Below are 53,976 nucleotides of genomic sequence, written 5' to 3' on the forward strand. Positions count from 1 at the left end.
GGTGCGATTTCCCGGCCATTGCCCGAATGTGAACCACGTGTTACCGAGGTTTCCCGCGTAAGTCGGACAGCAGGTGCAGGCCGTCCGGGCCGTCTCACCCCGTGTCGTACTGGATACGGTTCGCCGGACACGGCCCAAGGGATCCCCGCCTTCCGCGACGGCTCCCGGTCCGGGCAGACTGACCGTATGACGACACCCGCCGCACCCGCCGGACCGCTCAGGATCGGTCTCGTCGGCGCGGGCCCCTGGGCCCGCATGACCCACGCCCCGGCCCTCGCCTCGCACCCCGGCGCCGTACTGACCGGAGTGTGGGGCCGTCGTCCCGAAGCTGCCCAGGCGCTCGCGGCGGCACACGGCACCGACGCGTACACCGGCGAGGCGGGCATCGACGCGCTCCTGGAGGCCAGCGACGCGGTGGCGTTCGCGGTGCCGCCCGACATCCAGGCGCCACTGGCTGCCAGGGCCGCCCGCGCCGGACGGCACCTGCTGCTGGACAAGCCCGTCGCCACCACCGTGGCCGGTGCGCGCGAGGCGGCCGAGGCCGCCGAAGGGGCCGGGGTCGCCTCCGTGGTCTTCTGCACCCTGAGGTTCGCCGAGGGCACGGCAGGGTGGGTGGCCGAACAGGCCGCCGCGGGAGGGTGGTTCACCGCGCGGGCCCAGTGGATCGGCGCGCTGTTCGCGCCCGGAGCGGAGAGCGAGTTCGGCGCCTCGCCCTGGCGCCGGGAGAAGGGCGGCCTGTGGGACGTGGGCCCGCACGCCCTCTCGGTCCTGATCCCGGTCCTGGGCGACGTGACCCGGGTGGTCGCCGCACCGGGCCCGGCCGACGCCGTCCATCTCCTGCTGCGGCACACCTCCGGGACGTCCAGCACCGTGACGCTCGCCCTGGACGCCCCGTCCGCCGCCACCGGCACCGAGGTCGAGTTCCGCGGGGAGCGCGGGGTGTCCGCCCTGCCCGTCGGCGGAGGGGACGCACTCGGGGCGTTCCGTACGGCGGTGGACGCCCTGGCCGAGGCGGCGCGCACCGGAGTACCGCATCCCTGCGACGTACGGTTCGGGCTGCGGCTCACGGAGATCCTGGCGGACGCGGAGGCGCAGATCGGCCGGACCTGACCTCCGGGCCGGCAGGGCCTAAGGTGGGTGCGCGACACGGAGGCGAGGGGGAAGCGTGAGGTACCAGCACTACGACGCGAGCGGCCTGCCGGACTGGCTGGCCCTGACACTCGGCATCATGATCTTCGCGGCTCTGGGATCGGTGGTCTGGATGCTCTTCCGGATCGGCCCCAGGAAGAACAACAGTCCCGAGGCCAAGGCCCGCGCGGCGAGCCGCCGGCGTCAGGCCCGTCTGCGCGCGCGGCGCACCGCCCTCCAGAAGAAGACCCGGCAGCGCACCCCCTGAGCCGCGGTCACCGGCCCATCGCGTCCCGCACCGCCTCGTCCGTACGCGCGACAACCGCCGAGCCGTCGCGCGCGGTGATGATCGGACGCTGGATCAGCTTCGGGTGGCCCGCGAGCGCGGTGATCCAGCGTTCCCGGGCGTCCGCGTCACGCGGCCAGTCGGCGAGCCCCAGTTCCTTCGCCTCCGCCTCGCCCAGCCGCGCGATGTCCCAGGGCTCCAGCTCCAGGCGACCCAGCACATCACGGATCTCGTCCGGCGACGGTACGTCCTCCAGGTACCTGCGGACGGTGTAGTCGGCCCCCTCGGCATCGAGCAGGGTCAGGGCGCCACGGCACTTGGAACAGGCGGGGTTGATCCAGATCTCCATGGGGCCCAGGGTACGGGAGCGAACCTCCAAACCGCCTCTGGCCAGGGGCGATTGTCAGTGGTGGGCCGTAGAATGGAGGTAGTTCGTGAGGGTCCCACCACCTTGCCAGGAGGTTGCCGATGACCGTTGCCGCAGTCACGACCGAGCCGTTCCGCACACCCTTGCGGAAGAAGCCGCTCCCCGCGGGGCGGCCCCGCGAGTGGTACGTCTCCCACAACCGCCGCCTGAAGGCCATGCGTCTGGCGATCGCCCTGCTCGACACCGGCGTGTACGCGCCGTCGAGCGCCGGCAACGCCCGGATACGCGCGGCCGCCGCCCGTCTCGCCATCCACCCGCCGTCCGACACCACCTGCCGCATGGTCCGCGCCCTGATCCGCGACGGCCGCTGACCCGACCGCCCGTGCCCCGGGACGTCCCGGGGCACGGGCCGTCTCGTGAACGACCTCGGCCGAACACACTCCGGAGCGCTCCGCCCGCGCGGGAGTGCGGCGTGTCACAGACAACACGGGGGACGCTGTGGGAGCTTCAACTCTGTTACTCATGAGTTGAGTTACCGATGTGCGCGTGGAGAGGGTCGTATGAGCACTCTGCAAGCCGACACGCTCGACCAGGTGGTCGACACGGACCGCTACCCCCTGTCCGACCCGGGGAGCCCGGAGACACGCGCGGTGGTGTCCCGGGCGAGACGCGAACTCGAGGACGCCGGCTGCACCGTGCTGCCCGACTTCGTCCGCCCCTCGCTCCACGAACTGCTGAGGCAGGAGGGCGCAGCTCTCGCCCCCCAGGCGTACTACGACGTCGAGACGGTCAACGTCTACAACATCGACGTGGAGCGGGACCTGCCCGAACTCCACCCCGGCCGCCGCACCTTCGAGCGGGGCAACGCCTTCGTCGCCCGTGACCGCATCCCCGGTGACGCCCTCATCAGCCGGCTGTACACCCATCCCTCGTTCCAGCGGTTCGTCGCCGACTGCTTCGCACTGCCCCGGCTGTACGAGCTCGCCGATCCGCTGTCCGGGCTCGTGGTCAACGTCGTACGGCCGGGCATGGAACACCCCTGGCACTTCGACACCAACGAGTACACGGTCAGCATGCTGACCCAGGAGGCCGAGGAGGGCGGCGACTTCGAGTACTGCCCCAACATCCGTTCCGCCGAGGACGAACGCTTCGACGCCGTACGGGACGTCCTCGACGGGCGCGGCCGGCAGCCCGAAAGGCTGCCCCTCAGGCCGGGGGACCTGCAGCTCTTCAAGGGCCGCTACTCGCTCCACCGGGTCAGCCCCGTCCGGGGCACCCGCGCACGCCACAGCGCGATCTTCGCCTACAGCGAGCGGCCCGGAGTCGTCGGGAGCGCCGCACGCACCCGCCAGCTCTTCGGCCGGGTGCTTCCCCAGCACCTCGCCACCGAAGGCGGGAGCGTCCGGGGAGACCAGCTGCTCGACTGAGGCCCGTCCGGGGGCGTACGCCCGTCCCCGGCACCTCGCGCACGGTTCCGGCACCGCCACGCGCCCCCACCGAGGAGAAGCCCCTTGCGTCTCGACGCGTCAGGAAAAGTCTCGCTGGACCACATCTACACCGCCCCCGACCCCCGCGCGTACTTCCAGGCACTGCGCCCGCTCGGCTACCGCGTCCCCCAACTGGCCAAGCCCTACTTCGACAAGCTCGTCAAGGAGTACCGGGAGACGGAGAGGACCGCCGTCCCGCGGGTGCTGGACATAGGCTGCTCCTACGGCATCAACGCGGCCCTGCTCAAGTACGACCTCACCATGGACGAGCTGTACGCCCGCTACGACGGCACCGGGCCCGCCACGCGCGCCGGGCTGGTGGAGCGGGACCGCGACCTCTCCCGCTCCCGCAGCCCCGCCCACGGCCTGCGCTTCACCGGCCTCGACGCCTCCACCAGCGCCCTCGCGTACGCGAGGGAGGCCGGGTTCCTGGACGACACCGTCCACGCGGACCTGGAAGCCGGCGACCCCACTCCGGAGCAGCGCGACGTACTCGCCGGCACCGACCTGGTCATCTCCACGGGCTGCGTCGGCTACGTCACCGAGCGCACCCTCACCCGGGTCGTACGGGCGCAGGACGGACGCCTGCCCTGGATGGCCCACTTCGTCCTGCGCATGTTCCCCTTCGGGCCCGTCGAGGACGCCCTGGCCGAGCTCGGCTACCGCACGATCCGCGTCGACGAGGTGTTCAAGCAGCGCCGGTTCGCCGGTCCGGAGGAACGACGCGGCGTCCTGGACTCCATGGCGGCGGCCGGCGTGGACGCGACCGGCCTGGAGGAGGACGGCTGGCTCCACGCCCAGCTGTACCTCTCCACACCCAAGGACCGCTGACCCACCACATACCGATCCGATCCATCCGACCCAGTGAGAAGAGAGCCGCATTGAACGTCAGTCAGGCAGCAGCAGCCGAAACGGCCTCCGACCGGGAGAGCGGCCTGCCCCGGGTGCCGCTGCCCACCCTGGAGGCGAGCTGCGAGAGGTTCCTCGCCTGGAGCGCCCCGCTGCTGACCGCGCGGGAGCGGGCGGAGACCGAGGCCGAGGTCACGGCCTTCCTGCGCCCCGGCGGCCCGGGACGGGTGCTGCACGCCGCGCTGGAGGAGTACGACGCCACCGAGGGCGTCCACAGCTGGCTCGACACCTTCTGGCCGTACCGCTACCTCGGCCGCCGGGACCGCATCGCGCTCAACGCCAACTTCTTCTTCCTCTTCCAGGACACCGGTGAGGGACAGCTCGACCGGGCGGCCGGTCTCGTCGCCGGGGCGCTACACCACAAGCGGCGGCTCGACGAAGGGCTGATCGAGCCCGCCGAACAGCGCGGTGTACCCCAGTCGATGGTCCAGAACCGCTACCTCTTCGGCACCACCCGCATCCCCGGCGTCCCGCTGGACACCGTCCGCGCCCCCTACAGCGAGCAGGCCCCCGGGCCGTCCACCGCCCGGCACATCGTGGTCTTCTTCCGCGGCACCATGTTCCGGCTGGACGTGATCGGACCCGACGGCGTACCGCACAGCCTCGACGAGATCGAGGCCGGGCTGCGCGCCGTCACCAAGGCCGACGTCGGCACGGCCGAGGACGACCGGGCAGGTCACCTCACCACCCTGGCCCGGGCGGAATGGGCGGCCACCCGGCAGGCCCTGGCCGCGCTTCCGGGTAACGCCCGCGCGCTCGACGACATCGAGACCGCCCTCTTCTGCGTCTGCCTGGAGGACTTCGCCCCGGCGGACACCCAGGCGGCCTGCGACGAACTCCTGCACGGCGACCGGGGCAACCGCTGGTTCGACAAGGCCGTCTCCTTCGTCGTCTTCGAGGACGGCCGGGCCGGCATCAACGTCGAGCACTGCGAGCTGGACGGCACGACCATCCTGAGCTTCACCGACGCCCTGCTCTCCACCCCGCCGGACGAACACTCCCGCCTCTCCGGAGCACGCCCCCAGGGCGCCCCCGCCCCGCGGCCGCTCACCTTCGAGCTGGACGCCCCCCTGCGCTCCCAGGTGCGCGCCGCGGCCGAGGCGTTCTCCGCGTACGCGGACGCCACCGCCACCCGGACCCTCTCCTTCGAGGACTTCGGGAGCACGGCGGCCAAGGCCCTCGGAGTCTCGCCCGACGCCTTCGTCCAGGCCGCCTACCAGCTCGCCCACCAGCGCGCCAAGGGTCACCTGGGCGCCACCTACGAGTCGATCGCCACCCGCCAGTACCGCCACGGCCGTACCGAGGCGATGCGCGTCGTCACCCCGCAGATGCCGGCCTTCGTCGCCGCGATGGACGACCCCGCGGCGGACCGCGACGCCCGCCGCGCGGCCTTCCGCGCCGCTGCGGCGGCCCACGTCGCCCGCGCCAAGGAGTGCCAGGCGGGCGAGGCCCCCGAACAGCACCTGTGGGAACTCGAGCTCATCCAGCGCCGTCGAGGCGCCGAACTCGGCGTCGCCGAACAGCCGGCCCTCTACCGCTCCCCGGGCTGGACCGTCATGCGGGACGACTATCTGAGCACGAGCTCCGCGCCGAGCGAGAACATCCAGTACTTCGGCTTCGGCTCCACGAGCAGCCGCTGCATCGGCGTCGCCTACGTCCTGCTGCCGGACCGCTTCAACCTCTACCTGAGCACCCCCAGCGCGGTGGCCGCCCAGATGCACGACTTCTCCGACCGCCTGCGCGAGGCGGTCGCCGAACTGCGCGAGCTGCTGGCCGGCTGAGCGATCCCACGGCACACCGGGCGGCCGGTTTCCACGGCCGCCCGGCTGCCAGGAGCGACACGTCGCGACATGACAAGGACGCGTCGTGCGCGGTCAAGACGCACCGGCGTGGGAAGCGCGAGGGTGGGCAGCCACGATTCCCGGTCCTGGAGGCAGCATGTCAAGTTCCCACCACGTGCCGGACGAGGAGCGAGGACGCCCCGCCCAGCCGCCCGAGCCCGGGCACCGCAGCTACCCGCACGTCCGCACCCTCGCCCCGGCCGACGTCCCGGGGCCGTTGCCCGGCACCCTGATGAGCGACGCCTACCTCTCGGCGGTCGGCCGGATCGCCTACCTGTGGGGCTGGCCGCTGGTGAACCTGCACAACCGGCTGAGGGCCATGTCCCTCCTGCCGGCCCCCGCACTGCTCGCCGGAGTGGTCCCGGGCGGTCCGCCCGGCACGATCGGCATGCTGCACGACTACGTCCTGCCGCACCAGCGCCTGGTCGCCTGTCCCAACCAGGACGTCGTCTACGGCTTCGGCATGCTGGACGCGGAAGCCGGCCCGTGCGTCGTCCAGGTCCCGGACCTGGGCGACCGGTTCTGGGTGATCCAGCTCGTCGACCAGCGCACCGAGTCGTTCGGCAGGCTCGGTTCCCCGTACGGCAGCAAGCCCGGCCACTACCTGCTCGCACCGCACGACTGGGACGGCGAGGTGCCGCCCGGTATCGAGGAGGTCTTCCGCCACGACACCCGGACCGGTGTCGTGGTGCCCCGGATCTTCATGGACGACACCGCCGAGGACCGCGCCGAGCTGCTGAGCCTCGTGCGAGGGATCAGCGTGTACCCGCTCGCCGACCACGACGGCTCCGTGCGGGAGGTGGACTGGACGGCACTGGAGACAGCCGGACCCGTCCACTCGGACGAGTCGGCCGCCGGGGAGGGGGAGCAGCGCCAGGTGGATCCGGACGCCTTCTTCGACCAACTCGGCACGGTGATGGACGAGGTGCCGCCGCTGCCCGGCGAGGAATCCCTGTACGCGCTGTTCCGGTCGCTGCTGACCGCCGCCGGGGCCGACCCCGCGGCGGCCCGCGTCCTGCGCGAGGCCGCACGTTCCGCGGAGGCCGAACTCGTCGCCGAACTGCTGAACTTCAGGAACGTCGGGCTGCCGGCCGCACACGGCTGGACCACCCAGCGCAACGGTGCACGCTTCGGCACCGACTACCTGACCCGGACCGCCGTCGCCCGGTCCAACATCCTCGTCAACCCCGTGGAGGAGACCGCGTACTTCTACCTGGACGTGGACGCCGACGGGGCTCGGCTGAACGGCGCGGACTCGTACACCGTGACCTTCGGGCCCGGCGCACTGCCCCCGGTACGTGGCTTCTGGTCGCTGACCCTCTACGACACCCAGCACTTCTTCCACCCGAACGAACTCGGCCGTCACTCCGTGGGCACCAAGAACCATGATCTGCGGGTGGACCCGGACGGCTCCCTCACCGTCACGGTCGCCGCCGCCCGCCCCGCCGGTCCCGGGCGCGCGGCGAACTGGCTGCCCGCCCCCGAGGGCGATTTCTCCCTCTTCCTGCGCGCCTACTGGCCGGACGACGCCGTGCTCGACGGAACCTGGGCGCCGCCCGCGGTACTCAAGGGCTGAGGGGGACCTGAGCCGTGGCCGCCCGGTGCGCCTGCGGCGAGCAGCCGAACCAGCGGCGGCACGAGCGGCTGAAACTGCTCTGCTCGCTGTAGCCGAGGACGTCGGCGAGCTGCGCGAGCGGCATGGCCGTCGTACGCAGGTACCGGTCGGCCAGCTCGTGGCGCACCTCGTCGATGATCTCCTGGTAGGTGGTGCCGTGGGTCGCCAACTGCCTCTGCAGAGTGCGGGGATGGAGGGAGAAGCTCTCCGCGACGTCCTCCAGGCCGAACCGCCGGGTGGGCAGTGCGCGCTTGACCGTGCTGCGCACCTCGGTGGGCAGGCCGCTGCCCACGGCACCGCCGACCACGCCGCTCAGGTACTCCAGGACCAGCTTGCGGACGGCCGGGTCGCTGCCCTCGACCGGGCGGTCGAGGGTGTCCGACGCGAACCGGAAGCCCAGGTGATCCTGACGTGCCGTCACATGGCAGTCGAAATGAGCCTCGTACGTGGCGAGCGGTGCGGCCGGGCGGTGGGGGAGCGAGACGGAGAGCGGGACGAAGTCCGCTCCGATCAGCATCCGGAAGATCTGCAGGGAGGCGCCCAGGGACAGTTCGCCGATCTGGGCCACGTCGACGAGGGTGCGCTGCACCCGAGGCCGGATGCGGAAGTGGTAGTCGGCGACCTCGCCCGCCCGCTCCACGGCGATCTCGATCGCCGGGCTGTACTGGTACATGAACCGGCCGATGGCGTCGATCGCGTCGCCCACCGATGTGGCGTGCCGTCCGATCACCCCGACCGGGCCGAGGATGTCGAGGCCCTGGCGGGTGGAGAGCCGCAACCCGAAGTCCGGGCAGTCGTGCCGCGCGGCGGCGAGGTCGAGGGCCGTCACGAGCGCGCGGTACGGGATGTACTCGTCCGGGTCCTCGATCGCCTCGGGCCTGATGCCGGCCTGCCTCAGCAGCGGTTCCGGCTCCCCGCCGAGCGAGGACACCAGCGCGGAGAACCCGGTGAGGCAACCGGAACGGATCAGCGAACTCATGTCGCCAAGTGTCAAATTCTTGTCGTCCGAAGTCAAGACTTGACGGGCTCGCAGTCGCAAGCTGGGGGCCGTTCATCATTCCGGATCCGGAGCAAGGGAGCCCTCGGATGCCCGTCGACTTCGATGTATCAGGCAAGCACGTCCTCGTCACAGGTGGCCGCGGAGGTATCGGCGGCGCGATCGCCGCCGCCTTCGTCGAAGCCGGGGCGCATGTGATCGCCACCGACCTCTCGCCGGTCCCGGCCGAGCCCCGCAAGGGCGTCGACGACCGCGTGCTCGACGTGCGGGACGCCGACGCGGTCCGCGCACTCGCCGACGACCTGGACCGCCTCGACGTACTGGTGCAGTGCGCGGGCCGCGCCGCACCCATGGCGGAGTACGAACTGTCCACCTTCGAGGAGATCATCGGCATCCACCTCACCGGTACGTTCTCGATGGCGACCGCGCTGCAGCCCCTGCTCGCGGCGTCCGGCGGCAGCGTCATCAACGTCGGCTCGATGTACAGCTACTTCGGCTCCCCGCTGGTGCCCGCCTACGGCGCCGCGAAGGCGGCCATCGTCCAGCTCACCAAGACCCTCGCCCTCGCATGGGCGGCAGAGGGCATCCGAGTGAACGCCATCGCACCGGGCTGGATCCGCACCGCGCTGACGGCGCCCCTCGCCGACCTTCCCGGGGCGACGGAGTCGATCACCAGCCGCATCCCCGGCGGCGAACTCAGCGAGCCGGAGGACCTCGCCGGAACCGCGCTGTTCCTGGCATCCCCGGCCGCCCGCCTGATCACCGGCGTGACCATCCCTGTCGACGGCGGATACAGCGCCGGCTGAGCACCACCCGCCTCCCTCCCACCAGCTCTGTCCCGTGAGGAACCCCTATGACGACGCAGACGATGCAAGCGGTGGTCCTGCACAACGGATCTCTTGAGCTCACCGATGTGCCGCTGCCCGAGCCCGGACCGGGCGAGGTCCTGGTCAGGACCCTGGCCAACGGCATCTGCGGCTCGGACCTGCACTGCGTGACGCACAGCCACGCGCTCGCCGCCGGAGTGAAGGCGGTGACCGGGGCCGACATGCTCGACCCGGACCGCCCGATCGTGCTCGGCCACGAGTTCTGCGCCGAGGTCGTCCGCAACGGCCCGGACACCCAGGGCACCTTCGCGCCCGGCACCCGTGTCGTGTCGCCTCCCATGCTCGCCCGGCCGGTGCCGGTGAACCTGGGCTTCGGCGGCGTCGACGCGCCCGGCGGCTTCGCCGAGTACATGGTGCTGTCCGAGGTGCTGCTGATGCCGGTGCCCGACCACCTGTCGAGCGAGGTCGCCTCGCTGACCGAACCGCTGGCGGTCGCCCTGCACGCCGTCAACCGCGGCGCGCTCGGCTCCGACGACGTACCGGTCGTGATCGGCTGCGGCCCCATCGGCCTCGCCGTGATCGCAGTCCTGAAGATGCGCGGCGTCGGCCCGGTCATCGCCGCCGACTTCTCACCCGCCCGGCGCGCCCTCGCCGCCGAGATGGGCGCCGACATCGTCGTCGACCCGCGGGAGACGTCCCCGTACGACTCCTGGCACGAGGTCGCCGCCGTGGACGATCCGGCCCGCCACGGACGCCAGACGGCGCTCTTCCCCGAACTGCCCTACCGCCCGTCCGTGGTCTTCGAGTGCGTCGGCGTGCCCGGAGTCATCCAGCAGGTCCTGGCGGGCGCCCCCGCGTGCTCGCGGGTGGTCGTCGCCGGACTGTGCATGGCCGAGGACACCTTCCTGCCCACCTTCGGCATGCTCAAGGAGATCGACCTGGTCTTCTCCCTCTACTACACCGTCGAGGAGTTCGCCCGGACCCTCGCGCACCTCGCCGCCGGCGAGCTGCGCGCGGAGCCCCTCATCACCGGCCGGGTCGGCCTCGACGGGGTCGCGGACGCCTGCCGGGGCCTCGCCGACCCGGAGAAGGACGCCAAGGTCCTCATCGTCCCCGCCCTCTGACGCCCGCCGCGCAGAGCCGTACCCGCACAACCGACCAACTAGGAGACAGAAGATGGCCGACCAGTACTCCGCAGCCAAGCTTCCCGTGATGTCGCTCCCGCAGGGTGAACTGCTGACGCTCAACGTCAAGGACATCCCGGTCATCAAGGACTCGCTCGGACCCGGCATCCACTACCAGCCGCTCTTCCTCGACCCCGAGGTCGGCGTCTGGGTGGTGCTCGCCCACTTCGCACCGGGCGCCGAACTGCCGGTCCACCTGCACACCGGTGCCGTGCACGCGTACACCCTGAAGGGCTCCTGGGCGTACCGGGAGTACCCGGACCAGCCGCAGACCGAGGGCTCGTACCTCTACGAGCCCGGTGCCTCCGTGCACAAGCTGTTCGTACCGGAGACCAACACCGAGGACACCGTCGTCCTGTACGTCGTCTACGGAGCCAACATCAACTTCACCGACGAGGGCCAGTTCCACTCGGTGCTCGACGCGGTCACCATCCAGGGCCTGACCCAGCAGCTCGCCGCCGCGCAGGGCCTGGACGTCAACTACCTGACGGGCGGCGCCGCCCGTTACGCCGCCCAGCCCGCCAAGGAGGCCTGAGCCCGGCACACGCAGAAGTCCCCGGGTGCACCCGGGGGCTTCTGCGTGTCTCAGCGCCGCGTCACTGCAGGGACGCCTTCGCCTTCGCCTCGCCCATCAGGTCGGTGTGCGCGTCGTCACCGGACGCCAGGACGACCTTGTGGATGCGTCCGCCGGTGAAGACCCCGCGCACCGTCCCGTAGTCGTCGGTGACCGGGTTGCCGTTGTCCTCGCCGATGTCCAGGCCGTCGGTCATGTGGTAGATGAACGGCACCGTGTGCGCGATCCGCGCGGAGCCGACGGGCTCGCCGTCGACGAACAGCTCCCCGAGGCCGCCCTTTCCGACGCCCCCGCCGTCGTAGGTGAAGCGGTACGTCAACCGGTACCTGCCCGGGGCGAGCCGCTCCGGCGCCGCGATCTCGTAGCGCTCGACGTCGACCCAGTTGTAGTGGAACACCGGGACGCCCTCGCGCAGATACAGCGCCCAGCCCGCGAACCGGCTGCCCTGGGCGGCGATCACGCCGCGAGCCGGTGCCTCCTTCACCTCGACGTCCGCGGTGAGCGACCAGGAACGGTTGCGCGTCGAGGGCAGGACCGAGTCGTGCAGGGACCGCATGCCCGGGTAGAGGCTGACCGAGTCCGGGCTGCCGATCGTCGGCCGGCCCACCGCGTCGCTGTTGGCGCGCACCGCCTTGCGGTCGTCGAGCGGGAAGACGTTGTACTTGGCACCCTCGATGAGGAACAGCTCCTTCAGCCGCTCCAGCTTGTCCGGCCGCGCGGACGCCAGGTCGTTCGCCTGGGCGTGGTCGTCCGGCGCGTACAGCTCCCACGTGTCCTCGGAGAACGGCAGCTGCTCACCGTTGAGTTCCCACGGCACCGCGTGCTTGGTGCACGCCGACCAGCCCTCGTGGTAGATCCCGCGGTTGCCGAAGATCTCGAAGTACTGGGTGGTGTGGCGCTCGGCCGCGTCGGCGTCGTTCAGCGCGTAGGCGAACGAGACGCCCTCGAAAGGCTTCTGGGCCACACCGTTGACCGACGTCGGCTCCGGGATGCCCGCGAGGTCGAGGAGGGTCGGCGCCACGTCGTTGACGTGCGTGAACTGCTCGCGGATGCCACCGGGGGAGTCGATGCCGGCCGGCCAGTGCACGATCGTGCCCACCCGCGTGCCGCCCCAGTGCGAGGCCATCTGCTTGGTCCACTGGAACGGGGTGTTCATCGCGTGCGCCCAGCCCACCGGGTAGTGGTTGTACAGCGTGGGCCCGCCGAGCTCGTCGATGCGCTCCAGCATCGACTCCACCGAGGCGGGGACGATGTTGTAGGTGGCGTACTCGTTGACGCAGCCGTCGGGACCCGCCTCGGCGCTCGCGCCGTTGTCGCCCATGATGTAGAGGATCAGGGTGTCCTCGAGGATGCCCATCTCCTCCAGGGCGTCCACGACTCGGCCCACCTGCTCGTCGGTGTGCGTCGCCATGCCGGCGTACGTCTCCATCATCCGCGAGTAGAGGCGCCGGGCGTCCTCGGGCTGATCGGCCCAAGCACCTATCTCGTCCGGGCGGGCGCTGAGTTCGGCGTCCTCGGGCGCCAGACCGAGCTCCTTCTGCTTGACCAGGGTCCGCTCACGCTGCTCGTCCCAGCCGTGGTCGAACTGCCCGCGGTACGCGTTCACGTACTCCTCGGGAGCGTGGAAGGGAGAGTGGCAGGCACCGAACGCGAGATAGCCGAAGAAGGGCTGGTCGGGCGTGACGGCCTGCTGCTCCCGGATGTCGGCGATCGCCCGGTCGGCGAGGTCCTCGCTGAGGTGGTAGCCGGGCTCGGTCGGCGTCGGGATCGGCGTGGTGCCCTCGTACAGGTTTGGGTACCACTGGTCGGTCTCCGCGCCCATGAACCCGTAGAACCGCTCGAACCCCTCACCCGTCGGCCAGCGGTCGTACGGGCCGGAGCGCGAGGTCTCCCAGGTGGGCGTCTGGTGCCACTTGCCGAAGGCGAAGGTGTTGTAGCCGTTGCGCCGCAGGATCTCCGGTATCGGGGCGCACGAGTCGGGCCGCGAGGAGGTGTAGCCGTCGTGGCTGGTGGCCAGCTCGGTGATGCCGGCCGCCCCGACGGTGTGGTGGTTGCGGCCCGTCAGCAGCGAGGCGCGGGTGGGCGAGCAGATCGCCGTGGTGTGGAAGCGGCTCAGGCGCAGGCCACCCTCCGCGAGCCGCTCCGCGGTCGGCATCGAGCACGGACCGCCGTACGAGGAGGAGGCGCCGAACCCCATGTCGTCGACGAGGATCATCAGCACGTTGGGGGCGCCCGCCGGAGGGCGCACGCGCTCGATCGGCGTGGGCTGCGCCGCGTCGCGGACGTCCACCGGGGTGGCGTGCGGGCGCTTCGGCTGCTGGATCGGAAGGGTGGCGCGGTAGGCCGGATTCACCACGGGGGTGGTCCTTTCGGGATGGTGCGGATGTGCGGGTGGTGCGGTTGGCGGACGGGGATCAGACATCGGCCGGGCCGACGGCCGCGGTGGCCGCGACGGCCGGGGCGGAGAAGGCGCGGCGGAAGCGCAGCACCAGGGGGAAGGTGGTCAGCAGGAGCAGCCCGGGCAGGACGGAGAAGGCCAGCCGGATGCCTTCGAGCGCCGTCGAGGACTGGGTGACCGGATGGTCGAGGGTCGACGACGCGTAGCCGGTCAGCGACAGGACGAGGGTGTAGGCGACCGGGCCCAGCGCGTGCCCGGCCGTGTCGACCGCCGTCCACACACCGGACAGGACACCGGCGCTGTCGTGCCCGGTCCGCTTGGCCTGCAGCCGGATGCAGTCGGTGAGCAGGGCGTACATCGTCACGAGCCCGGCGGCCTGCCCCAGGGCGACCAGGACGCCGGCGGCCGCGGTCGCCGCGGTGCCCACGCCCGCGGCGACGTACAGGGCGACGCCGCCCACCGTCCACAGTGCCAGGCCGGTCAGGAGGAGTGGGACGTTGCCGTACCGGCGGGCGAGCAGGCCGGCGCCGGGTACGGCGAGGGTGGAACTCAGCGCGAACACCAGGAAGACGACCGCCTGTTCCTTCTTTCCCCCCAGGAAGTAGGTGGCGACGTACGGCAGTCCGGTCAGCACCATCACCGTGAAGACGTAGTACAGGAACAGCACGGCCGACAGCAGCACGAACGGCCGGTTGCCGCGGGCCGTGCGGAACGCCGTGCGCAGCGAGGGGGTCCCGGCGGCGGGCCGCGAGCGCACCGCGCGCGTGGACACCACCGGCACCAGCAGCACCACGAGCAGCACCACCCCGATGATCACGGACATGGCCCGGTACGCCGCCGGGGTGCCCTTCTCCGTCAGCAGCGGCCCGGCGACCCCGCCGACGAGCATGCCGAGCGTGAAGAACAGGGTCCGCCACGTCATCATCCGGGTCCGCTCCTGCGGGGAGTCGGACATCTCCACGGGCAGTGCGGTGAACGGCACCTGGAAGCAGAGGTAGGAGGCCGACGCGGCGAGGAACGCCGCGAACACCCACAGCGCCGCGGCGTCCCCGCGCACCGGCGAGCTGAAGGTGGCCACGAAGGCGAACGGCAGGATCAGCGCGCCCGACGTCATCAGCCGCCGGCGCTGCCCGGTGCGCGCCGCCTCACGGTCGCTGACGGCGCCGAACCAGGGGCTCGCGACCAGGTCGAACAGTTTCGGCAGGGCGACGACGACACCGGCGAGCGCGGCAGGGACACCGAGTGCATCCGTCATGTACATCAGCAGGAGCAGGCCGGGCAGCGTGTTGAAGGCGTTCGACGCGAAGGCACCGGCACCCCAGCCGGCCATCCGGCGGGTGCTCAGCGGCCGAGAGTTGATCATGTGTGGACCGTCCTTCGGCGAGGGCCGCAGGGGCCCTGGGAGTGTGCTGCGGCACACGATCGCGCCCACCGCCCGCTCCGGCCTTGTCGTGCGACGTCAAGTCGGTGTCGCCCTGTGACAAGAGACGTGCCGGGCGGGAGACCGGGACGCCCGGCGTCGGCGGGGCTGCCCGGTGTCCCGCCCGGCGCTCCTGCTCCCTGCCGCCGGAGTGGCAGGACCCGCGGCACACCTGGTCCCGCCCCGGCGGGGCACCCCGGTGACGCGTCGTGCCAGGACTTTGTCGCGCGAGGTCAAGACTCCGCGAGAAGCGGTCCGGCAACGTACGCCGTGCCCGTCCGGAACGTCCCGCAGGAAAGAGTCAGCCGGTGCCCCATCTCGCCCGCAACCTGGTCCACACCGCCGGGACCCACCCCGACCGGCCCGCCCTCCGCCTCGACGACCAGGTGCTCGACTACCGCACGCTGGACGAGCGCAGCGCCCGCGTGGCCACCTGGCTCGCCGCCGAGGGCATCGCGCCGGGCGACCGGGTCGCGGTCATGCTGCCCAACATCCCGGAGTTCGCGGTCGTCTACTACGGGGTACTCCGCGCCGGAGCCGTCGTCGTACCGATGAACCCGCTGCTGAAGGCACCGGAGATCGCCTACGGCGCCGGGGACTGTGAGGCCCGCACCATCCTCACCGGGGCGATGTCCCTGCCCGAGGCATCGGCGGCCGCGGCACGACTGGATATCTCCTGCACCGACGTCACCGCGGACGGGTTCGCGGGCGTCCTCGCCGGCATCCGCCCGTCCACCACGCTCGTCGAGCGGGCCGACGACGACCCGGCCGTGCTCCTCTACACCTCGGGCACCACGGGCCGCCCCAAGGGCGCCGTCCTCACCCACGGCAACCTGCACAGCAACACCGAGACCGTCGTCCGCCTGCTCGGCATCACCGGGGACGACACAGTCTTCGGCGGCCTGCCCTTCTTCCACGTCTTCGGGCAGACCTGCGGCCTCAACGCCGCCGTGCTGACAGGGGCCTGCGTGACCCTCCTGCCCCGCTTCGACGCGGCGAAGGCGCTGAGCGTCCTGGCCCGCGACCGGGTCACGGTCATGGAGGGTGTGCCGACCATGTTCGTCGCGCTGCTGGCGGCGGCCGAGGCGGCCGGCGGGGCCCGGGTCGGCACCGTACGTCTTGCGGCGAGCGGCGGTTCGGCGATGCCCGTCGACGTGCTGCACCGTTTCGAGGCAGCGTTCGACTGCCCGGTCGTCGAGGGCTACGGCCTGTCCGAGACGGCCCCGGTGGTCACGCTCGGCGCACTCCACGGCGTCCGCAAGCCCGGCTCGATCGGCACCCCGGTCGACGGCGTCGAGGTCCGTCTGATCGACGACGAGGGCGAGGACACCGCCGAGGACGGGATCGGCGAGATCGCGGTGCGCGGCCCCAACGTCATGCTGGGCTACTGGAACCGTCCCGAGGCCGACGCCGCGGCCTTCACCGACGGCTGGTTCCGTACCGGCGACCTCGCTCGCCGGGACGAGGACGGGCACTACTTCATCGTCGACCGGAAGAAGGACCTGATCATCCGCGGCGGCTACAACGTCTACCCGCGCGAGATCGAGGAGGTGCTCTACACGCACCCGGCGGTCGTCGAGGCCGCCGTCGTCGGTGTCCCGCACGACCTGCACGGTGAGGAGATCACCGCGGTCGTCGCACTCGAACCGGGCGCGGCGGCGACCGCGGACGAACTGCGCGACTACGTCAGGGCACGCGTCGCCCCGTACAAGTACCCGCGCCTCGTCCGCCTGGTGGAGAGCCTGCCCAAGGGCCCCACCGGCAAGATCCTCAAGCGGGAGCTGTCAGGGGTGTGAGCTCCCCCGGTGGTTGACCCCGCAACACCGTGAGGGCTGTCCCCGTCGAACGGGGGACAGCCCTCACGGTGTTGCTCCGGCATACGGGCCGGACCGACGCGCACCGGCGCGGAGGCCGAGTGGTGCCGGCGGAGACACCCGAGTGGGTCTCCGCCGGCACCTCACGCTTCCGGGTGGCCGCCCGGGGTCACCCGGCCCTGCGGCCTAGAGGTCGAAGTACAGCTCGAACTCGTGCGGGTGCGGACGCAGCTGGATCGGGGCGATCTCGTTGGTGCGCTTGTAGTCGATCCACGTCTCGATGAGGTCGGGGGTGAAGACACCGCCGGCCTGCAGGTACTCGTGGTCGGACTCCAGCGCGTCGAGAACGGCCGGGAGCGAGGTCGGGACCTGCTGGACGCTCGCGTGCTCCTCGGGAGCCAGCTCGTAGAGGTCCTTGTCGATCGGCTCCGGCGGCTCGATCTTGTTCTTCACGCCGTCCAGGCCGGCCATCAGCAGTGCCGAGAAGGCCAGGTACGGGTTGGAGGACGGGTCCGGCGCACGGAACTCGACGCGCTTGGCCTTCGGGTTCGAGCCGGTGATCGGGATACGCATCGCGGCGGAGCGGTTGCGCTGCGAGTACACCATGTTGACCGGGGCCTCGAAGCCCGGGACCAGGCGGTGGTAGGAGTTCACCGTCGGGTTGGTGAACGCCAGCAGCGACGGGGCGTGCTTGAGGATGCCGCCGATGTAGTAGCGGGCGGTGTCCGAGAGGCCCGCGTAGCCCTGCTCGTCGTAGAAGAGCGGCGAGCCGCCCGACCACAGCGACTGGTGGACGTGCATGCCCGAGCCGTTGTCGCCGAAGATCGGCTTCGGCATGAAGGTCGCGGTCTTGCCGTTGCGCCAGGCGACGTTCTTCACGATGTACTTGAAGAGCATCAGGTCGTCGGCCGCGGCGAGCAGCGTGTTGAACTTGTAGTTGATCTCGGCCTGGCCGGCGGTGCCGACCTCGTGGTGCTGGCGCTCTACCTGGAGGCCGTTCTTGTCCAGCTCCAGGGAGATCTCGGCACGCAGGTCGGCGAAGTGGTCGACCGGCGGGGCCGGGAAGTACCCGCCCTTGTAGCGGACCTTGTAACCACGGTTGTTCTCGACCGCACCGGTGTTCCAGGCGCCGGCCTCGGAGTCGATGTGGTAGAAGCTCTCGTTCGCCGACGTCTGGAAGCGGACGTTGTCGAAGACGTAGAACTCGGCCTCGGGACCGAAGTACGCGGTGTCGGCGATGCCGGTGGAGGCGAGGTACGCCTCGGCCTTCTTGGCCACGTTCCGCGGGTCACGGCTGTACTGCTCACCGGTGATCGGGTCGTGGATGAAGAAGTTGATGTTCACGGTCTTGTCGCGGCGGAAGGGGTCCACCCGGGCCGTCGACAGGTCGGCGCGGAGCGCCATGTCCGACTCGTGGATGGCCTGGAAGCCGCGGATCGACGAGCCGTCGAATGCCAGTTCCTCGGCCGGGTCGAAGGACGCCGCGGGGATCGTGAAGTGCTGCATCACACCCGGCAGGTCGCAGAACCGGACGTCGACGAACTTGACGTCGTTGTCGGCGATGTACTTCTGGACTTCGTCGGCGTTCTGGAACATCCAACTCCTCCTACTCCCGACCCGGGAAAGGGCGGGGTTGCAGCTCGTCTGTGTGGCCAGTGCGGTGGCACACGCTGGATGCGACCTTAGGTAAACGGGATTTCTCCAGCGTGACCCATTTGTTTCGCACAAGTTAACCAGCCCTGTTGCGGGCGGCACCTGAACGACGTGTTCCGTGCCCCGCCCGGCCGGGTGCAAACACGGGCGCAGTACCGTGGACGGGTGGACAACAGGCAAGCAATCGGATCGTGGCTCTCGGGGCCGCGCGCGGCCGCCGAGGACATGGGCGCCGACTTCGGTCACCGGGGCGCGCGCCTCGGTCTGCCCCAGGAGGGCCCGGGGTCGATCGCCCCGCTCGGCCGGCGCTTCGGGGCTCTCTTCATCGACTGGGCCCTGTGCATGCTGATCGCATACGGGCTGCTCGCGGGCGGTGACCAACAGGCGGCGGGCAACTGGGCCCTGGCCGTCTTCCTCGTGATGAGCCTGCTGACCGTCGGAACCGTGGGTTCCACCCCGGGCAAGCGGATCCTCGGCCTGCGCGTCATCGCAGAGGACGGCTCACGGCTCGGCCCGGTCCGGGTCGCGCTCCGCAGCGTGCTCCTCGTCCTGGTGATCCCGGCCATCGTCTGGGACCGCGACAGCCGCGGCCTGCACGACCGCCTCGCCCGCGCCGTCCAGGTCCGCATCTGAGGCGCCCCCGCGCCGCACGGCCCCGGGGCGCCGCTCCCGACCGGTGGCGGCGGCGTCCCTGAGGCCCGTCGAGGCCCCGCGGCACACGCGGGCCGCACTCCGGGTCGGCCGGGCCGGCACGGGGCGCACACGGGGCGCCCGCGGCACGTACATACGGCAGGGGCCCCGACAAGAAATCTTGTCGGGGCCCCTGCCGTATGTACGTGTCGAGGTCAGCGCATCTTTCCGCCGCGCGGCATCCGCATGCCCTTGGGCATCGGGCCCTTCGGCAGCGGCATGTTGCTCATGAGGTCGCCCATCGCCCGGAGACGGTCGTTGGTGGTGGTCACCTGGGGGCCGGTCAGCACCCGGGGGAGCTTGAGCATCGTGGTGCGCACCTTCTTCAGCGGCACCTGGCCCTCGCCGTCACCGACGATGATGTCGTGCACCGGTACGTCGACGACGATGCGCGCCATCCGCTTCTTCTCCGCGGCCAGCAGGCTCTTCACCCGGTTCGGGTTGCCCTCGGCCACCAGCACGATGCCCGCCTTGCCCACCGCGCGGTGGACGACGTCCTGGCTGCGGTTCATCGCGACGGCCGGCGTCGTGGTCCAGCCACGGCCCACCCGGTCCAGGACCGCCGCGGCCGCGCCGGGCTGTCCTTCCATCTGCCCGAAGGCCGCACGCTCGGCCCGGCGCCCGAAGACGATCGCCATGGCGAGGAGGGCAAGGACGAAGCCCAGGATGCCCGCGTAGATGGGGTGACCGATCAGGAAACCGATCGCGAGGAGGACACCGAAGGTGATGATTCCCACACCCGCGACGACAAGACCCACCTTGGGGTCCGACCGCCTGGTCATCTTGTAGGTCAGGGCGATCTGCTTGAGCCGCCCCGCGTTCTCGGCGCTGTCCGCGCCTTCAGTGTTTGCCTTCCTCGCCATGTAAAGAAGTTTACGTGGCCCCGGAGTGACCTAGGAACGGTGGTCGGCCACAGCCTTCAGCACATGCTCGGCCTCGACCCGGTCCTGCGCCCTGCGGCGGTCCTCGAGAACAGCGGTCCAGGCGTTCTGGCGGGCGGTGCGCTGGCCACCCGACATCAGGAGTGACTCGACCGCGCGGAGCGCGGTGGTGACGGTCGGGATGGCGGTGGCTCGTACCGGTGCTGCGTGCATCGTGGGTGTTCCCCCTCGGAGCGGATGCGCGCGTCCGGCGCGCACTGAGTAGCGGGAAGCAATGACGACGGCGGCTGCGGGAGCCACCGCGTATGTACCTAGGGTCACTGCTCGGTGTTACCAGTGCATGACCGGTCGGTCAAACACCAATGAAACCCTGATTTCGGCGCCGCGCACGCCGACGCGGCCCATACGTGGCCCCCGACCTGGCGGGGCGTACGGGCCGCGTCGTCACGGCGACTTCTGCTCAGTGGTCCCTTGTGCGCCGATTCACACCGAGGGCGCGGCGGACGCGGTTGCGCCGCGGCGCTCCATCGCCTGCTGGAAGAGGCGCCCCGCGCGGTAGGAGGAACGCACCAGCGGGCCCGACATGACGCCGGAGTAGCCGATCGCGTCCGCCTCGTCCTTCAGCTCGACGAACTCGTGCGGCTTCACCCAGCGCTCGACGGGGTGGTGCCTGGCGGAGGGGCGCAGGTACTGCGTGATCGTGATGAGCTCGCAACCCGCGTCGTGGAGGTCCCGCAGCGCCTCGCTGACCTCCTCGCGGGTCTCGCCCATGCCGAGGATCAGGTTGGACTTCGTCACCAGGCCGGCCTCGCGGGCCCGGGTGATGACCTCGAGGGAGCGCTCGTAGCGGAAGCCCGGGCGGATCCGCTTGAAGATCCGGGGGACCGTCTCGACGTTGTGCGCGAGCACCTGCGGGCGCGAGGAGAAGACCTCGGCGAGCTGCTCGGGCTCGGCGTTGAAGTCGGGGATCAGCAGCTCGACCTTGGTGGCCCCGCCCTCCCGGCCCGCGGTCTGGGCGTGGATCTGGCGCACGGTCTCCGCGTAGAGCCAGGCTCCGCCGTCCTCCAGGTCGTCGCGTGCGACGCCGGTGATCGTGGCGTAGTTCAGGTCCATGGTCACGACGGACTCGCCGACACGGCGGGGCTCGTCGCGGTCCAGCGCCTGCGGCTTGCCCGTGTCGATCTGGCAGAAGTCGCAGCGCCGGGTGCACTGGTCACCGCCGATGAGGAAGGTCGCCTCGCGGTCCTCCCAGCACTCGTAGATGTTCGGACACCCGGCCTCCTGGCACACGGTGTGCAGTCCCTCGCCCTTCACGAGCGCCTGCATCTTCGTGTACTCGGGGCCCATCTTCGCCCGGGTTTTGATCCACTCGGGCTTGCGCTCGATGGGGGTCTGGCTGTTTCGGACCTCCAGGCGCAGCATCTTGCGCCCGTCGGGTGCGACACCGGACACTCCGGCACCCCTTTGCTTTCGCTGCATTGGATTCTTCGGCGAACACCAGGGTACGCCCGTGATTAGAACGGTCTTACGTATGGCCAACCTGTGGCCGACGGGCCCTATTCCGGGCCCCGTCAGCACCCTCAGGCCGGCGCCGCGGCCTTCGAGGGCTCCTCGCGCTCGATGACCCTGGGGGCGGGCCGTGCGCTCTCCAGGACGCTCCTGAGGTGTTTCTCGACGACCGGCAGGACTTCGGCGATCGTGACCTCGCGGCCGAGTTCGTTCGCGAGGGAGGTCACGCCGGCGTCCCGGATGCCGCACGGCACGATCCGGTCGAACCAGGTGTTGTCCGGGTTCACGTTCAGCGAGAAGCCGTGCATGGTCACGCCCTTGGCGACCCGGATGCCGATCGCGGCGAGCTTGCGGTCCTCGCGGCGCTGGCCCGCGTTGGACGGCGCGTACTCCGGGCCGTTCAGCCGGGCGTCGAACTCCTCGTCATGCAGCCGGGGGTCGAAATCGAGGGAGAGCCCACCGAGCGAGGGCCGGTCCTCGATCGGGTCACCGAGAACCCAGGCACCGCTGCGCCCCTCGACACGGGTGGCCTCCACGCCGAACTCCGCGGCGGTGAGGATGAGCGCGTCCTCCAGACGCCGGACGTGGGCGACCACGTCGACGGGGCGAGGGAGCTTCAGGATCGGGTAGCCGACGAGCTGTCCCGGGCCGTGCCAGGTGATCTTGCCGCCGCGGTCGACGTCGACGACCGGGGTGCCGTCCAGCGGGCGTTCGCTGTCCAGGGTCCGTCGTCCGGCCGTGTAGACCGGCGGGTGCTCCAGCAGCAGGCAGGTGTCGGGGACGGTGTCCTCGAACCGTGCGGCGTGCACCTCGCGCTGCTTCTGCCAGGCCTCCTGGTAGTCGACCGCTTCCTCGCCGAATCCCAGACGGACGAATCGCAGCTCACTCACTCGGGTGCCTCCCTACTCGTGGTGCCGGAGGGCTCGTGAAGTCGGGGGGTGTCCCCGGAGCCACGGCACCATGCACTGTTGTGCGCCCCGATCCACTGTACGACCGCCGCGGAGCGCGGCTTCCGGCAGGTTGCGGGGGGAGGGGTTTCCGTCAGCAATCCGGCAATCCTCACACGATCGGATGAACGTGGAGCGAACGGCGCCGGGGTCACCGCCGGGGCAGTTAAATTCGCGCCGTTCCATGACGGGCTCGCCCGCTCCCCATCGTGGAGGGGAGCCCGTGAGGGCCGCCCGCCCGGCGCCGAAGGCAGGAGACCTTACAGCTGATGTCGGAACGACCTGCGCAGCGCACCCCGAACCGGCGGCTCGCTGCCCTCATCGCGGAGGCCGGGTTCTCGCACGCGGGCCTGGCTCGACGGGTGGATCAGCTCGGCCTCGAACACGGGCTCGACCTGCGATACGACAAGACCTCGGTGACCCGCTGGCTGCGCGGCCAGCAGCCCCGGGGCACCACCCCCGCGCTCATCGCCGAGGTCTTCACCCGGCGGCTCGGGCGGCGGCTCTCCGCGCAGGACCTCGGCCTCGACGCCTGCGCGCCCGTCTACGCCGGCCTGGAGTTCGCGGCCACGCCCGCCGAGGCGGTCGACATCGTCAGCGGACTGTGGCGCAAGGACTCGGGAAGCCACACGGAGCTGCGGAAGATCGCGTTCACCCCGGCGGGACTGGTCGTCCCCAGCAGGGACTGGCTCATCGGACGGCCCGACGAGTGGGACGGGCGGGGCGCGGAGCAGGACCGCGACCACGCGCCGGCCGGCCTGCCCGCTCCGCGTACCGCCGATACCGGGGCCCGGACCCAGCACGGACCCCAGCAGCCGGGCGCGGCCGGGACCCTGCAGATCCCGGGTCCGCACGGCACGGCCGGCCCCGTCCGCGGCGGCGCCCCCCGCGGCCCGGGATCCACCCGGCCGCCCGCGCCCACCACCCCGCCGCTGGGTGTCCCGCGCCAGAGGCAGACCGACCGGGGCACCGGGCAGCGGGTGGGCAGCGGTGACGTGGCCGCCCTGCGCTCGGTCGGAGAGCTGTTCCGCGCGCTCGACAACGCCTACGGCGGCGGGCACGCCAGGCAGGCGCTGGTCAGGTACCTGGAGCACGAGGCCGAACCCATGCTGCGCGGGAGCTACGGCGAGGCCACGGGACGCAGGCTCTTCTCCGCCGCCGCGGATCTGACCCGGCTGGCGGGATGGACCTCCTACGACATCGCGGCGCACGGGCTCGCCCAGCGCTACTTCGTCCAGGCGCTGCGGCTCGCCCAGGCGGCCGGGGACCGGGCGTACGGGGCCTTCGTCCTGATCACGATGAGCAGGCAGGCCGTCTACCTCGGGCACGGCAGGGAGGCGGTCCAGCTCGCACGAGTCGCCCAGCAGGGCATCGGTTCCTCAGCGCCGCCGGTGGTCATGGCCCTGCTGCACTCGGTGGAGGCCCGCGGGCATGGGGTGCTCGGCGAGACCAGGTCCTGCGTCGCCGCGCTCGCCCGCGCCGAGCGCGCCCTGGAGAGCTCGCGGCCCGGCGACGACGTCCCGTACTGGGCGCGCTACTTCGACGAGGCCCAGCTGGCCGACGAGTTCGGCCACTGCCACCGGGATCTGCGGCAGTACCGGGCGGCCGCCCAGCACGCCGAGCGGTCGCTCCAACTGCGCGCGCCGGCGTACGCCCGCAGCCGGCTGTTCTGCAGGGTCGTGCTCGCCACGGCACGGCTGGGGCTCGGCGAGCTGGACCAGGCCTGCCTGCTGGGCGCCGAGGCCGCCCAGCAGGCGGCGGAGATGCGGTCCGTACGCGCGACCGAGTACGTCAGCGACTTCGAGCGCCGCCTGGAGCCCTACCGGGAGGCCGCCGCCGTGCGGGGATACCGCGACCGGGTCGCCGCACTGGGCTGAGCGGGCCTGCCGGGGCCGCCCTCAGGCGGCCTCGGACAGCCCCGGCCCGTCCACGTCCCGCCCTCGCACCCCCAGATCGCCGAGGATGGCCGCCGCGGCGCGCCTGCCGGATCGCAGGGCGCCCCGCACGGTGCTGGTGTCGCGGTGGTCACCGCACACGTAGAGCCCGCTCAGCACACGGACCGGCCGGCGCGGGTCGTGCGGCGGCGGCATCGCGGGCACGGCCTCCGGATCGTGGTGCGAGGCCAGCAGCTCCCAGTCGCCGGTGGGCACGCCGTACAGCTCGGCGAGGTGGGCGCGGACCGAGCGGTCGAGGTCCGGGGGCGGGGGACCTGGCACCGTGGAGGTGATCAGGACCCGGCCCTCCGGGGCGCGCGAGGGATCGACCTCGCTCATCACCGCGGTGTGCGACACCGGACCCGAGCGGTCCGCGTCCAGCAGCAGTCGGTTCCCCGTGGCCGGTGCCTGCGGCGCGGTGTGGTGCAGCACGGTCACCGGATGGAACGGCGGGGTCCGCAGCCCGGGCAGCAGTTCGGCCGCCGCGCCCGCCCCGGTGGCCACCAGGAGCGACCGGCAGCCGAGTTCCCCGTGCTCCTTCGTGCGTACGGAGGTGATGTCCGCCGCCGTCACATGGACCCCGGTGCGCACGGTCCCCGGCGGCAGTGCGGCCGCGAGCAGCTCGGGCAGCGTCGAGGAACCGCCCGAGGGCACGCAGAGCGCCCCGCGCGCGTACTCCCTGAGAGTCAGTTCGGCGATGCGGCTCGATGTGATCAGATCCGGGTCACCGAGCAGGGCCGACAGCAGCGGCCGCAGGAATCCGCCGACGAGGCGGGGCGGCAGGCCACGCGCCGACAGCGCGTCGAGCGCGGCCCGGTCGGGACGGGCCAGGATCCTGGACTCCTCGGTGGCGGCGAGCCTGGCCAGCCAGGCGCCCAGCCGCGCCTGTTCGATCGCTCCGCCCAGGGGCGCACAGGGGGCGCTCGACCGCGACCGTACTGCGCGGAGTGCGCCTCGTGCGCTCCGTACGTCCCCGGCGAGGTACTGCCGGCCCCCGCTGTGCACGAGCGCCCCCGGCGCGAACTCCCGCAGGACCAGTCCGTCGAGCCCCGGTGTGGTGCCCGGTTCCGGGCATCCGGAACCGAGCAGGGGACCCAGATGATCGAGACGGAACCCGTCCACCTCCCGGGTCGCCATGCGGCCGCCCACGTGCGGGGCCGCCTCCAGAACGCTGACGTCCACCCCCGCGCTGATCAGCCGGTGGGCCGCCGAGAGGCCGGCGATCCCGGCCCCGATGATGACCACATCCGCGTGGTCCGATGTGTGTGCCCTCAGCACGTGCCCCTCCCCGAGTCGGTGCGACTGCTGCGGGGCTATTGCCCCCAACAGGCCCCCGGAATGCCCGAGTTCGGGTCGAGGCTAGGTGGATGGCCGAGTCAGGCACAGTCGCGTGGACCTCGGGCACGGATGCACGGGGTCGCACGCCTGCCTCCACGGAGGCCCGGTGAGGCCCCGGCGGCCGTCAGCGCAGTGCCGCGCGGACGGCGTCCTCGATCCCCGGGAAGGCGAAGGCGAAGCCCGATTCGAGGAGCCGGGCGGGCAGGACCCGCTGGCTTCCCAGGACGTCCTCGGAGAACTCGCCGAGCGCGATCTTCAGGGCGGGGGCCGGAGCGGTGAAGAGGGTCGGGCGCCGCAGCACCCGCCCCATCGCGGCCGTGACCTGTGCGTTGGTGACGGGGGAGGGGCCCGCCAGATTCACCGCGCCGGACAACGTCTCCGTGTCCAGGATGTGCCGCAGCGCGGCGACGTGGTCGTGCAGCGCGATGAAGCTCCAGTACTGCCTGCCGTCCCCGAGACGTCCGCCGAGCCCGGCCCGGAACAGCGGGAAGAGCCGGCCCCAGGCGCCGCCCTCCTTGGACACCACCAGACCGGTCCTGGCATGGACCGTGCGGATCCCCGCCTCCTCGGCCGGGGCGGTCGCCTCCTCCCACTCCACACAGACGGACGGCAGAAAACCGTCCCCCGGAGGTGCGCTCTCGTCGACCGCGCGGTCGCCGGTGTCGCCGTAGAAGCCGATCGCGGACCCGGAGAGCAGCACCTTCGGCGGGGTGTCCAAGGCGGCCAAGGCCTCCGCGACGGCCGCCGTGCCCAGCACCCGGCTGTCACGGATCTCGCGCTTGTACGCCTGGGTCCACCGGTGGTCCCCGACGCCGGCACCCGCGAGGTGGACGACCGCGTCGCAGCCCGCCAGACCCGCCACATCGACGTACTGCCGCTTCGGGTCCCACTCCACCTCGTCGCCGGAGGCGGCGCGACGACGCACCAGGCGTACCACCTCGTGCCCGTCGGACCGCAGCGAGCGCACGAGCGCCGCTCCGATCAGGCCGGTCGATCCGGAGACGGCGACACGCGAACGCAGCATGACGGCCATCCTGCCCCATCGGTCACGGCTCACTCGGAACGCGGGCACGCAACACGGATGCGGAGGCGGGAACCCGCGTGGCACAGTCGGGCGCATGAGCGACCCGAGGATCCGTGCCCTCCACCCGGTCCGCGGCGCCCTGCCCGAGGACGAGGCGGGACTGGGCGAGCTGGACCGGGCCACCTGGTCGACCCTGCACGCCGTGCAGCCGCGGCCACGGCCACCGTACGAGCCGTTCTTCGGTGACCGGAGGCCGCCCGGCGACCACCTGGTCGTCGAGGCCTCCACCGACCAGGGAGCACTCCTCGCCGGCTACATCCGGCTGGGACGCCCCACCCCGCTCGCCTGCAACGCCCACGTACGCCAGATCCAGGGACTCGCGGTCGCCGGATGGGCCAGGCGCCACGGCCTGGGACGCACCCTGCTGCGTGCCTGTGCCGAGCGGGCGCGAGACGAGGGAGCCGGACGGCTCACCCTGCGGGTACTGGGACACAACACCGCGGCGAGGGCGCTCTACGAGGCGGAGGGGTTCGCCGTCGAGGGGGTGCTGCCGGGGGAGTTCTTCCTGCACGGCCGCTACGTCGACGACGTCCTGATGGGGCGTTCGCTCACCGTGTGACCCGCACGCGCCACGGCCGCTGCGCGCCTCAGGCGGGACCGAAGCGCTCCCACAGCGCCGGGTAGCGCTCCGCGAGGCCCTCGTCGTCTTCCAGGCTGAAGGGAGTGCCTTCCGGCTTCGACGCCTGCGGGGGCACCCCGAGGTCGGGGGAGACCACCCCTGTCAGCTGTTCGTACGCCTCGTCGGCGGCGTACCCGAGCTCCTCGCCGTCGCCGTCGATCTCCTCGTCGAAGCCGTCCAGCAGTTCGGCGAGGCTGTCCGGGTCGTGCACCGCACCCTCGAAGACCTCCCGGCCCTGGGCGATCAGCCAGCAGCGGAAGTAGTCGAACGCGTCGTCACTCGCTCCGCCGAGCAGTACGGCCGCGGCGCCCCACAGGTCCCAGCGGTAGGCGCGGTTGTAGCGGGCCTCGAAATGCCGGGCGTAGTCCAGCACCGAGTCGGGGTCGAGCCGCACCAGCCGTTCGACGAGCAGATCGGCGTGCTCCTCGGGGTCGCCGTCGGCGGCCTCGCGGGTGCTGTCGATGATCTCCCAGAACTCCGTCTCGTCCATCACGGGTCCAGCATCTGCCCCGGCGGCGGGCGACGCACGCCCAGACACCGAAATGAAGCCTTCGGCGTGGATTCAGGGGCCTGTCACCGATAGAGATCGCGCAAACGTTCGGCGGTCCCGGCAAAACGTTCGCGCAGGGAGGCGGGCGAGAGGACCTCCGCCTCCGCGCCCAGCACGAGCAGTTGCTCGTACGCCACCTCAGGCGACTCCACCGGCAGGACCACCGTGCGCCACCCCTCCCCGTCGGGCACCTCCGCGGTAGCCAGCGCCTCCTCGGCCGCCGCCCGGTCCACGACGTGCGGCAGCCGCCGCGCACCGGCCGGTGACAGCCGTACGGTCACCTCGGCGCGCAGGATCGACCGCGCGAACCGCTCCGCACGCTCCTCCCAGAAGCCCGCCAGGTCGAAGTCCTCGTCCCGGACGAAACCGGTCTCCGACACGGTGACCGAGGTGAAGCGGTCGGCCCGGTACACCCGGACGTCGTCGCCCGCCCGGGCACAGACGTACCAGACCCCGGCCTTCAGCACGAGCCCGTAAGGGGCGAGCTCCCGCTCCACCTCCTCTTCGGAGGCCCGGCGGCGGTAGCGGGCCGCCATCATCCGGTCGCCCCGGACCGCCTCCGCCACGGCAGGCAGATGTTCCGGGGTGACCGGATCCCGGAACCAGCCTGGGGCGTCCAGGTGGAAACGGCGGGCGGTGCCGTCCGCCGCGTCCCTGAGCGAGGGCAGCAGGGCGGCCGAGACCTTCAGCCGGGCCGCCGACGCGGCGTCGTCGAGGCCCATCTCGCGCAGGGCGGTGGGCAGCCCGGACAGGAAGAGGGCCTCCGCCTCGTCGCGCGCCAGCCCCGTCAGACGTGTCCGGTACCCGCCCACGAGCCGGTAGCCGCCGATCCGGCCGCGACCGGCGTGGACGGGCACGCCCGCCTCCGAGAGCGCCTGGGCGTCCCGGGTCACGGTGCGTTCCGACACCTCCAGCTCGGCGGCCAGTTCGGCACCGGTCATGGAGGGCCGGGACTGCAGGAGCAGCACCATCTTGATGAGGCGGGCAGCACGCATGCACCCATTGTCGGACGGGCCGGGAAACGACGGAGGCGGGTACCGGCTGACCCGGTACCCGCCTCACGCGGACTCACATCCCGTACTTCTCCCGGGCCTCCTTGACCTTGGAGGCCGGGATCTCGCCACGGCGGGCCAGCTGTGCCAGCGCCGCGACCGCGACCGACTGCGCGTCGACGCCGAAGTGGCGGCGGGCGCCCTCACGGGTGTCGGAGAGGCCGAAGCCGTCCGTGCCCAGCGAGGACCAGTCCTGCTCGACCCACTGGCTGATCTGGTCCGGCACGGCGCGCATCCAGTCGCTGACCGCGAGGACCGGGCCCGGTGCGCCGGAGAGCGCCTGCGTCACGTACGGCACGCGCTCCTCGCCGCGGAGCAGTGCCTCGTCGCACTCCAGCGCGTCCCGGCGCAGCTCGCCCCAGGAGGTGGCGGACCAGACGTCGGCCGTGACACCCCAGTCGGCGGCGAGCAGCTCCTGGGCCTCCAGGACCCAGTGGATCGCCGTACCCGAACCGATCAGCTGGAGACGCGGCGCGTCCGCGGACGCGGGCGTGCCCTCCTTGAAGCGGTACAGGCCCTTGACGATGCCGTCCTCGACGCCCTCGGGCATCGCAGGCTGCTGCTTCGGCTCGTTGTAGACCGTCAGGTAGTAGAAGACGTCCTCGGCGTCGGGGCCGTACATCCGGCGCAGACCGTCCTTGACGATCACCGCGATCTCGTAGGCGAACGCCGGGTCGTAGTTGAGCGACGCCGGGTTCGTGGACGCGATCAGGTGGGAGTGGCCGTCCGCGTGCTGGAGGCCCTCACCCGTCAGGGTCGTACGGCCCGCCGTGGCGCCGACGATGAAGCCCTTGCCGAGCTGGTCGGCGAGCTGCCACATCTGGTCGCCGGTCCGCTGCCAGCCGAACATCGAGTAGAAGATGTAGAACGGGATCATCGTCTCGCCGTGCGTCGCGTACGACGAAGCGGCGGCGATGAAGTCGGCCATGGCGCCGGCCTCGGTGATCCCCTCGTTGAGGATCTGGCCGTCCTTGGCCTCCTTGTAGTACATCAGCTGGTCGCGGTCGACCGGATCGTACGTCTGGCCCAGCGGCGAGTAGATGCCGGCCGAGGGGAACAGCGACTCCATCCCGAAGGTACGGGCCTCGTCCGGGACGATCGGAACCCAGCGCTTGCCGGTCTCCTTGTCCCGCATCAGGTCCTTCACCAGGCGGACGAACGCCATGGTGGTCGCCATTTCCTGCTTGCCGGAGCCCTTGTACAGCGCCTTGAACGCACGCTCCTCGGGCTCGGGCAGCGCGGCGGCGTGCACCCGGCGGGCGGGGGCAGGACCACCGAGGGCGGCACGGCGCTCCTGGAGGTAGCGGACCTCGGGGGAGTCGGCGCCCGGGTGGCCGTACGGCACCAGCCCGTCCTGGAAGGCGCTGTCCGGGATCGGGAGACCGAGCAGGTCACGCATGCCCTTGAACTCGTCGATCGACAGCTTCTTCATCTGGTGGTTGGCGTTCTTGGACTCGAAGCCCTTGCCGAGCGTGTAGCCCTTGACCGTCTGGGCCAGGATCACGGTCGGCGCGCCCTTGTGCTCCAGCGCCGCGCGGTAGGCCGCGTAGACCTTGCGGGCCTCGTGGCCGCCGCGGGAGCTGTAGAAGCACTCCGCGATCTTGGCGTCGCTCAGCAGCTTCGCCAGCTCGACGAGCGCGGGCTCGGAGCCGAAGAAGTGCTCGCGGATGTATGCCACGTCGCGGGTCGCGTACGTCTGGAACTGCGCGTCCGGGACCTCGCGGAGCCGGCGGATCAGAGCGCCGGTGGTGTCCAGCTGGAACAGCTCGTCCCAGGCGTTGCCCCAGAGCGTCTTGATGACGTTCCAGCCCGCCCCGCGGAAGGCGCCCTCCAGCTCCTGGACCACGCGGAAGTTGGCGCGGACCGGGCCGTCGAGGCGCTGCAGGTTGCAGTTGATGACGAAGGTCAGGTTGTCGAGCTGCTCACGCGCCGCGAGGGCGAGGGCCGCAGTCGACTCGGGCTCGTCCATCTCGCCGTCGCCCAGGAAGGCCCAGACGTGGGAGTTCGACGTGTCCTTGATCTTGCGGTTGGTGAGGTAGCGGTTGAAGCGCGCTTGGTAGATCGCCGAGAGCGGGCCGAGGCCCATCGACACGGTGGGGAACTCCCACAGCCAGGGCAGCCGCCGCGGGTGCGGGTACGACGGCAGACCGTCGCCCCCGGACTCCTGGCGGAAGTTGTCGAGCTGCTGCTCGGAGAGGCGGCCGTCGAGGAAGGCGCGGGCGTAGATGCCGGGCGAGGCGTGGCCCTGGATGTAGAGCTGGTCGCCGGAGCCGTCACCTTCCTTGCCGTGGAAGAAGTGGTTGAAGCCGGTCTCGTACAGCCACGCCGCCGAGGCGAACGTGGCGATGTGACCGCCGACGCCGTACCGGGCGCCACGGGTGACCATCGCGGCCGCGTTCCAGCGGTTCCACGCGGTGATCTTCGATTCCATCTCCAGGTCGCCGTCGAACGCGGGCTCGGCGGAGGTGGGGATGGTGTTGACGTAATCGCTCTCCAGCAGCTTGGGCAGCGCGATGCCGGCGCCCTCAGCGTGCTGGAGCGAACGCCGCATCAGGTACGCGGCGCGGTGCGGGCCCGCGGCCTTGGTGACGGCGTCCAGGGAGGCCGCCCATTCGGCGGTCTCCTCGGGGTCGCGGTCCGGGAGCTGGTCGAGCTCGCTCGGAAGCTGTGCTACGGGGTCGGTCATGATCGCCGCCTTCCGGAGTGGAGGGGGGTGGAGAAGGCCCTGACTGGCAGGACAGGGCGATCGGGCCGGTGGGCCCGCGAACAGAACTGTAAGTCGCCGATCGATGATCGATCAAAGGGTGAAGGGCAAAACTTCTCGATATGAAGAAAAGTGGCATGCGGTGCCGCAGAACAGGGCACGCAGTGACGGGATTAATCGGTCGAAACGGGCATCGGTCTGCACGGTTGTGCAACGAGTGACCCAGATGTGCATCTGCTCCGGCTGGGATGGAGCCGACGGTCAGGCCCGGGGAGCGCAGCCGAGCACGTGTTCCTTCACCATCACGGCGATCTGCGGGTCGCGGCGCAGGAACGCCTCGATGAGCGCCTCGTGCTCCTCGGCGTACGACTTCTGCACGGTGCCCAGCCAGCGGATCGACAGGGCCGTGAACACCTCGATGCCGAGCCCCTCCCAGGTGTGCAGCAGGACGGCGTTCCCGGCGGCGCGGACCATCTCCCGGTGGAAGGCCACCGTGTGCCGCACCTGCGCCTCACCGTCCGCGAGCCGGTCCGCCTCGTACAGTGCGGCCACATGGGGGGTGAGGGCCGAGCAGTCCTCGGCGAGCCCCGGAGCGGCCAGCTCCGCCGCGATCTGCTCCAGCCCCGCCCGTACCGGGTAGCTCTCCTCCAGGTCGGCGGCGGTGAGATTGCGGACCCGGACCCCCTTGTTCGGCGCGGACTCGATCAGCCGCAGGGTCTCCAGCTCCCGCAGCGCCTCGCGCACGGGCGTCTGGCTGACCTCGAGCTCGGTGGCGATGCGCCGTTCCACGATCCGTTCGCCCGGCTTCCAGCGCCCGCTGACTATCCCTTCCACGATGTGCTCGCGGATCTGTTCGCGCAGCGAGTGGATGACGGGCGGGGTCATGGGGGGCTCCTTCGGAGAGACCGGTGCGCCGGCGCCGGTCCGGTGGCCTGGGCGACCGGTGGTGTCTAGACAATACGGCGGCGCCCCCGTCCGGAGGAGTTCCGGACGGGGGCGCCGCTGGTGAGGCTGGTTACAGCCGGCCGGCTCAGAGGCCGAGCTCGACCTCGAACTCGCCCGCCTCGAGGATCGCCTTGACCGTGGTCAGGTAACGGGCGGCGTCCGCGCCGTCCACCAGACGGTGGTCGTAGGAGAGCGAGAGGTAGGTCATGTCGCGGATACCGATGACGGTGCCCTCGGCGGTCTCGATGACCGCCGGACGCTTGACCGTCGCGCCGATGCCCAGGATCGCGGCCTGGTTCGGGGGCACGATGACCGTGTCGAACAGCGCACCGCGCGAACCGGTGTTGCTGACCGTGAAGGTGGCACCCGACATGTCGTCCGGGGTGAGGCCGCCGCCACGGGCCTTGCCCGCCAGCTCGGCGGTCTTCTTCGCGATGCCGGCGATGTTCAGGTCGCCCGCACCCTTGATGACCGGGGTCATCAGACCCTTCTCGGCGTCCACGGCGATGCCGATGTTCTCCGAGTCGAAGTACGTGATGGTGCCCTCGTCCTCGTTGATCCGGGCGTTGATGACCGGGTGGGCCTTCAGCGCCTGGGCCGCCGCCTTCACGAAGAACGGCATCGGGGACAGCTTGACGCCCTCACGGGCCGCGAAGGAGTTCTTCGCCTGGTTGCGCAGCTTCATCAGCTTGGTGATGTCGACCTCGAGGACCGAGGTCAGCTGGGCCTGCGAGTGCAGCGCCTTCATCATGTTGTCGCCGATGACCTTGCGCATGCGGGTCATCTTGACCGTCTGACCGCGCAGCGGGGACGCCTCGAGCTTCGGCGCGGCCTTGGCCGCGGGAGCGGCGGCGGCCGGAGCCGGAGCGGCTGCGGCGGCCTTGGCGGCCTCCGCGGCGGCGACGACGTCCTGCTTGCGGATCCGGCCACCGACACCGGTGCCCTTGACCGAGCCCAGGTCGACGCCGTTCTCGGCGGCGAGCTTACGGACCAGCGGCGTGACGTACGCGCCGTCGTCGCCGGAGGGCGCGGCCGGGGCCGGGGCAGCGGCGGGAGCCGGAGCCTGGGCCGGAGCGGCCGGGGTCGGGGCGGGGGCGGCCGGGGTCGGGGCGGGGGCGGGAGCCGCCGGAGCCGCGGGGGCCGGGGCGGGAGCGGACGGCGCCTCCTGCTTGGGGGCCTCCTGCTTCGGGGCTTCCTGGGCCGGGGCGGCGGGCTGCGCCGGGGCGGCGGCGGGAGCGGCACCCGGAGCACCGATGACGGCCAGCTTGGCGCCGACCTCGGCGGTCTCGTCCTCACCCACGACGATCTCCAGCAGAACGCCGGAGGCCGGGGCGGGGATCTCGGTGTCGACCTTGTCCGTGGAGACCTCGAGCAGGGGCTCGTCCTCCGTGACCTCCTCGCCGACCTCCTTCAGCCAGCGGGTGACGGTGCCCTCGGTGACGCTCTCGCCGAGCGCCGGGAGGGTGACGTCGGTGCCGGAGGCACCGCCGGCCGGAGCGGCGGCGGGAGCCTCCGCGGCCGGGGCCTCGGCGGCGGGGGCCGGAGCCTCCTGGGCCGGTGCGGCCTCGGGCTCGGCGGCAGGGGCGGCCGCGGCGGGCGCGCCCGAACCGTCGTCGATGACGGCCAGCTCGGCGCCGACCTCGACGGTCTCGTCCTCGGCGACCTTGATGGACGCCAGCACGCCGGAGGCGGGCGCGGGGATCTCGGTGTCGACCTTGTCGGTCGAGACCTCGAGCAGCGGCTCGTCGGCCTCGACGTGCTCGCCCTCGGCCTTCAGCCAGCGGGTGACGGTGCCCTCGGTGACGCTCTCACCGAGCGCCGGAAGGGTTACGGAAACCGACATGGTTTCGGTTGCTCCTTACGAAAGTGCGGAAGTGGTCGGTCGTCCCCGGGACTGGATCAGTCGTGGGAGTGGAGAGGCTTGCCCGCCAGGGCCAGGTGGGCTTCGCCCATCGCCTCGTTCTGCGTCGGGTGGGCGTGGATGAGCTGCGCGACCTCGGCCGGCAGCGCCTCCCAGTTGTAGATCAGCTGGGCTTCGCCGACCTGCTCGCCCATACGGTCACCGACCATGTGGACGCCGACCACGGCACCGTCCTTGACCTGGACGAGCTTGATCTCGCCCGCGGTCTTCAGGATCTTGCTCTTGCCGTTGCCCGCGAGGTTGTACTTGAGGGCCACGACCTTGTCCGCGCCGTAGATCTCCTTGGCCTTGGCCTCGGTGATACCGACGGAGGCGACCTCCGGGTGGCAGTACGTCACCTTCGGCACGCCGTCGTAGTCGACCGGCACGGTCTTGAGGCCCGCGAGCCGCTCGGCGACCAGGATGCCCTCGGCGAAGCCGACGTGGGCGAGCTGGAGCGTCGGGACGAGGTCGCCGACGGCCGAGATCGTCGGGACGTTGGTCTGCATGTACTCGTCGACGAGGACGTAGCCGCGGTCCATCGCGACACCCGCCTCCTCGTAGCCCAGACCCTGCGAGACCGGGCCGCGGCCGATCGCGACCAGCAGCACCTCCGCCTCGAAGGTCTTGCCGTCGGCGAGGGTGACCCGGACGCCGTCCTGCGTGTACTCGGCCTTGTCGAAGAAGGTACCGAGATTGAACTTGATGCCGCGCTTGCGGAACGCGCGCTCAAGAAGCTTCGAGCTGTTCTCGTCCTCGACCGGGACCAGGTGCTTCAGGCCCTCGACGATCGTGACGTCGGTGCCGAACGACTTCCACGCCGAGGCGAACTCGACGCCGATGACGCCGCCGCCGAGGACGATCGCCGACTTCGGCACACGGTCCAGCTTCAGCGCGTGGTCCGACGAGATGATGCGGTTGCCGTCGATCTCCAGGCCGGGCAGCGACTTCGGCACGGAGCCGGTCGCGAGCAGCACGTGGCGGCCCTGGACGCGCTGGCCGTTCACGTCCACCGAGGTGGGCGACGAGAGACGGCCCTCACCCTCGATGTAGTGCACCTTGCGCGAGGCGACGAGGCCCTGCAGACCCTTGTACAGGCCCGAGATCACGTCGTCCTTGTACTTGTGGACGGCCGCCATGTCGATGCCCTCGAAGGTGGCCTTCACGCCGAACTGCTCGGCCTCGCGGGCCTGGTCGGCGATCTCGCCGGCGTGCAGCAGCGCCTTCGTGGGGATGCAGCCGTTGTGCAGGCAGGTGCCGCCGACCTTGCCCTTCTCGATCAGTGCGACGTCCAGGCCCAGCTGAGCTCCGCGCAGGGCCGCGGCGTAACCGCCACTGCCACCGCCGAGGATCACTAGGTCGAAAACGGTGCTGGCGTCGTTCGCCACGTCACGTCCTCCATGCATGTGCGCCGTACGCCGGGCCCCGTCGCTGGGGTGTGACCGGCCGGTCGGCTGGTGTTCGGCCGCTTGCGTTATTCGGCCCTGTGGTGGGGGCCCTGTCCTGCCGAGAACCCATCTTCGCACTTGTTGAGGGCGGACGGGACGCGGGCCCCTGCTCCGGCCCGGACGAGTGCCGGGCCCGGCGGGCCGCCGATGTGTATGTATGTCCGGAAACATCCAGGTCGGGGTCCGCTCCGGGCAACACCGACGGCCCCGGGTGTATGCCCGGGGCCGTCGGTTCCGCGATCGAGCTCACGCGCGGTGCGCGTGCGGAGCCCGCGCCGGGATCAGCCGAGGTCGCCTGCCGCGGTGCGCTCCGCCAGCCGCACCAGGGTGCGGACGGCCGACCCGGTGCCGCCCTTCGGGGTGTAGCCGTACGGCGCGCCCTCGTGGAAGGCGGGGCCCGCGATGTCCAGGTGCGCCCAGGCGATGCCCTCGCCCACGAACTCCTTCAGGAACAGTCCGGCCACCAGGCCGCCGCCCATCCGCTCACCCATGTTGGCGATGTCGGCGGTGGGGGAGTCCATGCCCTTGCGCAGGTCGGCCGGGAGCGGCATCGGCCAGGAGGCCTCACCGACCTCCGAGGCGATCTCGTGGATCGACGTGCGGAAGGCGTCGTCGTTGGCCATCACGCCGAAAGTGCGGTTGCCCAGCGCGAGGACCATCGCGCCGGTGAGCGTCGCCACGTCGACGATCGCGTCGGGCTTCTCCTCGGAGGCGCGCGTCAGCGCGTCGGCCAGGACGAGACGGCCCTCGGCGTCGGTGTTGAGGACCTCGACGGTCTTGCCGCTGTACATGCGCAGCACGTCACCGGGGCGGGTGGCGTTGCCGGACGGCATGTTCTCGGCGAGGGCCAGCCAGCCGGTGACGTTGACCCGGAGGCCGAGGCGGGACGCCGACACGACGGCGGCGAACACGGCGGCGGCGCCGCTCATGTCGCACTTCATCGTCTCGTTGTGCCCGGCCGGCTTGAGAGAGATGCCGCCCGAGTCGTAGGTGATGCCCTTGCCGACCAGGGCGAGCGTCTTCTCCGCCTTGGGGTGGGTGTAGGACAGCTTCACCAGGCGGGGGCCGTGCGTGGAGCCCTGGCCGACGCCGAGCAGGCCGCCGTAGCCGCCCTTGACGAGCGCCTTCTCGTCCAGCACCTGGACCTTGATGCCGTGCTCCTTGCCCGCGGTGGTGGCCACGGCGGCGAAGGACTCGGGGTACAGGTCGTTCGGCGGGGTGTTGATCAGGTCACGGGCCCGGTTGATCTCCTCGGAGACCGCCACGGCACGCTCGGCGGCGGCCTTGAAGGCCTTGTCCCGGGGCTTGGCACCGAGCAGCGCGACCTCGCCGAGCGGCAGCTTCGCGCCGCCCTTGGCGCCCTTCGAGGACTTGGCAGCCGGGGCGAGCTTGTTCTCGCCGCCCTGGTAGGCGGTGAAGGCGTACGCGCCCAGCAGCGCGCCCTCGGCGATGGCGCCGGCGTCCTCGGCGGACCCCGTCGGCAGCGCGAAACCGGCCTTCTTCGTGCCCTTCAGCGCACGCGCGGCGTTGCCGGCGGCCCGGCGGAGCGCCTCGGCGTCGTAGTCCTCGTCCTTCGCGGGGGCCGGACCGAGCCCGACCACGACCACGACCGGGACCTTCAGGCCGGCCGGGGCGGGGAGCTTGGTCACCTCACCCTCGGCACCGGAGGCGCCGAGGGTCTCCAGGACGGTGGCGAGCTTCCCGTCGAACGCCTGGTCCACGGCCTCCGCGCCCGGTGCGACGACCAGGTCCCCAGACGTGGAGCCGTCGCCCTTGGCGACGCCGACGACGAGTGCGTCGGCGCGCAGCGTCGCCGCACCTGAGGTGCTGAGAGTGAGAGCAGTCACGGTGGTGAAATCTCGCTTCCGTTGTGTTGTTTTCCGTCCTGTGCCGGCCGAGGGGTGGCCGGCCGCGCCCGGCGCATCGTAGACGTCTCCACCATGTGCCGGGAATGAGCCTACGCGTGCCGTTGCGTCCGGCTCACGGGGGCGTGGCCGTACGGCCTTCTCAGCCCAGTACGAGCGCCAGCAGGGCCGTCGTCGCGGCGGTCTCCTCCAGGGCGCCGAACACGTCCCCCGTCACCCCGCCGAAGCGCCGGACGCAGTGACGCAGCATCAGTTCCGCGCCCCCCGCCCCGGCCAGGACCGCGAGCGCGAGGTGCGCGGCGGTGCCGCCCCCGCCCGCGAGGGCTCCGGCCGCCGCGCAGCAGGCGGCGGCCGCGCAGGCCACCGCCAGGGCGGCCGGACGCGGAACGGTGCCGGCCACCGCCGCGCCGAGGCCCTCCGGCCGTGCGGGCGGTACCCCGCGGCGGGAAGCCAGGGTGAGCGCGAGGCGGGCGGTGACCGCGGCGACGACCGTGCCGAGGGATCCGTCGGCCCAGCCCCGTCCGAACAGCTCGTACAGCGCGGCCACCTGGGCCAGCAGTACGAGGAGAAGGGTGACCACACCGAACGGGCCGATGTCCGACTGCTTCATGATCCGCAGGGCGTCCTCGGCGGGCCTGGCGCTGCCGAGCCCGTCCGCGGTGTCCGCGAGACCGTCCAGATGGAGCCCCCGGGTGAGCGCGGCGGGGAGCGCCACCGCGGCGACCGCCGCAAGAAGGGGGCCCGCGCCTCCCAGCAGGAGCAGCACCCCCGAGGCGGCCGCGAGCAGTCCCACGGCGAGTCCGGCGAGCGGGGCGCAGAGCATGCCGGCCCGGGCGGTGTCCCGGTCCCAGCGGGACACGCGGACGGGCAGCGCGGTCAGGGTGCCGAACGCGAAACGCACGCCGTGACTGCCGAGGGAGATCACCGCGCGCACGTCAGGGCCTCTCGTTCGGATCATCCAAACGAAAGACCCTAGCCGGTGCGGCGGCGTGCCGGATTGGGCAAAGTGACCCAAAGGCCTCGTTCGGGGCTCCTCGGGTGGAGGTGGGATGGGTCACTGGCTGCAGCAGAACATCGTCGAGCCGGGCAAACTGCCCCTGCTCCTCGCCCTGGCCGCCTTCGTCCTGACCTTCGCCGTCACCCGGATGGTCACCAGGATGATCAGGGCGGGCAAGGGGCCGTTCCGCAACATCACGCCCGGCGGTGTGCACGTCCACCACGTGGTTCCCGGCGTCGTGCTGACGGTGGTCGGCGGATTCGGCGCGGTCGCGAGCGGACGGCACGGGGTCACCGCCGGGATCCTCGCGGTGGTCTTCGGGGCCGGAGCGGGCCTCGTCCTCGACGAATTCGCCCTGATCCTCCACCTCGACGACGTGTACTGGACCGAGGAGGGCCGGCAGAGCGTGGAGGTCGTCGTCCTCACCGCCTCGCTCGTCCTGCTCGTGCTCGCGGGCTTCTCCCCGCTCGGTGTGGACCAGTTGTCGGGGGAGCAGCAGCAGAACAGGCTGGGAGTGGTGCTGACCTACGTCCTCAACTTCGGTCTGGTGCTGGTCTCGCTCTTCAAGGGGAAGGCCCGGATGGCCGTCATCGGCACCCTGGTCCCCTTCGTCGCGCTGATCGGGGCGCTCCGGCTGGCCCGTCCCGCCTCGCCGTGGGCCAGACGGTTCTACCCCCGGCGCCACCGGGCCCGCGCCAGGGCCGTGCTGAGGGCGTATCACCACGACGTGCGCTGGGCGGGTCCGCGGCGGCGCTTCCAGGACCTGATCGGCGGGGCCCCGGACCGGGCAGCCCTGCCCGGTCCCGGCCGCGAGGGCTCCTGAGCCCGCTCAGGCAGTCGTCTCCGCGTGCTCCGTCTCCTTGGAGTCGACGTCGGTGGCGTCCGCGCCGGCGGCCACCGCCTCGTCCTCCCGGACACGCTCCGGCAGCTCCGCCGCCAGCGCGGCCGCGGCCTGGACGAGCGGGAGCGCCAGCAGCGCGCCGCTTCCCTCGCCCACCGTCACCCCGTGGTCCAGCAGGGGCGTCAGAGCCATCCGGTCCAGGGCCTTCGCCTGCGCGGGCTCACCGCTGAGCTGCCCGGCGAGCCACCAGTCCGGCGCCCGGAAGGCCGCCCGCTGCGCCACCAGCGCACAGGCCGCCGACACCACTCCGTCCAGGACCACGGGCATCCGCCGCACCGCGCTCTGCAGCAGGAATCCCGTCATGGCGGCCAGATCGGCACCGCCCACGGTCGCCAGCAGTTCCAGCTGGTCGCCGAGGACCGGGCGGGCCCGCCGCAGCGCGTCACGGACCGCCGCGCACTTGCGCATCCAGGCCAGGTCGTCGATCCCCGCGCCACCGCGCCCCGTCACCACGGAGGCGTCCGTACCGCACAGGGCGGCGATCAGGGTCGAGGCCGCGGTCGTACCGCCGACGCTCAGATCACCCAGCACCACCAGATCGGTGCCCGCGTCGGCCTCCTCGTCGGCGATGCGCATGCCGAGCCGTACGGCCTGCTCCGCCTCCCCGGCGGTCAGCGCGTCCTCGACGTCGATCCGGCCGGTGCCGCGTCGCACCCGGTGGCGTACCACCGTCTCCGGCAGCAGCTCCGGGTCGCAGTCCAGACCCGCGTCCACGATCCGCACGGGCACCGAGAACCGGCGGGCCAGCACCGCCACCGGGCTCGCGCCGTCCAGCACTGCCCGGACCAGCTCGTGAGCGGTGCCGGCCGCCCGGCCGGAGACCTCCAGCTCCGCCACGCCGTGGTCACCGGCGAACAGCACCACACGCGGCTGCTCGACCGCCTTCACCGGGACCGACTGCTGGGCGGCCGAGAGCCACTCGCCCAGTTCGTCGAGCCTGCCGAGCGCGCCGGCCGGAACGGCGAGCCGCTCACGGCGTTCCTCGGCATCGCGTCGCACGCCCCCGTCGGGGCGTTCGATCAGATCGGAGAAGTCGTCCAGGTTCACGGGGGTCTGCCTCGCGGGTCGGCGCTGGGTGGGACGGAGCCCGCCGAGGGCTCCTGTGCGGAACAGTACCCGGCACCTTCCCGCGCGTCCCCGGCCCCGCGTGCCCGGGCGTCTCACCCCCGCAGTACGAGCGCCCGCCCCGCCACCACCAGCAGCACCTGTTCGCACTCGTCGGCGAACGCGGCGTTCAGACGGCCCAGTTCGTCCCGGAAACGCCGCCCGGAGGCCGTGGCCGGCACCACGCCCGAGCCCGCCTCGTTGGTCACAGCGACGACCGTACGACGCGTCCCGCGCACCGCGCGGACCAGTTCGGCGACCCGGCCGCGGAGCTTCTCCCGGCCGCCGTCCGCCCAGCTGGAGTCGTCCCAGGCGTCCACGCGGTCCATTGCGTCCGTCAGCCAGAGCGAGAGGCAGTCGATCAGCAGCGGCGGACCGTCCTGCTCCAGAAGTCCCGTCAGTTCGCAGGTCTCCTCGGTGCGCCAGGCGGCCGGCCTGCGCTCCCGGTGGAGCCCGATCCGTGCCTCCCACTCGGAGTCCCCCGAGCGGTGGCCGCCCGTCGCGACGTACACCACCTCGGGGAAGGTCTCCAGCCGGCGTTCGGCCTCGACCGACTTCCCGGACCGCGCCCCCCCCGTGACCAGGGTGCGGCGAGGCACCTCGGGTACCTCGTGGAAGGCGCCCACCGGCAGCGTCGTCCCGTCCGGAACGGCCCGCGCCCCGCCTGCGGCGAGCCTGCGGTCCAGCTCCGCGCCGGGCGGGGCGTCGTGGTCCAGATGTACGGCGATCACCTCCGTGGTGGGCACGACGGCCCCCACCGCCCGCAGGCGCGCCACGGTGTCGGGCCGCCCCGTCACATCGCAGACGACCATGTCGAACGGCTCAGACACCGGCTCGGCGAGACCGGCGGGGGACGCCCCCGGCGGCAGATAGAGCAGGCGCTCGCCCTCGGGCGAGGTCACCTCGTAGCCGGTGCCGGGGGCGTCCATCGCGACGGCCCGGACCCGGTGCCCGCTGATCAGCGTCAACTCCTGTCCGTGCGGGACACGGCCGGCCGGCGGGAGCGAGTCGGGAACCTCCACCGCGGGCCCGTCGTGCGGGTGGGTGAGCAGCACCTGCCGCACCCCGGACAGCGAACGACCCGCCCGGGCGGCGGCGAAGACCGCGCCGGGGGTGAGGTCCAGCAGCAGCGCGTCGTCCACGAGCAGCGCGGTCGCCGCCCGGGCCTCCGTACCGCGGGCGGACGCGCAGACGGCGCAGGGACATTCGGGCCGCGGCAGCCCGTCGGGGGCTCCGGTGCCGAGCAGTGTCAGTTCCACGCTCTGATCCTCCCGTGTCCATCAACCACCTGCGCGCCCGGGACACCCACTAGTCTTCGGGGAGCAACGCGACCCAGGAGGCGGACATGGCGTGGACGTGGCGGTTCGAGAAGTCCGACGGTACGGAGACGGAGCCGGCTCTGCAGCCGGAGGAGTTCACGACCCAGGGGGACGCGGAGTCCTGGATCGGGGAGTTCTGGAAGGAGCTCCTCGAAGGAGGCGCGGACCAGGTGACGCTCTTCGAGGACGCGACGAAGATCTACGGCCCGATGAGTCTCCAGGCCGACTGAGGCCCCTGGTGCCCGCCCGGGAGCCCGGGCGGGCCACCGTGTGTTCTCCCGCCTCGTCAGATCTCGCCCAGGGTGACCTCGGCCGTCCTCTGCGAACCGCCCCGGGTGTACGTCACCTTGACCTTCTGACCGGGCTTGTCGCCCGCCAGGGCCTCCGAGAGCGAGGTGATGGTGGTGATCCTGTCGTCACCGATCCGGGTGATGACGTCCCCGACGCGCAGACCCGCGTCGGACGCGCCGCCCCCCTTCTCGACGCTCACGATCGCGACGCCCGCCGGCTTGTAGTCGTCGTCGACCACGGTCCTGCCCGTGATGTTGAGCGCGGCCCTGCCGGAGTCGGTGACCTTGCCGGACTTGATGATCTGGTCCGCCACCGTCCGCACCATCGAAACCGGGATGGCGAAACCGATCCCGGGGGCCGCGCTGTCACCCAGCTGAGGGTCGGTCGCCGCCAGTGTGGGGATGCCGATCACCTCGCTGTCGAGGTTCACCAGCGCGCCGCCGCTGTTGCCCGGGTTGATGGCCGCCGAGGTCTGCACCATGTCGGCGAGCGTCGCCCCGGTGCCGCCGCCCGAGCGGCTCTCGCTGACGGTACGGCCCACCGCGGAGACGATGCCCTGCGTGACGCTGCTGGACAGGCCGAGCGGTGACCCCATCGCGAGGACGATCTGCCCCACCTCGACCTCGTCGGTGTTCCCGAACTCCGCGGCCCGCAGCCCGTCGGGCACGTCGTCGAGCTTGACGACCGCGAGGTCCTGCTCCGGGTAGGTGGAGACCAGGGAGGCCTTGAGCTCCTTCTCACCCGTGGCGACGCTGACGTCGAACGACTTCTCGTCGCCGACCACATGAGCGTTGGTGACGATGTGCCCCTTGTCGTCATAGACGATGCCCGAGCCGAGTCCGTCCCCGGCGGCGATCTGCACCACGGAGGGCAGCACGTCCTTGATGACGGCCTGGTACCGGTCCTCGAGCTCGCCCGTGGCACGCGACACCACCGCCTGCTCCGAGGAATCTGTGTCCGGCTCGGGGCCCGGCCCGGCGCAGCCGCCGAGGAGGGCGGCCGCGCAGAGGGCGGCGAGGGGGAGGAGGGAGCGGCGTACCCGGCGCGGGAAGGGCTGTGCGTCCATTTCCGGAGTATCACCGGCGGCCGGACCCACCGGCCCGTGGAGCTGGGCCGATCAGGCGTACGCCCGCGGCGCGGTCAGCCGCGTACGCCGCACAGGTGCAGCAGCGCCGCCACGCTCCGGTACGGATCGGTACGTCCGGCCCGGTCCTCGGCGTCGAAGATCCGCGCCAGTTCCTCGGGGCCGGGCAGCTCCGCCTCGTTGCTCACGTCGTCCGTGAAGACGCGCACGCCGTACCAGGCGTGCAGCGGGGCTGCGATCCCGGCGAGGGTGGCACGCAGCGCCACGAGCCGGTCGGCCCGGACGTCGAGACCCAGCCGGTTGGTGTAGGTGTCCGTGTCGAACGCCGCCAGGGCCGCGGTGAAGTCGCCCGCCGCCGCCGGCCGCATCGCCAGCGCGTCGGCGTTCCGTACGAGCAGGGAGAGCAGCCCTCCGGGCGCCAGCATCCTGGCCAGCCCGGCCAGCAGCGGATCCGGCTCGGGGACGTACATCAGCACGCCGTGGCAGAGCACGACGTCGAAGCTGCCGGGAAGGAAGTGCACCCCGGTCTCGCGCCCGTCGCCCTCGATGAGCCGCACCCGCTCACGGATGCCCTCCGGCTCACCGGCGAGGGCCTCGCGGGCGCCGCTCAGCATCTCGGCGTCGGACTCGAGGCCGGTCACGGTGTGACCGGCCCGCGCCAGCCTGAGCGCCTGGGTGCCCTGGCCCATTCCGACGTCGAGCACCCGCAGCCGCCGCCCCACCGGGAAGCGGGCGGCTATCTGCTCGTCCAGCTGACGGGCGACGAGCTCCTGGCGGACCGTGTTGCGCAGTCCGCCGAGGCCGCCCAGCCAGCGGGAGGAAACCCCCGTGAAGCCGGAGGTCTCCTGGCTCAGGGCCGCTCTCCGCGCTTGACCTGCGGCTTCGGGAGACGCAGACGGCGCATCTGGAGCGTACGCATCAGGCCGTAGGCCACCGCTCCACGCTTCGGGGTGTCGGGGAAGCGCTGGGCGAGCTGCCGCTTCAGGCGGAACGCGAGCCCGATCGAGTCGACGACGATCAGCACGATCACGCCGAGCCAGAGCAGCAGCGAGATGTTCTGGATGTTCTGGACCTGGATCACGCTGAGGATCAGGATGATCACCGCGAGCGGCAGGAAGTACTCCGCGATGCAGAAGCGCGAGTCCACGAAGTCACGGACGAAGCGCCGCACGGGCCCCTTGTCACGGACCGGCAGATAGCGCTCGTCGCCCGACGCGAGAGCCTCACGCTGGCGGGCCATGTCCGCACGGCGCGCCTCGCGCTGGCGCTTGGCTGCCTCCTTGCGGTCGAGCGGCGCACCGCTCGAGGCTCGACGGCGCTGCGTCTGGGCGTCGCTGCGCTTGGGGGTGGGGCGACCCTTGGGAGCCTCAGGGTCGCGGGGCTGCTTGGAGAGGTCCGCCGTCACCTTGCCGGTGGGGGCCTTCTCTTCCTTGGAACGGCTACGGAACACAAAACCCAAGGGTACGGGGTCGCCCCGGAGTAACGGGGACCGGCCGGGAACGATCCGGCAACGGCCGACGGCGTGAAAGCGCCCCGACAGGGGCAGAACGGACGCCGCCGGTGTGATCCCCGGGGTTCCTCTACTCCCTGGGCGGGAGTGATCACCGTTCGCAGTCGTCCTTGCGGAGGAGCGCATCCGCGTCCGAACAGTGCGGTAATGGAGGCAGGGCCCGTACTGTGGGTTCTGTTGGAGTGCTGGAGCTCAGTCCGTCAGAAGGGGGCGCGCGAAGCCCATGAGCGGTGTCATGAAGCGTATGGGAATGATCTTCCGCGCGAAGGCAAACAAGGCCCTTGACCGGGCCGAGGATCCGCGCGAGACCCTCGATTACTCGTACCAGAAGCAGCTCGAACTGCTGCAGAAGGTGCGCCGCGGCGTCGCCGACGTGGCGACCTCGCGCAAGCGGCTCGAGCTGCAGCTGAACCAGCTGCAGGGGCAGTCGTCCAAGCTGGAGGACCAGGGCCGCAAGGCCCTCGCGCTCGGCCGTGAGGACCTGGCGCGCGAGGCGCTGTCGCGCCGTGCCGCCCTCCAGCAGCAGGTGACGGACCTGGAGACGCAGCACCAGACGCTGCAGGGCGAGGAGGAGAAGCTCACCCTCGCCGCCCAGCGCCTCCAGGCCAAGGTCGACGCCTTCCGCACCAAGAAGGAGACGATCAAGGCCACCTACACCGCGGCCCAGGCGCAGACCCGGATCGGTGAGGCCTTCTCCGGCATCTCCGAGGAGATGGGCGACGTCGGCCTGGCCATCCAGCGGGCCGAGGACAAGACCCAGCAGCTCCAGGCGCGCGCCGGGGCGATCGACGAGCTGCTCGCCTCCGGCGCCCTCGACGACCCGTCCGGCACGGCCAAGGACGACATCGCCGCCGAGCTGGACCGGATCTCCGGCGGCTCGGACGTGGAGCTGGAGCTGCAGCGGATGAAGGCCGAGCTGGCGGGCGGTTCCGCCGGGCAGCAGCAGGCCATCGAGGGCGGTGCACAGGACGGGGCACAGCAGCCGCAGCAGTCCCCGCACAAGTTCGACAAGCAGTGAGGGTGACGTCATGATCGTACGGATCATGGGGGAGGGCCAGGTCGAACTGGCCGACAGTCATCTCGCCGAGCTGAACAAGCTGGACGAGATCCTCCTCGCGGAGATGGAGAGCGGTGACGGACCCGGCTTCCGTACCACCCTCCACGCTCTTCTGGACAAGGTGCGCGAGCTCGGCTCGCCACTCCCCGACGACTCCCTGGAGCCGTCCGAACTGATCCTGCCGTCACCCGACGCCACCCTCGAAGAGGTGCGCTCCATGCTCCGCGACGACGGGCTGATCCCCGGCTGACCGGCCCGACCGCTCCGCACTCCCCACCGTGCCCCGCCCGGCCCCGCCGCGCGGGGCACGGTGCTGCCGGCCTCCGGGCCGCCCACGAGCACCCGGCCCGGCCACGCGGTGCCGACCGTCCGGCGGCCCTGCCGCCCCACGGACCCCGCCCGCCCCGTGACCGTTCCCGGACGCCGTCCGTACCGTGCCGTCGACGGCACGCCGTACCGTTTCCGACGTGACCATCCTCCCGACCGGGCTCGTGCGCCCTCGCCGCTGGCTGCGCGGCCACCCCCTGATCTTCGACGGGGCTCTCGCCGCGGTGGTGTTCACCTGCATGCTCTGCGCGTCGTTCGCCGAGCCGGGGCCCGGCCACAGACTGGTCATCGGCAGCCGGACGCCGGAACCGTCCAGTGTGGTCCTCATGGTGCTGGCCGCCGGAGCCCTCGTGCTGCGCCGGCGGAGGCCCGTCGCGGTGCTCGCCGTGACGGGGGTGCTGTCCACCGCCGAGTTCCTGTTCGTGGACCCGCCCGCACCCGTCGTGGTGAGCGCCGTCGTCGCCCTGTTCACCGTCGCGGCCAGCACCGACCGGCCCACCACCTGGCGGCTCGGCCTGCTCACCATGGCCGTGCTGACGGTCGCCGCCATGGCGGTCGGCTCGGCACCCTGGTACAGCCAGCAGAACGTCGGTGTGCTCGCCTGGACGGGTCTGGCGGGGGCCGCCGGTGACGCGGTCCGCAGCAGACGTGCCTTCATCGACGCCATCAGGGAGCGGGCCGAACGCGCGGAGCGGACCCGGGAGGAGGAGGCCCGTCGCAGGGTCGCCGAGGAACGGCTGAGGATCGCCCGGGACCTGCACGACGTGGTCGCCCACCACATCGCCCTGGTCAACGTGCAGGCCGGGGTGGCGGCGCACGTGATGGACAAGCGCCCGGACCAGGCGAAGGAGGCACTCGCCCATGTACGCGAGGCCAGCCGCTCCGCCCTCGACGAACTGCGCGCCACGGTGGGGCTGCTCCGTCAGTCCGGGGACCCCGAGGCGCCCACCGAACCCGCCCCGGGGCTTGCCGTCCTCGGAGCCCTCCTCGACACGTTCCGCAACGCCGGGCTCCCGGTCGAGGTGGCGTGCACCGACCCGGACAGCCCGCTGCCCGCGGCGGCCGACCTCGCGGCCTACCGGATCATCCAGGAGGCCCTGACCAACGTACGCAAGCACGCCGGTTCCGGGGCGAAGGCCGAGGTGAGCGTCGTACGGGTCGGAGCCACGGCGGAGATCACCGTGCTCGACGACGGCGGGGGAGCGGATCCGGGCCCGGCACCGACCGGCGGCGGGGGGCACGGGCTGATCGGCATGCGTGAGCGCGTCACCGCGCTCGGTGGCACCCTCACGGCGGGCCCCCGCTACGGAGGCGGATTCAGGATCCATGCGATCCTGCCGGTCACGTCCCGCACGGGCGCACCGGAGGCGACGGGCGGGGCGGCGACGACGGGGGGAAGCGTATGACGCCCATCAAGGTGCTGCTCGCGGACGACCAGGCACTGCTGCGCAGCGCCTTCCGGGTGCTGGTCGACTCCGAACCCGACATGCGGGTCGTCGGCGAGGCCGCCGACGGGGCGCAGGCGGTCGCCCTCGCCCGCACGACCGGCGCCGACGTGGTGCTGATGGACATCCGGATGCCGGGCACGGACGGGCTGACCGCCACCCGGATGATCAGCGCCGACCCCGGCCTGGCGGACGTACGGATCGTCATGCTCACCACCTTCGAGGTGGACGAGTACGTCGTACAGGCCCTGCGCGCGGGTGCCTCCGGATTCCTCGGCAAGGGCGCCGAGCCGGACGAGCTGCTCAACGCGATCCGCGTGGCCGCGGCCGGAGAGGCACTGCTCTCACCGGCCGCGACCAAAGGTCTCATCGCGTCCTTCCTGGCCCAGGGCGGCGGCTCCGACGGCGACTCCGGCTCCACCCGCTACTCCGAGCGCCTCGCCGCGCTCACCGGCCGGGAACGCGAGGTCCTCGTCCTGGTGGCGGGCGGGCACTCGAACGACAGGATCGCCGAGCGGCTGGCCGTCAGCCCCCTCACGGTCAAGACCCATGTGAACCGTGCGATGGCGAAACTCGGTGCGCGTGACCGTGCCCAATTGGTCGTCATTGCCTACGAATCGGGCCTGGTCCGTCCCCGGGTGGACTGACGGGTGGAGACCCGGCTACTCCAGCTGCGGTAGGCGCGGGATAAAAAGGCAACCCGGGGGCCGAGGATTTCGCCCGGGAAACCGGTGATCGTGTAGGCGGGCGGGTTGTGTCCCAGCGATCGCCGGGCCGGTGATCGCCCAGCAGCCCCCCGTCTTCCGCGTACGCCACAGAAGAGAGACCCACCCATGTCCTGGCTGTCCAGATTCAGCCTCGCGCAAAGGGCGCTGATCGGGCTGATCTCGATCGTCGCGCTCGTCTTCGGAGCGATAGCGATCCCGCAGCTCAAGCAGCAGCTGCTGCCCACCATCGAACTCCCGATGGTGTCGGTGCTGGCGCCCTATCAGGGTGCGTCCCCCGACGTGGTCGAGAAGCAGGTCGTCGAGCCTCTCGAGAACTCCATCAAGACCGTCGACGGCGTCGAGAGCGTCACCTCGACCGCCAGCGAGGGCAACGCCGTCGTCATGGCGAGCTTCGACTTCGGTGACGAGGGCACCAAGCAGCTCGTCGCCGACATCCAGCAGGCCGTCAACCGCGCCCGCGCACAGCTGCCCGAGGACGTCGATCCGCAGGTCATCGCCGGTTCGACGGACGACATCCCGACCGTCGTCCTCGCCGTCACCTCCGACAAGGACCAGCAGGCGCTCGCCGACCAGCTGGACCGCACGGTCGTCCCCGCGCTCGAGGACATCGAGGGCGTGGGCCAGGTCTCGGTCGACGGTGTCCAGGACCTCCAGGTCTCGGTCGTCCCCGACGCGAAGAAGCTCGCGGCCGCGGGGATGAACGCGGGCTCGCTGGCCAAGGCCATCGAGGCCGGCGGCGGCACCCTTCCGGCCGGCTCCTTCTCGGAGTCGGGCAAGAGCCGCACCATCCAGGTGGGCGGCTCCTTCACCTCGCTCCGTCAGATCGAGGACCTGAAGGTCTCCGCGGCCGACCCGGGCACGGGCAAGGCGGGGAAGCCGGTGCGCGTCGGTGACGTCGCCACGGTGAAGCAGGAGCCCGCCACCGCGGTCTCCCTCACCCGTACGAACGGCAGGCCGAGCCTCGCCGTGATGGCGACGATGGACAAGGACGGCAGCGCCGTCGCCATCTCCGACGCCGTCCAGGACAAGCTGCCCGGGCTGCGCAAGGACCTCGGCGCCGGCGCCGAGCTGACCGTGGTCTCCGACCAGGGCCCCGCGGTCTCCAAGGCCATCTCCGGCCTGACCACCGAGGGCGCGCTCGGCCTGCTCTTCGCGGTCGTGGTCATCCTCGTCTTCCTCGCCTCCATCCGGTCGACGCTGGTCACCGCGGTGTCCATCCCGCTCTCCGTCGTCCTCGCGCTCATCGTGCTCTGGACCCGCGACCTGTCGCTCAACATGCTCACGCTCGGCGCGCTGACCATCGCGATCGGCCGCGTCGTCGACGACTCGATCGTGGTCCTGGAGAACATCAAGCGGCACCTCGGATACGGCGAGGAGCGCCAGTCGGCGATCATCACCGCGGTCAAGGAGGTCGCCGGAGCGGTCACCTCGTCCACGCTCACCACCGTCGCGGTGTTCCTGCCGATCGGACTCGTCGGCGGCATGGTCGGCCAGCTCTTCGGCTCGTTCTCCCTCACCGTCACGGCCGCCCTGCTGGCGTCCCTGCTGGTCTCGCTGACCGTGGTCCCGGTCCTCTCGTTCTGGTTCCTGAGGGCCCCCAAGGGGACCGACGCCGACCCGGACGAGGCGCGCCGCAAGGCCGAGGAGAAGGAAGCCGCGAGCCGCCTCCAGCGGATCTACGTCCCGGTGCTGCGCTTCGCGACGAAGCGGCGCGTCACCAGCATCGTGATCGCGTTCGTGGTCCTGTTCGGCACCTTCGGCATGGCACCCCTGCTGAAGACCAACTTCTTCGACCAGGGCGAGCAGGAGGTCCTCTCGATCAAGCAGGAGCTGACCCCCGGCACGAGCCTGGACGCGGCCGACAAGGCCGCACGGAAGGTCGAGAAGGTCCTCGCCGCCGACGACGGCGTGGAGGACTACCAGGTCACCGTCGGCTCCTCCGGCTTCATGGCCGCGTTCGGCGGGGGCACGGGTGCCAACCAGGCCTCCTACCAGGTCACCCTCAAGGACTCGGCGGACTTCGAAGCCACCCAGGAGCGGATCGACAAGGCCCTCGGCGAGCTCGACGGCATCGGCGACACCACGATCGCCGCGGGCGACGGCTTCGGCAGCCAGGACCTGAGCGTCGTGGTCAAGGCCGCCGACTCCGACGTCCTCGAGAAGGCCTCCGAAGCGGTGCGCGGTGAGGTGGCGAAGCTCAAGGACGTCACCGACGTGCAGAGCGACCTGGCACAGAGCGTCCCGCGCATCTCGGTCAAGGCCAACGACAAGGCGGCCGACGCCGGATTCGACCAGACCACCCTCGGCGCGGCGGTCGCCGGAGCGGTCAGCGGTGTCCCCTCCGGCAAGGTGATCATGGACGACACCGAGCGTGACGTCCTGGTGAGGTCGGCCCGCCCGGCCGCCACCATGGCCCAGCTGAAGGCCCTGCCCCTCGGCCCGGTGACGCTCGGGCAGATCGCCGACGTGAAGCTCGTCCCCGGACCGGTCTCGATGACCCGGATCGACGGGCAGCGCGCGGCCACGATCACCGCCAAGCCGACCGGCGACAACACGGGTGCGGTCAGCGCCTCGCTCCAGACGAAGATCGACGCCCTGGACCTCCCGGACGGCGCCACCGCGACCATCGGCGGTGTCTCCGAGGACCAGAACGACGCCTTCATGAAGCTGGGTCTGGCGATGCTCGCGGCGATCGCGATCGTCTTCATGCTGCTGGTGGCCACCTTCAGGTCGCTCGTCCAGCCGCTGATCCTGCTGGTCTCCATCCCGTTCGCGGCGACGGGCGCCATCGGCCTGCTGGTCGCCACCGGCACCCCGATGGGCGTTCCGGCGATGATCGGCATGCTGATGCTCATCGGCATCGTGGTCACCAACGCGATCGTGCTGATCGACCTGATCAACCAGTACAGGGATCAGGGCATGGGCGTGGTGGAAGCAGTGATCGAAGGCGGACGCCACCGTCTGCGTCCGATCCTGATGACCGCACTGGCTACGATCTTCGCGCTGCTCCCGATGGCGCTCGGCGTCACCGGCGAGGGCGGATTCATCTCCCAGCCGCTGGCGGTCGTGGTGATCGGCGGTCTGATCACCTCCACGCTGCTCACGCTGCTGCTGGTCCCGACGCTCTACGCGATGGTCGAGCTCCGCAAGGAGCGCCGTGCGAAGAAGAAGGCGGCCAAGCGCGAGGCGAAGTCCGGCGAGGCCACCGAGCCGACGCGGGAGACGTCCTCCGAGGAGCCGGAGCCCGCGAAGGCCTGACCCCCGGGCCGGTCACGCACGAGGGCCCCGGGAACCATCCGTTCGGACGGTTCCCGGGGCCCTACGCGTACTGCGGCCGGGATGCCTACGGCAGAGCGAGCATCCGCTCCAGCGCCAGCTTCGCGTACTTCTCGGTCTCCGGGTCCACCTGGATGCGGTTGATCAGCTTCCCCTCGGCCAGCGACTCCAGCGTCCAGACCAGGTGCGGCAGGTCGATCCGGTTCATCGTCGAGCAGAAGCACACCGTCCGGTCGAGGAAGACGATCTCCTTGTCCTCCGCGGCGAATCGGTTCGCCAAGCGGCGGACCAGGTTGAGCTCGGTACCGATGGCCCACTTGGAGCCAGCCGGGGCGGCCTCCAGGGCCTTGATGATGTACTCCGTCGAGCCCACGTAGTCCGCGGCCGCCACGACCTCGTGCTTGCACTCCGGGTGCACCAGCACGTTGACGCCGGGAATCCGCTCGCGGACGTCCTCGACGGACTGGACCGAGAAGCGCCCGTGCACCGAGCAGTGCCCGCGCCACAGGATCATCTTCGCGTCGCGCAGTTCCTCGGCGGTCAGTCCGCCGTTCGGCTTGTGCGGGTTGTAGAGGACGCAGTCCTCCAGGCTCATCCCCATGTCACGGACGGCCGTGTTCCGGCCCAGGTGCTGGTCCGGCAGGAAGAGCACCTTCTCGCCCTGCTCGAAGGCCCATTCCAGAGCCCGCTCAGCGTTGGACGAGGTGCAGATGGTCCCGCCGTGCCGGCCGGTGAAGGCCTTGATGTCGGCGGAGGAGTTCATGTACGAGACCGGCACGACCTGGTCGGCGACACCCGCCTCCGTCAGCACGTCCCAGCACTCGGCGACCTGCTCCGCGGTGGCCATGTCGGCCATCGAGCAGCCGGCGGCCAGATCCGGGAGGACGACCTTCTGGTCGTCGCCGGTCAGGATGTCCGCCGACTCGGCCATGAAGTGCACACCGCAGAAGACGATGTACTCGGCGTCGGGACGCGCGGCCGCGTCCCGGGCCAGCTTGAACGAGTCGCCGGTGACGTCCGCGAACTGGATGACCTCGTCGCGCTGGTAGTGGTGGCCGAGCACGAAGACCTTGTCCCCGAGCTTCTCCTTGGCCGCGCGGGCCCGCTCCACCAGGTCCGGGTCGGACGGGGAGGGCAGGTCGCCGGGGCATTCGACCCCGCGCTCGCTCCGGGGGTCGGCCTCACGGCCGAGCAGCAGAAGGGCGAGGGGTGTCGGCTGGACATCCAGGGGCTGGGCGGTGGTCACGACACGCACCCTTTCTTTTACGCGAAACGCCTTTTCGTCTAATTGACGCTATCTATCATAGCCGCTTCGTGTCAGCTTGACGATGCCGATAGCGTCGATGTGACGCATCCCGCCGCCCGCACGGTGTGCGAGCATGAAGGGAACAGACACGCGCCTGGCCCGGAATGAATCCGCGGCCCCGATGGTTGGACCGTCGGCAAGCAGTCCGAACAACCCGGGAGAGAAGCAGATGTCCGTATCGGACGAGACCACCACCGTGAGCGACGGCATCCTCCTGTCCGACGCCGCCGCAGCCAAGGTCAAGGCCCTGCTCGAGCAGGAGGGCCGTGACGACCTCGCGCTGCGCGTCGCCGTCCAGCCCGGAGGCTGCTCGGGCCTGCGGTACCAGCTCTTCTTCGACGAGCGCTCGCTCGACGGGGACGTCGTGAAGGACTTCGACGGCGTCAAGGTCGTCACCGACCGGATGAGTGCCCCGTACCTGGGCGGCGCCTCCGTCGACTTCGTGGACACCATCGAGAAGCAGGGCTTCACGATCGACAACCCGAACGCCACGGGCTCCTGCGCCTGCGGCGACTCCTTCAGCTGAACCCCGAGTCGTGGGGCCGGGCGCGGGGGGGGGGGGGGCGGGGGCCGCCCCCCCCCCCCCGGCCGGGGGGGCGGGCCCCGCGGCCCCCGCCCGGCCCCCCGCCCCCCCCCGCCCCCCCCCCCCCCCCCCCCCCGCGCGC

General features: G+C 71.6%; 47 protein-coding genes. 22 read left to right on the forward strand and 25 right to left on the reverse strand.

Going from position 1 to position 53,976, the window contains the following annotated elements:
- Positions 1-186 precede the first annotated feature (186 nt).
- Both ACGFNN_RS04200 and ACGFNN_RS04205 read left to right on the forward strand, forming a co-directional pair.
- The gene (locus tag ACGFNN_RS04200) at positions 187-1,110 is read left to right on the forward strand and encodes a Gfo/Idh/MocA family protein (protein WP_393552764.1); all 924 of its coding nucleotides are present in this window, start codon (positions 187-189) and stop codon (positions 1,108-1,110) included.
- 55 nt (positions 1,111-1,165) lie between these two features.
- A complete protein-coding gene (locus ACGFNN_RS04205; RefSeq protein WP_393552767.1) occupies positions 1,166-1,396 on the forward strand; it encodes a hypothetical protein in 231 nt (76 codons plus the stop codon).
- A gap of 7 nt (positions 1,397-1,403) precedes the next feature.
- Here ACGFNN_RS04205 and ACGFNN_RS04210 read toward each other — a convergent pair whose 3' ends face one another.
- Positions 1,404-1,763, reverse strand: coding sequence for an arsenate reductase family protein (locus ACGFNN_RS04210; protein WP_362670350.1), 360 nt, complete (start codon positions 1,761-1,763; stop codon positions 1,404-1,406).
- A 119-nt stretch (positions 1,764-1,882) separates the two neighbouring features.
- Here ACGFNN_RS04210 and ACGFNN_RS04215 point away from each other — a divergent pair, with 119 nt between their 5' ends.
- The 5 genes from ACGFNN_RS04215 to ACGFNN_RS04235 all read left to right on the forward strand — a co-directional run bounded on the left by ACGFNN_RS04215 (position 1,883) and on the right by ACGFNN_RS04235 (position 7,594).
- Complete coding sequence (locus tag ACGFNN_RS04215; RefSeq protein WP_362670353.1) at positions 1,883-2,152, forward strand: hypothetical protein; 270 nt, start codon at positions 1,883-1,885, stop codon at positions 2,150-2,152.
- Between the two features lie 189 nt (positions 2,153-2,341).
- Positions 2,342-3,208 (forward strand): arpA protein, encoded by an 867-nt coding sequence (locus ACGFNN_RS04220; protein ID WP_393552770.1) that lies wholly within the window; start codon positions 2,342-2,344, stop codon positions 3,206-3,208.
- Between the two features lie 84 nt (positions 3,209-3,292).
- A complete protein-coding gene (locus ACGFNN_RS04225; protein ID WP_393552772.1) occupies positions 3,293-4,099 on the forward strand; it encodes a class I SAM-dependent methyltransferase in 807 nt (268 codons plus the stop codon).
- 50 nt (positions 4,100-4,149) lie between these two features.
- The gene (locus ACGFNN_RS04230) at positions 4,150-5,958 is read left to right on the forward strand and encodes a choline/carnitine O-acyltransferase (RefSeq protein WP_393552775.1); all 1,809 of its coding nucleotides are present in this window, start codon (positions 4,150-4,152) and stop codon (positions 5,956-5,958) included.
- Positions 5,959-6,115: 157 nt separating this feature from the next.
- Entirely contained in the window at positions 6,116-7,594 is a 1,479-nt protein-coding gene (locus ACGFNN_RS04235; protein ID WP_393552778.1) for a DUF1254 domain-containing protein, read from the forward strand.
- Here the strand turns inward: ACGFNN_RS04235 and ACGFNN_RS04240 are convergent.
- Complete coding sequence (locus tag ACGFNN_RS04240; RefSeq protein ID WP_393552781.1) at positions 7,584-8,612, reverse strand: AraC family transcriptional regulator; 1,029 nt, start codon at positions 8,610-8,612, stop codon at positions 7,584-7,586. The genes ACGFNN_RS04235 and ACGFNN_RS04240 overlap by 11 nt on opposite strands.
- A gap of 107 nt (positions 8,613-8,719) precedes the next feature.
- On the opposite strand from ACGFNN_RS04240, the gene ACGFNN_RS04245 reads away from it, so the two are divergent.
- Genes ACGFNN_RS04245 through ACGFNN_RS04255 form a run of 3 tightly spaced genes read left to right on the forward strand, consistent with a single transcriptional unit; the run spans position 8,720 to position 11,176 of the window.
- Positions 8,720-9,436 carry an SDR family NAD(P)-dependent oxidoreductase gene (locus tag ACGFNN_RS04245; RefSeq protein WP_393552784.1) on the forward strand — a complete coding sequence of 239 codons (717 nt, stop codon included), beginning with the start codon at positions 8,720-8,722 and terminating at the stop codon, positions 9,434-9,436.
- Between the two features lie 47 nt (positions 9,437-9,483).
- Positions 9,484-10,581 (forward strand): zinc-binding dehydrogenase, encoded by a 1,098-nt coding sequence (locus tag ACGFNN_RS04250; protein WP_393552787.1) that lies wholly within the window; start codon positions 9,484-9,486, stop codon positions 10,579-10,581.
- A gap of 52 nt (positions 10,582-10,633) precedes the next feature.
- Complete coding sequence (locus ACGFNN_RS04255) at positions 10,634-11,176, forward strand: 2,4'-dihydroxyacetophenone dioxygenase family protein (RefSeq protein WP_385028917.1); 543 nt, start codon at positions 10,634-10,636, stop codon at positions 11,174-11,176.
- A gap of 61 nt (positions 11,177-11,237) precedes the next feature.
- Here ACGFNN_RS04255 and ACGFNN_RS04260 read toward each other — a convergent pair whose 3' ends face one another.
- On the reverse strand, positions 11,238-13,571 hold the full coding sequence (locus tag ACGFNN_RS04260; RefSeq protein ID WP_393552789.1) for an arylsulfatase: 2,334 nt from the start codon (positions 13,569-13,571) through the stop codon (positions 11,238-11,240).
- Between the two features lie 58 nt (positions 13,572-13,629).
- On the reverse strand, positions 13,630-14,976 hold the full coding sequence (locus ACGFNN_RS04265; protein WP_393552791.1) for an MFS transporter: 1,347 nt from the start codon (positions 14,974-14,976) through the stop codon (positions 13,630-13,632).
- A gap of 365 nt (positions 14,977-15,341) precedes the next feature.
- On the opposite strand from ACGFNN_RS04265, the gene ACGFNN_RS04270 reads away from it, so the two are divergent.
- A complete protein-coding gene (locus tag ACGFNN_RS04270; protein ID WP_393552794.1) occupies positions 15,342-16,829 on the forward strand; it encodes a long-chain fatty acid--CoA ligase in 1,488 nt (495 codons plus the stop codon).
- Between the two features lie 204 nt (positions 16,830-17,033).
- On the opposite strand, the gene glnA is transcribed toward ACGFNN_RS04270, so the two are convergent.
- Positions 17,034-18,443, reverse strand: coding sequence for a type I glutamate--ammonia ligase (gene glnA / locus ACGFNN_RS04275; protein ID WP_362555281.1), 1,410 nt, complete (start codon positions 18,441-18,443; stop codon positions 17,034-17,036).
- A gap of 222 nt (positions 18,444-18,665) precedes the next feature.
- On the opposite strand from glnA, the gene ACGFNN_RS04280 reads away from it, so the two are divergent.
- The gene (locus tag ACGFNN_RS04280; RefSeq protein ID WP_393552797.1) at positions 18,666-19,133 is read left to right on the forward strand and encodes an RDD family protein; all 468 of its coding nucleotides are present in this window, start codon (positions 18,666-18,668) and stop codon (positions 19,131-19,133) included.
- 212 nt (positions 19,134-19,345) lie between these two features.
- On the opposite strand, the gene ACGFNN_RS04285 is transcribed toward ACGFNN_RS04280, so the two are convergent.
- The 4 genes from ACGFNN_RS04285 to lipB all read right to left on the reverse strand — a co-directional run bounded on the left by ACGFNN_RS04285 (position 19,346) and on the right by lipB (position 22,470).
- Positions 19,346-20,053: a DUF4191 domain-containing protein gene (locus ACGFNN_RS04285; protein WP_362555277.1), complete on the reverse strand. Its 708-nt coding sequence runs from the start codon at positions 20,051-20,053 to the stop codon at positions 19,346-19,348.
- Positions 20,054-20,083: 30 nt separating this feature from the next.
- On the reverse strand, positions 20,084-20,284 hold the full coding sequence (locus ACGFNN_RS04290; protein ID WP_362555275.1) for a hypothetical protein: 201 nt from the start codon (positions 20,282-20,284) through the stop codon (positions 20,084-20,086).
- Positions 20,285-20,554: 270 nt separating this feature from the next.
- Complete coding sequence (gene lipA, locus ACGFNN_RS04295; protein WP_362555273.1) at positions 20,555-21,523, reverse strand: lipoyl synthase; 969 nt, start codon at positions 21,521-21,523, stop codon at positions 20,555-20,557.
- A gap of 128 nt (positions 21,524-21,651) precedes the next feature.
- Positions 21,652-22,470: a lipoyl(octanoyl) transferase LipB gene (gene lipB, locus ACGFNN_RS04300; RefSeq protein ID WP_393552801.1), complete on the reverse strand. Its 819-nt coding sequence runs from the start codon at positions 22,468-22,470 to the stop codon at positions 21,652-21,654.
- A gap of 326 nt (positions 22,471-22,796) precedes the next feature.
- Here lipB and ACGFNN_RS04305 point away from each other — a divergent pair, with 326 nt between their 5' ends.
- Entirely contained in the window at positions 22,797-24,404 is a 1,608-nt protein-coding gene (locus ACGFNN_RS04305) for a regulator (RefSeq protein WP_393552804.1), read from the forward strand.
- Positions 24,405-24,425: 21 nt separating this feature from the next.
- Here the strand turns inward: ACGFNN_RS04305 and ACGFNN_RS04310 are convergent, their stop codons facing one another.
- Positions 24,426-25,739: an NAD(P)/FAD-dependent oxidoreductase gene (locus tag ACGFNN_RS04310; RefSeq protein ID WP_393552807.1), complete on the reverse strand. Its 1,314-nt coding sequence runs from the start codon at positions 25,737-25,739 to the stop codon at positions 24,426-24,428.
- Positions 25,740-25,923: 184 nt separating this feature from the next.
- Complete coding sequence (locus ACGFNN_RS04315; RefSeq protein ID WP_393552809.1) at positions 25,924-26,823, reverse strand: TIGR01777 family oxidoreductase; 900 nt, start codon at positions 26,821-26,823, stop codon at positions 25,924-25,926.
- Positions 26,824-26,917: 94 nt separating this feature from the next.
- Here ACGFNN_RS04315 and ACGFNN_RS04320 point away from each other — a divergent pair, with 94 nt between their 5' ends.
- Positions 26,918-27,442, forward strand: coding sequence for a GNAT family N-acetyltransferase (locus ACGFNN_RS04320; protein ID WP_393552812.1), 525 nt, complete (start codon positions 26,918-26,920; stop codon positions 27,440-27,442).
- Between the two features lie 28 nt (positions 27,443-27,470).
- Here ACGFNN_RS04320 and ACGFNN_RS04325 read toward each other — a convergent pair whose 3' ends face one another.
- The 8 genes from ACGFNN_RS04325 to ACGFNN_RS04360 form a co-directional block, all read right to left on the reverse strand.
- A complete protein-coding gene (locus ACGFNN_RS04325; protein WP_362674898.1) occupies positions 27,471-27,992 on the reverse strand; it encodes a DUF4240 domain-containing protein in 522 nt (173 codons plus the stop codon).
- 83 nt (positions 27,993-28,075) lie between these two features.
- Positions 28,076-29,047 (reverse strand): helix-turn-helix transcriptional regulator, encoded by a 972-nt coding sequence (locus tag ACGFNN_RS04330; protein ID WP_393552814.1) that lies wholly within the window; start codon positions 29,045-29,047, stop codon positions 28,076-28,078.
- A 73-nt stretch (positions 29,048-29,120) separates the two neighbouring features.
- The gene (gene aceE, locus ACGFNN_RS04335; protein WP_393552816.1) at positions 29,121-31,790 is read right to left on the reverse strand and encodes a pyruvate dehydrogenase (acetyl-transferring), homodimeric type; all 2,670 of its coding nucleotides are present in this window, start codon (positions 31,788-31,790) and stop codon (positions 29,121-29,123) included.
- A gap of 279 nt (positions 31,791-32,069) precedes the next feature.
- Positions 32,070-32,693 (reverse strand): GntR family transcriptional regulator, encoded by a 624-nt coding sequence (locus ACGFNN_RS04340; protein ID WP_362674897.1) that lies wholly within the window; start codon positions 32,691-32,693, stop codon positions 32,070-32,072.
- 145 nt (positions 32,694-32,838) lie between these two features.
- Positions 32,839-34,596, reverse strand: coding sequence for a 2-oxoglutarate dehydrogenase, E2 component, dihydrolipoamide succinyltransferase (gene sucB, locus ACGFNN_RS04345; protein WP_393552819.1), 1,758 nt, complete (start codon positions 34,594-34,596; stop codon positions 32,839-32,841).
- Positions 34,597-34,652: 56 nt separating this feature from the next.
- Positions 34,653-36,041 (reverse strand): dihydrolipoyl dehydrogenase, encoded by a 1,389-nt coding sequence (gene lpdA / locus ACGFNN_RS04350; RefSeq protein WP_362555857.1) that lies wholly within the window; start codon positions 36,039-36,041, stop codon positions 34,653-34,655.
- Between the two features lie 341 nt (positions 36,042-36,382).
- Complete coding sequence (locus ACGFNN_RS04355) at positions 36,383-37,948, reverse strand: leucyl aminopeptidase (RefSeq protein ID WP_393552822.1); 1,566 nt, start codon at positions 37,946-37,948, stop codon at positions 36,383-36,385.
- A gap of 160 nt (positions 37,949-38,108) precedes the next feature.
- The gene (locus ACGFNN_RS04360; protein ID WP_393552925.1) at positions 38,109-38,891 is read right to left on the reverse strand and encodes an adenosylcobinamide-GDP ribazoletransferase; all 783 of its coding nucleotides are present in this window, start codon (positions 38,889-38,891) and stop codon (positions 38,109-38,111) included.
- A gap of 124 nt (positions 38,892-39,015) precedes the next feature.
- Between ACGFNN_RS04360 and ACGFNN_RS04365 the strand changes: the two genes are divergently transcribed.
- Positions 39,016-39,786 carry a hypothetical protein gene (locus tag ACGFNN_RS04365; RefSeq protein WP_393552825.1) on the forward strand — a complete coding sequence of 257 codons (771 nt, stop codon included), beginning with the start codon at positions 39,016-39,018 and terminating at the stop codon, positions 39,784-39,786.
- 6 nt (positions 39,787-39,792) lie between these two features.
- Here ACGFNN_RS04365 and cobT read toward each other — a convergent pair whose 3' ends face one another.
- Positions 39,793-40,911: a nicotinate-nucleotide--dimethylbenzimidazole phosphoribosyltransferase gene (gene cobT / locus ACGFNN_RS04370; protein WP_393552828.1), complete on the reverse strand. Its 1,119-nt coding sequence runs from the start codon at positions 40,909-40,911 to the stop codon at positions 39,793-39,795.
- Positions 40,912-41,024: 113 nt separating this feature from the next.
- The gene (locus ACGFNN_RS04375) at positions 41,025-42,227 is read right to left on the reverse strand and encodes a bifunctional adenosylcobinamide kinase/adenosylcobinamide-phosphate guanylyltransferase (protein ID WP_393552831.1); all 1,203 of its coding nucleotides are present in this window, start codon (positions 42,225-42,227) and stop codon (positions 41,025-41,027) included.
- 86 nt (positions 42,228-42,313) lie between these two features.
- Here ACGFNN_RS04375 and ACGFNN_RS04380 point away from each other — a divergent pair, with 86 nt between their 5' ends.
- The gene (locus ACGFNN_RS04380) at positions 42,314-42,517 is read left to right on the forward strand and encodes a hypothetical protein (protein WP_099176312.1); all 204 of its coding nucleotides are present in this window, start codon (positions 42,314-42,316) and stop codon (positions 42,515-42,517) included.
- Positions 42,518-42,573: 56 nt separating this feature from the next.
- Here the strand turns inward: ACGFNN_RS04380 and ACGFNN_RS04385 are convergent, their stop codons facing one another.
- The 3 genes from ACGFNN_RS04385 to ACGFNN_RS04395 form a co-directional block, all read right to left on the reverse strand.
- The gene (locus ACGFNN_RS04385; protein WP_393552834.1) at positions 42,574-43,644 is read right to left on the reverse strand and encodes a S1C family serine protease; all 1,071 of its coding nucleotides are present in this window, start codon (positions 43,642-43,644) and stop codon (positions 42,574-42,576) included.
- Between the two features lie 74 nt (positions 43,645-43,718).
- Complete coding sequence (locus ACGFNN_RS04390; protein WP_393552927.1) at positions 43,719-44,453, reverse strand: class I SAM-dependent methyltransferase; 735 nt, start codon at positions 44,451-44,453, stop codon at positions 43,719-43,721.
- Between the two features lie 59 nt (positions 44,454-44,512).
- A complete protein-coding gene (locus ACGFNN_RS04395) occupies positions 44,513-45,112 on the reverse strand; it encodes a DUF3043 domain-containing protein (RefSeq protein ID WP_362674642.1) in 600 nt (199 codons plus the stop codon).
- Between the two features lie 295 nt (positions 45,113-45,407).
- On the opposite strand from ACGFNN_RS04395, the gene ACGFNN_RS04400 reads away from it, so the two are divergent.
- The 5 genes from ACGFNN_RS04400 (at position 45,408) to ACGFNN_RS04420 (ending at position 51,987) form a co-directional block, all read left to right on the forward strand.
- Positions 45,408-46,190, forward strand: coding sequence for a PspA/IM30 family protein (locus ACGFNN_RS04400; RefSeq protein WP_362674643.1), 783 nt, complete (start codon positions 45,408-45,410; stop codon positions 46,188-46,190).
- Positions 46,191-46,200: 10 nt separating this feature from the next.
- A complete protein-coding gene (locus tag ACGFNN_RS04405) occupies positions 46,201-46,479 on the forward strand; it encodes a hypothetical protein (RefSeq protein WP_362555841.1) in 279 nt (92 codons plus the stop codon).
- Between the two features lie 217 nt (positions 46,480-46,696).
- Positions 46,697-47,962, forward strand: coding sequence for a histidine kinase (locus ACGFNN_RS04410; protein ID WP_393552838.1), 1,266 nt, complete (start codon positions 46,697-46,699; stop codon positions 47,960-47,962).
- On the forward strand, positions 47,959-48,648 hold the full coding sequence (locus ACGFNN_RS04415) for a response regulator (protein ID WP_393552841.1): 690 nt from the start codon (positions 47,959-47,961) through the stop codon (positions 48,646-48,648). Before ACGFNN_RS04410 ends, ACGFNN_RS04415 begins: the two co-directional genes overlap by 4 nt.
- A 186-nt stretch (positions 48,649-48,834) precedes the next feature.
- Positions 48,835-51,987: an efflux RND transporter permease subunit gene (locus ACGFNN_RS04420; RefSeq protein WP_393552844.1), complete on the forward strand. Its 3,153-nt coding sequence runs from the start codon at positions 48,835-48,837 to the stop codon at positions 51,985-51,987.
- A gap of 85 nt (positions 51,988-52,072) precedes the next feature.
- On the opposite strand, the gene nadA is transcribed toward ACGFNN_RS04420, so the two are convergent.
- Positions 52,073-53,260 carry a quinolinate synthase NadA gene (gene nadA / locus ACGFNN_RS04425; protein WP_393552847.1) on the reverse strand — a complete coding sequence of 396 codons (1,188 nt, stop codon included), beginning with the start codon at positions 53,258-53,260 and terminating at the stop codon, positions 52,073-52,075.
- A gap of 220 nt (positions 53,261-53,480) precedes the next feature.
- Between nadA and ACGFNN_RS04430 the strand changes: the two genes are divergently transcribed.
- A complete protein-coding gene (locus ACGFNN_RS04430) occupies positions 53,481-53,837 on the forward strand; it encodes an iron-sulfur cluster assembly accessory protein (RefSeq protein WP_018103583.1) in 357 nt (118 codons plus the stop codon).
- Positions 53,838-53,976 lie beyond the last annotated feature (139 nt).

This window comes from Streptomyces sp. NPDC048590 (assembly GCF_043199535.1).
Lineage (GTDB): Bacteria > Actinomycetota > Actinomycetes > Streptomycetales > Streptomycetaceae > Streptomyces.

Excerpts from the sequence above, each read along its gene's own strand:
- ACGFNN_RS04305 (WP_393552804.1), top strand. The coding sequence starts at position 22,797 with ATGTCGGAACGACCTGCGCAGCGCACCCCGAACCGGCGGCTCGCTGCC.
- ACGFNN_RS04385 (WP_393552834.1), bottom strand. The coding sequence starts at position 43,644 with ATGGACGCACAGCCCTTCCCGCGCCGGGTACGCCGCTCCCTCCTCCCC.
- ACGFNN_RS04285 (WP_362555277.1), bottom strand. The coding sequence starts at position 20,053 with ATGGCGAGGAAGGCAAACACTGAAGGCGCGGACAGCGCCGAGAACGCG.
- ACGFNN_RS04265 (WP_393552791.1), bottom strand. The coding sequence starts at position 14,976 with ATGATCAACTCTCGGCCGCTGAGCACCCGCCGGATGGCCGGCTGGGGT.
- ACGFNN_RS04290 (WP_362555275.1), bottom strand. The coding sequence starts at position 20,284 with ATGCACGCAGCACCGGTACGAGCCACCGCCATCCCGACCGTCACCACC.
- ACGFNN_RS04340 (WP_362674897.1), bottom strand. The coding sequence starts at position 32,693 with ATGACCCCGCCCGTCATCCACTCGCTGCGCGAACAGATCCGCGAGCAC.
- ACGFNN_RS04405 (WP_362555841.1), top strand. The coding sequence starts at position 46,201 with ATGATCGTACGGATCATGGGGGAGGGCCAGGTCGAACTGGCCGACAGT.
- sucB (WP_393552819.1), bottom strand. The coding sequence starts at position 34,596 with ATGTCGGTTTCCGTAACCCTTCCGGCGCTCGGTGAGAGCGTCACCGAG.
- ACGFNN_RS04415 (WP_393552841.1), top strand. The coding sequence starts at position 47,959 with ATGACGCCCATCAAGGTGCTGCTCGCGGACGACCAGGCACTGCTGCGC.
- ACGFNN_RS04235 (WP_393552778.1), top strand. The coding sequence starts at position 6,116 with ATGTCAAGTTCCCACCACGTGCCGGACGAGGAGCGAGGACGCCCCGCC.
- ACGFNN_RS04380 (WP_099176312.1), top strand. The coding sequence starts at position 42,314 with ATGGCGTGGACGTGGCGGTTCGAGAAGTCCGACGGTACGGAGACGGAG.
- glnA (WP_362555281.1), bottom strand. The coding sequence starts at position 18,443 with ATGTTCCAGAACGCCGACGAAGTCCAGAAGTACATCGCCGACAACGAC.
- ACGFNN_RS04210 (WP_362670350.1), bottom strand. The coding sequence starts at position 1,763 with ATGGAGATCTGGATCAACCCCGCCTGTTCCAAGTGCCGTGGCGCCCTG.
- ACGFNN_RS04220 (WP_393552770.1), top strand. The coding sequence starts at position 2,342 with ATGAGCACTCTGCAAGCCGACACGCTCGACCAGGTGGTCGACACGGAC.
- ACGFNN_RS04255 (WP_385028917.1), top strand. The coding sequence starts at position 10,634 with ATGGCCGACCAGTACTCCGCAGCCAAGCTTCCCGTGATGTCGCTCCCG.
- ACGFNN_RS04400 (WP_362674643.1), top strand. The coding sequence starts at position 45,408 with ATGAAGCGTATGGGAATGATCTTCCGCGCGAAGGCAAACAAGGCCCTT.
- ACGFNN_RS04215 (WP_362670353.1), top strand. The coding sequence starts at position 1,883 with ATGACCGTTGCCGCAGTCACGACCGAGCCGTTCCGCACACCCTTGCGG.
- ACGFNN_RS04430 (WP_018103583.1), top strand. The coding sequence starts at position 53,481 with ATGTCCGTATCGGACGAGACCACCACCGTGAGCGACGGCATCCTCCTG.
- aceE (WP_393552816.1), bottom strand. The coding sequence starts at position 31,790 with ATGACCGACCCCGTAGCACAGCTTCCGAGCGAGCTCGACCAGCTCCCG.
- ACGFNN_RS04240 (WP_393552781.1), bottom strand. The coding sequence starts at position 8,612 with ATGAGTTCGCTGATCCGTTCCGGTTGCCTCACCGGGTTCTCCGCGCTG.
- ACGFNN_RS04320 (WP_393552812.1), top strand. The coding sequence starts at position 26,918 with ATGAGCGACCCGAGGATCCGTGCCCTCCACCCGGTCCGCGGCGCCCTG.
- ACGFNN_RS04315 (WP_393552809.1), bottom strand. The coding sequence starts at position 26,823 with ATGCTGCGTTCGCGTGTCGCCGTCTCCGGATCGACCGGCCTGATCGGA.
- ACGFNN_RS04330 (WP_393552814.1), bottom strand. The coding sequence starts at position 29,047 with ATGCGTGCTGCCCGCCTCATCAAGATGGTGCTGCTCCTGCAGTCCCGG.
- ACGFNN_RS04325 (WP_362674898.1), bottom strand. The coding sequence starts at position 27,992 with ATGGACGAGACGGAGTTCTGGGAGATCATCGACAGCACCCGCGAGGCC.
- ACGFNN_RS04365 (WP_393552825.1), top strand. The coding sequence starts at position 39,016 with ATGGGTCACTGGCTGCAGCAGAACATCGTCGAGCCGGGCAAACTGCCC.
- ACGFNN_RS04420 (WP_393552844.1), top strand. The coding sequence starts at position 48,835 with ATGTCCTGGCTGTCCAGATTCAGCCTCGCGCAAAGGGCGCTGATCGGG.
- ACGFNN_RS04200 (WP_393552764.1), top strand. The coding sequence starts at position 187 with ATGACGACACCCGCCGCACCCGCCGGACCGCTCAGGATCGGTCTCGTC.
- ACGFNN_RS04250 (WP_393552787.1), top strand. The coding sequence starts at position 9,484 with ATGACGACGCAGACGATGCAAGCGGTGGTCCTGCACAACGGATCTCTT.
- ACGFNN_RS04245 (WP_393552784.1), top strand. The coding sequence starts at position 8,720 with ATGCCCGTCGACTTCGATGTATCAGGCAAGCACGTCCTCGTCACAGGT.